Here is a 57,671-nt window from a genome sequence, read left to right on the forward strand (position 1 = left end):
AATTATCTCTTCACCCGGCTGCGCCTTGGCTATTGGTGTAACTGTCGATTGGATTTGGGGAATAGGACGCACATTTGTATTTTCCGCAGTGACGGTGATTTTGTCTAACCCCGCTTCTGTGACACCCTCCAGTTCTTTAGCATTATCCTCACGAATATAACCTGTCTTGCCACTGGAGAGAAGTACATGATACCATTCCTGTGCTCCTTTTTGTGCCGAAGCATCCCCCGAGCTGTCTACGCTGGCAAAGGCTTCGCCACCACTGTTCCACACCTCGGAAGCATCTGCTGTCACACCGCCCGCATTAGATGAAAATACAGCTTCGACCACTTTGCCGCCACTTTTAATGACTTCACCAGCTGTTGCATCTACAGCCTCATTGACATTGGCATGTTCCGAGCTCTTACCGTTGTAAGCCTGGCTTAACGTACCATCTACTACATTGCCGATCTGAAACCGATTGCCTTGGGCAAGCGCGTAGCTACGAGCCGCTACCGCTTGAGCCTTGAGTGCTTCATCTGGCCATGAGGAATAGACCTCTGCTCCTACCACGGAATACAAATACTGCTCCAAAGGAACTTCGTTCACAAGCGCCAGCTGGCCTGACGTCATGCCAATCTCCATCTCGCCGCGATATGTACGCTGTGATCTTTCCATCACTTGTATTCCATTATTACCGCCGTTGACAATTACCTTGCTATTATCAGAACCACTTAGCATGTAATGAGACATCACCTGCGAGCCGGTCGTGACTCCTGCTTCCTGTCTTATAATGAGGCCGGTTTGAGTAGCATTAACTTTAGACAGCGTGAGTCTTGGTTGCTTGCTCTCCAGCTCTGTTTTCAAAGCCGACAGCTTGCTGTCATTACTTTCTTCTCCAACCCATACAGCATACTGGCCTCTTGATTGAATCACAGTAAAAGCATCAAAGCCTGCCGCTGCAATTGTCGTTCGAACGAGATTAGCTTCCTGCTCGCTTCCGTAGCTTCCTGTGGACCAATGCTTGTTTCCCTTAACCTCGGGCTGCGCTCCGGTTGCGGAGGAAATCCGCTGTACAGCAGCCTGCGCAGACTGTTCACTAGCATATATTCCCGCGTACACTTGATACACAGAGCTACCATTTTTTGAACCAATAAAAACCGTAGGTTTATCATTAGTCTTTTGCAGGGCTTGGGCCGCTTTTATCGCCGCTGCTTCATTTCCTTCAAGTACCTTCACCCGATAGCTGTCTACACTAAAACGAGCCGTACTGTCTGGCAGTCCCATCCAAGTTTGAAAACTACCTCCACTGTTCTGTCCAACACTCAGACCTCCTGATGATTTCAAGGTTACAGTGGGAACTGTCGCTTTATATTTGCTACCTAGATCCGCAAAAATCACTACACGAATATCCTCTTGGGCGGCAGCAGCGTGAACGCCCGAAGACCAAGGTATGCACACTGTAGCTAATACCATAATCGCTGCTGCTCGTTTGGCCCGGCCCATCCATGCACCGAAAATACTTTTTCGGTTAAATGCTTCTCCACTCATTTCTGGCTCCCCCAATCTAGCTGTCTAGCACTTATATTGCGTAATTTATCGGGATCTCGACCCTTGTCTGTCCCTTTAAATACATCGACGGAATAAACCAAAATATGAACCCGCTCGAATCTTACTTACACTCTCACTTCCCTCAATCATCCGTCAGCCGATATCGTATTCACCATACTTGCGTATAACCATGCAATGATTTTTTTAAAAGTGCATGATGTTTCCTAATCACCGTGGATCCGTTGGCATTGGGATTCCAAGGTGGGCATATGCCGCCGGAGTCACTGTTCGTCCCCGAGGTGTTCTTTGTAAAAGACCAATTTGTAACAAATAGGGTTCATACACATCCTCAATTGTCTGACTCTCTTCACCAATAGTTGCAGCAATTGTGTCCAATCCTACGGGCCCGCCTCGGAATGAATGAATCATGGCCTTAAGCATTTTATGATCAATTTCATCAAGCCCGAGTGGATCTATTTGAAGCCTCTTTAGCGCCTCTGCAGCTAACTCAGAATGAATAATACCGTCTCCGGCAACCTGGGCAAAATCACGCACCCTTTTTAACAGTCGGTTGGCAATACGCGGTGTCCCCCGTGAACGCAATGCGATTTCCTCCGCCGCATCCCCGACAATTTCAATCTCCATAATATCCGCGTTCCTGGACACGATGTAAGCCAGCTCGTCTGTCGTATAAAACTCTAAACGACTAATAACACCAAACCGGTCACGCAATGGCGCAGAGAGCAGCCCAGCGCGCGTAGTGGCCCCTATAAGGGTAAAGGGTGGCAAATCCAGACGGACCGAGCGTGCACTCGGGCCTTTACCAATCATAATGTCCAGCGCAAAATCTTCCATCGCAGGATACATGACTTCTTCCACCGTACGATGAAGGCGATGAATCTCATCAATGAACAAAACATCACCCTCTTGAAGATTGGTCAGCAACGCTGCCAAATCTCCCGGTCTTTCAATTGCAGGACCTGAAGTTGTACGCAGATTAACCCCCAACTCATTGGCGATAATGTTAGCAAGAGTTGTTTTACCCAACCCCGGCGGTCCGTACAACAGCACATGGTCCAACGCTTCTTTACGCATTTTGGCCGCTTCAATATATACTTTCAGATTTTCCTTAACCTGATTTTGCCCGATATATTCATTTAGATAACGGGGGCGAAGGCTTAGCTCCGCCGTCTGGTCTTCCATCATCAAATTGGCGGAAATAATCCGGTCATCCATATTCCATCGCTCCTCTTTTCACCAGACATTTGTTAACGGACATCAGCGTCCTATCCGGCAAACAACAGTTGCAAAGCCCGCTTCATCAAAATATCAGCAGATTCATCAGGTTTCGCATCTTTCTTCATTCTGCTCCATACCTTATCCAACTCAGCATCAGTGTAACCCAGCGCCTTGAGCGCCTCACGGGCCTCGCCCCAATATGAACCTTCGCCTTCTTCTACGACAGGCTCAGCAAACAATCCGGTTGCCATCCCCAACGAGCCAATACCGTCGAGCTTATCTTTCAAATCCAGAATCATACGTTGTGCCGTCTTTTTACCGATCCCCGGTAACTTGGTGAGAAATGTGATATTCTCCTGATAAATCGCCGTTACCACATGAGCAGGCGTACCCCCTCCTAAAATACCAAGCGCAACACGCGGTCCAATACCAGATACATCAATCAGTTTACGGAACAGCTGCTGCTCATCACGGGTCGCAAAACCGAACAGTAAAATAGCATCTTCCCTTACATGATGGTGAATGTAAATAACCACTGGACCTTCTGTTTTGGCGAACGCGTAAGGATTCGGACAAAATACCCGGTACCCTACACCCTGTACATCTAAAACGACATATTCATTTTCCAAATGGGCTACAGAACCACGCAAGAAATCTATCATTTTCGCAATACCTCATTTAATTTTGAATTTAGTCCATAAGAATGCGCATGACAAATAGCCACCGCCAAAGCATCCGCTACATCGTCCGGTTTGGGCACAACTTGAAGCTTTAGAAACATTCTGACCATTTCTTGTACCTGTTTTTTCTCAGCCTTACCATACCCTACAATAGCCTGCTTTACCTGCATCGGCGTGTATTCACCTATAGGCAAATTACGTTGTTTTGCAGCTAGTACCAGCACCCCACGTGCCTGACTTACAGACATAGCGGTTGTAACGTTGCGATTAAAAAAGAGCTTTTCCAGTGCTACTGCATCAGGCTTATATTTATCTATTAATTGCAACATGCCTTCATACACATGAAGCAGCCTTTCTTCTTCCGGTGTATGGGCCTCCGTCTGGATGCAGCCATACTGTACAGGAACCACCTTGCTGCCAATCTTGTCTACAAATCCGAAGCCCACAATGGCAATGCCCGGATCAATTCCTAAAAAACGCAAAAAAATCTCTCCCCTATCGCTCAAACATGGCGTAACTAAACAATAGCCAGACGTTATCCTTAATATAATCATGGCCAAATACCATATAAAGCGAACATATGTGTCGTTCTTTTCATTATAACAAAACTTTGTATCTAATAGAGGAAAAAATTTAAACGTGAGTAAAAACATAAAAAGAGACGCTTCAAGCCTCACCTCATCGGCAATGCCTAACGTCTCCGTAGTTGTAATCAATAGTGCTGCTTTAATACCCTTTGTGTTCGCTCCACGGCAAAGTCACTAAAAGTGGAGATTACACTGTTATACTCATTTATATCCTGTACACGGATCCCCTGCTGAAGTTGTTTATACACCCCTTCTGGCAAGGCCGTCTCCATGGAACCCACATCCAATTGAAAAAAAGTGCGGATAACTTTTTCTCTTTTAGGTAGCCCTTCATACAATGTAAGCTGGCCGTCAGTGCTCAAACCCATGTATCCACGCTCTTTGCATGACTCTGACAAGTCTTCCACCCTGCGCTCCAGCCACACCTCTCCTTTGGTATTAAGTCGTCCCTTCCAATCGGGATGTTGCTTCAGTAAGGTCTCTAGCTGCTGTGAACTTAGTGTTCCCAAGGAAAGTGTTTCCGTACCACACACGTAGGTGGTTAATAGACGGGTCTTCCTGCTTATACCGGAAGCACGAATACTTTGCAATAGTTGCGTCTGTGAGGAGTGATCTTCAGTTGGACTCAGATGTGAAGCCTCCTCCACGCTCTCCTCTGCCATGACGGTGGTAGCGAGTGGCTGTAACAACATAGCCTGCAAATAATTCGAAAACAGAATACCCAACCCTGCCAGCAAACAAGCTGCACCAAAAATGCTACAAGCCCACACTGTTCTTCTCCACTGTTTCCAGCGCCGTTTCATCTGTTTTTTCCAACTTAATCGCTTCACAGTAATCCCTTCCGTCCCACTTTTTATGTTAGTGTGACCTGACGATTACTGATTTATACAAAAAGATATTAATATAACAAAAAAGCCGCTGCTTCCAGCGACTTTTCTTTTGAATCGGGATGACACGATTTGAACATGCGACCCCCTGGTCCCAAACCAGGTGCTCTACCAAGCTGAGCTACATCCCGAAATAGATGCCGGTGAGAGGACTCGAACCTCCACGGTTTCCCTCACGATTTTGAGTCGCGCGCGTCTGCCAATTCCGCCACACCGGCTTATGAAGTTAATGGCGCGCCCTGAGAGATTCGAACTCCCGGCCTTTTGATTCGTAGTCAAACGCTCTATCCAGCTGAGCTAAGGGCGCAAATATGGAGCGGACGACGGGAATCGAACCCGCGACCCTCGCCTTGGCAAGGCGATGCTCTACCGCTGAGCCACGTCCGCAATATCATTATATTCATGACATATAAGTTCATGAATGGTGAGCCATGAAGGACTCGAACCTTCGACACCCTGATTAAAAGTCAGGTGCTCTACCAACTGAGCTAATGGCTCCCAACAGGGTAATATAACTTTATAAAAATGGCGGAACTGACGGGATTCGAACCCGCGATCTCCTGCGTGACAGGCAGGCATGTTAGGCCTCTACACCACAGTTCCATAGCAGTTTATATTCAAAAGTTAATTGGTTGCGGGGGCAGGATTTGAACCTGCGACCTTCGGGTTATGAGCCCGACGAGCTACCGAACTGCTCCACCCCGCGATAATATTAGGGACTGCTATTTAAAAAAATGGTGGAGGCTGAGGGGCTCGAACCCCCGACCCTCTGCTTGTAAGGCAGATGCTCTCCCAGCTGAGCTAAGCCTCCATACTACTTATGACCCGTAGGGGATTCGAACCCCTGTTACCTCCGTGAAAGGGAGGTGTCTTAACCCCTTGACCAACGGGCCATGCAATAAAATAATTATGGCGGAGAGAGAGGGATTCGAACCCTCGAGACGCTTTTGGCGCCTACACGATTTCCAATCGTGCTCCTTCGGCCAACTCGGACACCTCTCCATATGGCTCCCCGAACAGGACTCGAACCTGTGACAACTCGATTAACAGTCGAGTGCTCTACCAACTGAGCTATCAGGGAATATTAATCATAAAGCTCTGCTTGGCGACGTCCTACTCTCCCAGGACCCTGCGGTCCAAGTACCATCGGCGCTGGAGGGCTTAACGGTCGTGTTCGGGATGGGTACGTGTGGAACCCCTCCGCTATCGCCACCAAACATGAATTTACATCGTAAATTCTACCGTACGGTTATTCGGTTCATCACTTATCGTGTGAATGAATAGCCATGCGCTTGTCGTATGTCACTTGTACATACCTTCAAGGTTACACCCTGAAAACTGGATCCGAAACTCATTTGCGTTTTATTTTAGGATAAGCCCTCGACCGATTAGTATTGGTCAGCTCCATGCATTACTGCACTTCCACCCCCAACCTATCTACCTCGTCGTCTTCAAGGGGTCTTACATACTGGGAAATCTCATCTTGAGGGGGGCTTCACGCTTAGATGCTTTCAGCGCTTATCCCTTCCGTACATAGCTACCCAGCGGTGCTCCTGGCGGAACAACTGGTACACCAGCGGTACGTCCATCCCGGTCCTCTCGTACTAAGGACAGCTCCTCTCAAATTTCCTACGCCCACGACAGATAGGGACCGAACTGTCTCACGACGTTCTGAACCCAGCTCGCGTACCGCTTTAATGGGCGAACAGCCCAACCCTTGGGACCTACTTCAGCCCCAGGATGCGATGAGCCGACATCGAGGTGCCAAACCTCCCCGTCGATGTGGACTCTTGGGGGAGATAAGCCTGTTATCCCCAGGGTAGCTTTTATCCGTTGAGCGATGGCCCTTCCATGCGGTACCACCGGATCACTAAGCCCGACTTTCGTCCCTGCTCGACTTGTAGGTCTCGCAGTCAAGCTCCCTTCTGCCTTTGCACTCTTCGAATGATTTCCAACCATTCTGAGGGAACCTTGGGGCGCCTCCGTTACTCTTTAGGAGGCGACCGCCCCAGTCAAACTGCCCACCTGACACTGTCCTCGTACCGGTTCACGGTACCAAGTTAGAACCTAGATACGATCAGGGTGGTATCCCAAGGATGCCTCCTCTCAAGCTGGCGCTCAAGATTCAACGGCTCCCACCTATCCTGTACAGATCGTACCCAAATTCAATATCAAGCTGCAGTAAAGCTCCATGGGGTCTTTCCGTCTTGTCGCGGGTAACCTGCATCTTCACAGGTATTAAAATTTCACCGGATCTCTCGTTGAGACAGCGCCCAAGTCGTTACGCCATTCGTGCGGGTCAGAATTTACCTGACAAGGAATTTCGCTACCTTAGGACCGTTATAGTTACGGCCGCCGTTTACTGGGGCTTCGGTTCATAGCTTCGCCCCGAAGGGCTTACCACTCCCCTTAACCTTCCAGCACCGGGCAGGCGTCAGCCCGTATACTTCGCCTTGCGGCTTCGCACAGACCTGTGTTTTTGCTAAACAGTCGCTTGGGCCTTTTCACTGCGGCCCCCTCGGGCTATTCACCCTACCGAGGCACCCCTTCTCCCGAAGTTACGGGGTCATTTTGCCGAGTTCCTTAACGAGAGTTCTTCCGCGCGCCTTAGAATTCTCTTCTCGCCTACCTGTGTCGGTTTGCGGTACGGGCACCTTCTCCTGGCTAGAGGCTTTTCTTGGCAGTCTGAGATCATGACCTTCGCTACTACAATTTTCGCTCCCCATCACAGCCCAGCCTTACGATGTGCGGATTTGCCTACACACCAGCCTCACTGCTTAGACGGACATCCATCAGTCCGCGTCACTACCCTACTGCGTCACCCCATCGCTCATAACGGATTACGGTGGTACAGGAATTTCGACCTGTTGTCCTTCGACTACGCCTATCGGCCTCGCCTTAGGTCCCGACTTACCCTGAGCGGACGAACCTTCCTCAGGAACCCTTAGGCTTTCGGCGGATCTGATTCTCACAGATCTTTTCGTTACTCATACCGGCATTCTCACTTGAATGCAGTCCAGCGCTCCTTACGGTACACCTTCAACCCGCATTCAACGCTCCCCTACCCCTGATGCAAGCATCAAGCCATAGCTTCGGTGGTGTGTTTAGCCCCGTTACATTTTCGGCGCAGAGTCACTCGACCAGTGAGCTATTACGCACTCTTTCAATGGTGGCTGCTTCTAAGCCAACATCCTGGTTGTCTGTGCAACTCCACATCCTTTCCCACTTAACACACACTTGGGGACCTTAGCTGATGGTCTGGGCTGTTTCCCTTTCGACAATGGATCTTAGCACTCACTGTCTGACTCCCGGAACTAAATCTATGGCATTCGGAGTTTGACTGAGCTTGGTAACCCTTGCGGGCCCCGCACCCAATCAGTGCTCTACCTCCACGATTCTTTTTTCCGAGGCTAGCCCTAAAGCTATTTCGGGGAGAACCAGCTATCTCCGGGTTCGATTGGAATTTCTCCGCTACCCCCACCTCATCCCCGCATTTTTCAACATGCGTGGGTTCGGGCCTCCAGTGCGTGTTACCGCACCTTCACCCTGGACAGGGGTAGATCACCCGGTTTCGGGTCTACGTCCACGTACTCATTCGCCCTATTCAGACTCGCTTTCGCTGCGGCTTCAGCTCTTCACCTTAACCTTGCACGGGAACGTAACTCGCCGGTTCATTCTACAAAAGGCACGCCATCACCCATAGATCGGGCTCTGACTTCTTGTAAGCACACGGTTTCAGGATCTATTTCACTCCCCTTCCGGGGTGCTTTTCACCTTTCCCTCACGGTACTGCTTCACTATCGGTCGCCAGGGAGTATTTAGCCTTGGCAGATGGTCCTGCCGGATTCATACGGGGTTTCACGTGCCCCGCACTACTCGGGATCCGTCTCGGAGAGAACAAGTTTTGAACTACAGGGCTTTTACCTTCTCTGGCGGGCCTTTCCAGACCTCTTCATCTAACCGGTTCCTTTGTAACTCCATGTGAGACGTCCCACAACCCCAAGGAGCAAGCTCCTTGGTTTGGGCTAATCCGCGTTCGCTCGCCGCTACTGACGGAATCACTATTGTTTTCTCTTCCTCAGGGTACTTAGATGTTTCAGTTCCCCTGGTCTGCCTCTATTCTGCCTATGTATTCAGCAGAAAGTGACTGTCGATGAAGACAGCCGGGTTTCCCCATTCGGACATCCCCGGATCAAAGCTTGCTTACAGCTCCCCGAGGCTTTATCGTTGTTCGCCACGTCCTTCGTCGGCTCCTGGCGCCTAGGCATCCTCCGTGTGCTCTTTGTAGCTTAACCTAGTATTTACATCGTAAATACGATTTGCTTTGAACTTCGGTTCAACACTTACGTGTGAATGAAATTCAAGGCAGCTACCTTTATTTCACTTGTTTACACAAGATCAGCTTAAAGGAATATTCTAAAACGCAATTTCGTTTCGGTATCCAGTTTTCAAGGTGCAATTCGCTTCATCGAAGCGAAACCCGATGAATATTTCGGTTCCACACGGATGTGTGAATGAAACATTCGTCGAAGCTTGAGAGTTTGAGCTCTCAAAACTGAGCAACGAGTGAGTAACAGGCCTAAACCTGAGTTTTGAAGCTTACGCTTCATATTTGAATGTTTCCATTGCAGGAAACGATTCTCCATAGAAAGGAGGTGATCCAGCCGCACCTTCCGATACGGCTACCTTGTTACGACTTCACCCCAATCATCTACCCCACCTTCGGCGGCTGGCTCCCTTGCGGGTTACCCCACCGACTTCGGGTGTTGTAAACTCTCGTGGTGTGACGGGCGGTGTGTACAAGACCCGGGAACGTATTCACCGCGGCATGCTGATCCGCGATTACTAGCAATTCCGACTTCATGTAGGCGAGTTGCAGCCTACAATCCGAACTGAGACCGGCTTTTCTAGGATTGGCTCCACCTCGCGATTTCGCTTCCCGTTGTACCGGCCATTGTAGTACGTGTGTAGCCCAGGTCATAAGGGGCATGATGATTTGACGTCATCCCCACCTTCCTCCGGTTTGTCACCGGCAGTCTGCTTAGAGTGCCCAGCTTGACCTGCTGGCAACTAAGCATAAGGGTTGCGCTCGTTGCGGGACTTAACCCAACATCTCACGACACGAGCTGACGACAACCATGCACCACCTGTCTCCTCTGTCCCGAAGGAAAGGCCTATCTCTAGACCGGTCAGAGGGATGTCAAGACCTGGTAAGGTTCTTCGCGTTGCTTCGAATTAAACCACATACTCCACTGCTTGTGCGGGTCCCCGTCAATTCCTTTGAGTTTCAGTCTTGCGACCGTACTCCCCAGGCGGAATGCTTAATGTGTTAACTTCGGCACCAAGGGTATCGAAACCCCTAACACCTAGCATTCATCGTTTACGGCGTGGACTACCAGGGTATCTAATCCTGTTTGCTCCCCACGCTTTCGCGCCTCAGCGTCAGTTACAGCCCAGAGAGTCGCCTTCGCCACTGGTGTTCCTCCACATATCTACGCATTTCACCGCTACACGTGGAATTCCACTCTCCTCTTCTGCACTCAAGCTCCCCAGTTTCCAGTGCGACCCGAAGTTGAGCCTCGGGATTAAACACCAGACTTAAAGAGCCGCCTGCGCGCGCTTTACGCCCAATAATTCCGGACAACGCTTGCCCCCTACGTATTACCGCGGCTGCTGGCACGTAGTTAGCCGGGGCTTTCTTCTCAGGTACCGTCACTCTTGTAGCAGTTACTCTACAAGACGTTCTTCCCTGGCAACAGAGCTTTACGATCCGAAAACCTTCATCACTCACGCGGCGTTGCTCCGTCAGGCTTTCGCCCATTGCGGAAGATTCCCTACTGCTGCCTCCCGTAGGAGTCTGGGCCGTGTCTCAGTCCCAGTGTGGCCGATCACCCTCTCAGGTCGGCTACGCATCGTCGCCTTGGTAGGCCTTTACCCCACCAACTAGCTAATGCGCCGCAGGCCCATCCACAAGTGACAGATTGCTCCGTCTTTCCTCCTTCTCCCATGCAGGAAAAGGATGTATCGGGTATTAGCTACCGTTTCCGGTAGTTATCCCTGTCTTGTGGGCAGGTTGCCTACGTGTTACTCACCCGTCCGCCGCTAGGTTGTTTAGAAGCAAGCTTCTAAACAACCCCGCTCGACTTGCATGTATTAGGCACGCCGCCAGCGTTCGTCCTGAGCCAGGATCAAACTCTCCATTAAAGACCAACCGAAGTTGGTTTATAGAAAGAGCGATAAGCTCATTTTGAAACTGACGAGATAAAAATATCTCTTGTTTGATTTTGCGAACAAAATCGTTTTACTCACTCGTTGTTCAGTTTTCAAAGATCAAACCTGCATTTTTGTCTTACTTTGTTTCACCACCGCATCTCAGCGGCGACTTAAATAATATATCATGTTTTCTAGATCTTTGCAACACTTTTTTTCAAGAGAATTTTTTAATCAATTCTGCTTTGTTTTCGTGTTGCTAACTATCTTGTAAAAGACAGCTATGAGAATATACCATATAAATATGCTAAATAGCAACACCTTTTTTTAAAATTCTTTTCTCATCTTTAAATCACTGCATTTAAATAAAGAGACCATTATTCCCACAAGCAGAATAACAGTCTCTATAACATTCATTTCTTTCTCTTAATGAATAATAAAGCCGGGGCACTACTAGGAGGTCCCTCTCTTTTTACATTTAGCCACGTCAGTCCTTAATCCATGGATTTTTACGCGAACGAGCATTATAGGATGAGGAACGGGGTTCTCCTCCACTTGAATTACGGGATTTTTGCTTCTTATTGCTAGCATTTTTACTAGAAACCTTGGCTTTGGACGACTCTTCTTTGGATGTACTGCCAGAACCGTCTTTTGATTTACCTTTACGCACGCTACGATCCTTTGGTTTAGAAGAAGAAACAACTTCATTTTGGGATGCAATAGTCAGATTGTTACCCATCTCCTGCGTTCCTGGAATTGCTGGTGCCGACTGGACGTTCTCTTCCCGGCATCCACAGTCTGGCATAAACATATAGGGGGTTGTATATCCCTCTAATGGATACATAGGTGCATTCCCATGCGCAAACGGATGATAAGGGGAATTCGCAGATTGTTGTCCTTGTAGCTGGCTATAGTCGGACACGTTTCCACCCGCAGGCAAACCATATTGAGGTCCTCCCCATGCCTGGCCCCATTGACTGCCCTGGACTGCACTCTCTGGATACTGCTGTGGATGCCCTTGATGGATAAATGGAGGATAGACAGGGTAGGATGCATTTTCAGACGCCTCATGACTCGGATAATATCCGGGGGCGCAGCAATCTGAATAGGCAGGATAAGGTGTTGGATGGGCATTTATCGGTGATGTCTGCACAGGCCCCCAGCACCATGGATGCTCACAGTCATGATGATAGCCCTGATCAGAAACTGCAGTAGGAGAGGCATATTCTGCTAAGGAGGTATTTATAGGCGCATTCCCCAAAGTTTGAGGAGACCCAATCCCCGGATACCACGAGTTCGGCATTGCATTTATTTGTGGACTATAATCAAATGTCGGCTGTTGTATCGACCACTCGGAATTCACCATCGGCTCCGATTTTGTGCAGCCGCAAAATTTTTCAGCTACAGGTTGCTTCACAACAGTTGTAGGAAGCTGTGGCTTAGATGCAATCGGTTGGGTAACTATAGGTTGCATTTGAGGTGGAGCAGGTGGAGTAACTATGGGCTGCATTTGAGGTGGAGCAGGTGGAGTAACTATGGGCTGCATTTGAGGTGGAGCAGGATTTACGGGTGCCATAGGAACTTCAGGCAGTTTTAATTCAGGAAGCTTAGGAGGATTCACTGTTTCTTTTGGCTGTGTCATCTCTTCTTTAGGGCTAGGCATATTCTCCTGCTTAGGCTGCGTCAACTCCGCCTTGGGCTGGGTAAGTTCTTGCTTGGTTGGGGATTCAGGTTTAGGCTGTGTCATCTCTTCTTTGACTGCGGTATTTTTTTTATTCTCAGTAAAATCAGACGCCTCTTCTTTGTAGTGTGGAATATTAACTGTTTCTCCAACCAGAAGTGCGTTCGGGTTTTTAAGCTGGGAATTGGCATCAATAATTAGCTTAAGCGGTACATTCCACGCCTTGGACAACTTCCACAATGAATCTCCTTGCTTAACCTTGTGTTGATATACTGTTGACGGCTGTGTTTCCATCGTAACAGGGTCTGTTGGAATTTTAATTTTCTCGCCGATGCTCAACTGATTAGGGTCTGCCAATTGGGGATTGGCGGCAATAACTTTCTCCAGCGTCACATTATACTTCTGTGCCAGCAAGTACAGAGTGTCACCTTTTTTGACGATGTGTATTTTCACAGGTCACAAACCTCCTAGACTTTCGTTCGGGCGGGATAAACGCCCGGCTTCTGTTATTACATCCTATGCACCTCCCGGGCGAATGACCCCATACAAACAAAAAAATCCTTTTAACTGAATACTCTCACGAGCATTCAGTTAAAAGGATTCGGTTTTATTTTAGTCCTGCCACACTTTGTAGCCATCCTGATCCACGATCTTCCGGAACTCAGCCAGGAGCTCCAAAGTCACTGGGCCAGCAACGCCGGAGCCGATCGTACGACCATCCACTTCATAAGCTGCAATAACTTCTGCCGCAGTTCCTGTAAAAAACACCTCGTCCGCAACATATACATCATGCAGTGTAAAAGGTTGTTCCTTAAGGGGGTATTCAAGCTTAGCACACAAATCGATAATAGCATTACGAGTAATTCCTTCAAGCGCTCCCAAATAGCAAGGAGGTGTATATAACACTCCGTTTTTGACAATGAAAATGTTGTCCGCAGAGCCTTCAGTAACATACCCTTGGGAATTGAGCATAATAGCCTCACCTACACCAGCATAGTTAGACTGGATCTTCACGAGGATATTGTTGAGATAGTTCAATGATTTAATCTTCGGATTCAAAGCATCTGGGATGTTGCGACGCTGAGAGACAGAAATTGTCTTCAGGCCAGTCAAGTAAGCTTCTTCCGGGTAAATGGCGAGCTGCTCCACGATAATGATGACACTCGCCTTCGCACAACGAAGAGGATCTAAACCTAGATTCCCTGCACCTCGGGATACAATCAGACGGATATATCCGTTACGCATTTCGTTAAGACGAATCGTTTCAGCCATTGCTTCCAACATTTCATCAGGAGACAACGGAATGTTTAACTGAATGGATTTCGCAGAATCATACAGACGCTCCAAGTGCTCCTTACATTTAAAAATATTCCCGTTATAAATACGAATGCCCTCAAATATACCGTCTCCGTACAAGAATCCATGATCATATACGGAAACCTTTGCGTTTTCCTTAGTCACATGCTGCCCATCCAGATAGATCCATTGTTCTGCCATTAAAACCACACCTCCGATTAATGTTCCTTTAAAATAGGTTCGATCGCTGCTTCAACATACTTGTAGCTTGGATAAGAGCCAAGAATGCGTACATGGCACCCCAAAGCCTCGATCTCTGCAAAGGCTGCCGGAAGCAGAACGGAATGCAGAGATTCCAAAACTTCAATGTAAAAATAATAATTCCCCAATTGCTTTTTGGTCGGACGCGATTCAATACGGGACAGATTTAACCTGCGCCATGCAAATGCGGATAAAACCTGGTGCAGCGCTCCCGGGAAATCCTGCGGCGGCGTGACCAAAATACTGGTTCGTTGACCTTCAGGCGTACCCGGGAGACTTATAGGTTGATGGCCGATCAAGACGAAGCGGGTAAAGTTGTTATCGTGATCCGTCACTTTACTGGCCAAAATATCCAATCCGTGTTTGGCAGCCGCAAGCTTGGTTCCGAGAGCGGTCCAGCCTTTACCGGGGTTATGTTTAACAATTTCGACGGCTTCTGCCGTACTTCCTGCACTCTCCAGCTCCGCCTGAGGTGCGGAAGTCTGTATGAATTCTTTACACTGGGGAAGCGCTACAGGATGAGACATAATTTTGACCACTTTGCTCAAATCCAGCTTGTCCAAATCCTTCGTAAACTCACTACGATGTCCAATAAGATTTTGAATTGAAGGATATACCCATTCCGCCTGCATTTGAATGTCTACTTCATGTACAAGCCAATCCATATGCAAACTTACAGAGCCATCAATCGTATTTTCAATGGGAATTACACTATAGTCTGCCTGTCCCTTGTCTACTGCCTGAAATACGTCCGCAATATGCTTGTAAAACAGTAATTCATGGGGCGTATCTCCTAACAAATACTTAATCGCTTCATGAGAAACGGTCCCCTCAGGAAGAAGTGCAATTCGTTTCATATCGTAAGTTCCCCTTTAATCATATCCATAAAAGGGAGTGTATTCCCTTCTGTATATACTTTAACTCCTTCACTCTCAGGGCGCAATTTTAAAACAGAAGCAGTGATCCCCTCTTTGTTCATGGTATCCGTTAAATACTGCTCCAGCTCCGCTTTCCGATTCTCCCGTTGATCCGTCAATGCCAGCAGCGTCGGTCCAGCCCCACTGAGAGCCACACCCAAGGCACCATAATGGTGCGCATCCTGCAGGATCTCTGTCATACCTGGCACAAGCGCCGCACGGTAAGGCTGATGAAGCTGATCACGCATCGCTTCGGCAATTAAATCGGTTCTTCCCGACGCCAATGCTGCTACCAGCATGGAAGCATGACTTATATTATATACGGCATCCTTCAATGATACATGCGCAGGTAGAACCTCTCTGGCTTTCGACGTGGACAGCTGAAAATCTGGAATAACTACCATAACCTCCAGATTAGCATCCGGTTCAAGTCGTAAATGCCTAGCATGCTCGCCGTCCCACATCGCTGTAATAATACCACCAAACAGGGAAGCTCCAACATTATCCGGATGTTTTTCAATGGCGCTTGCCATATCGAACAGCTTGGAATCCGGCAGAGGCGAGCCAATCAACGTATTGGCAGCGACCAAGGCGCCCACAATGGCAGAAGCACTGCTGCCCAAACCACGAGTAAGTGGAATATCCGAGTACATCGAAATATCGAGCTCAGGAACAGATACACCTGCTTCCCGAAAAACCATTTGTGCTACCTTGAAAATCAGATTAGTTTTATCTTGGGGAACACCATTCATTTCATTTCCGTATAAATGAAAAGCCGTCTGTTCGGCCTCCTTCATTTCAATCCATGCATATAAGGACAATGCCATGCCCAATGTATCAAAGCCGGGACCCAAGTTGGCCGTACTCGCAGGCACACGCACTCTTGCTGTTTTTAAAACGGTCATACAGACAATTCCTCCTGCTTTTATTGACTATCCCTCTACTCGATATACGCTCTTGATGCGACGGATAACGTCCAAAGTTTCAAAATGCTCCAAAACCTTTTTCATACTCGCTTTACTGGCTAAATGAGTCACGATAATAATTTCAGCATCGGGGTTAACCTCATTCGGTTGCTGCACAACAGATGCCAGACTGACATCAAATTCAGCAAATACTTGCGTAATCCGTGCCAACACCCCTGCTTTATCATCCACATGCAGAAGCACGAAGTTTTTGAAATACACATCTTCATCGTTACTAATTTTTTTGGGATTGTAAGGAACGATGGCTTTAAGCCCATTGACACCAAGTTTGAGATTTTTCACTACAGCTACTAAATCGGCTACAACCGATGTTGCCGTCGGCATTTCACCTGCACCCGCACCATAAAACATGGTTTCACCCACTGCTTCACCATGCACATACACCGCGTTGAATACCCCATTCACCGAAGCCAATGGATGCTGCTTGCGTACCATGGTCGGCTGAACGTTAATCGTAAATTCATCACCTTGGCGCTCTGCAATGCCGAGCAATTTCATTTCATATCCTAGTTTTTTAGCAAAAGCAATATCTTCACTGGTTACCTTTGAAATGCCGCTGACACTTACATCCTTGAGCTCTACATTAGAGCGGAAACCAAGCGTGCCGAGAATTGCCATTTTACGAGCTGCATCCAGTCCTTCCACGTCTGAGGTCGGATCCGATTCAGCATACCCAAGCTCCTGCGCTTCCTTGAGAACTTCCTCGTACGAGGCCCCTTCCTGACTCATTTTTGTTAAAATAAAGTTTGTTGTACCGTTCACAATCCCCATAATGCGGGTAATGCGGTCGGAGGAGAAGCCTTCAATTAATGTACGAATGATCGGGATACCACCTGCTACACTAGCTTCATAAAAAATATCACACTGCTTTTCCTGCGCCTTTGCTAATACTTCAGAACCGTGCAAAGCCATTAAGTCCTTATTTGCTGTTACGATGTGTTTACCCCGCTCCAGCGCTTCAAGAATGTACTCCTTCGTCTGATCAACGCCGCCCATGACTTCAATAATTACATCAATTTCAGGGTCCCGAATAACTTCCCATGGGTCCTCAGTAAGCTTCGCCGTCTCCACTTCAATGGAACGATATTTTTCTATGTTTTTTACAGCTATTTTTTCAATGATGATCGGTGAACCGACTTGTCTGCTCAAGTCTTCCTGATTGCCTTCTACGATTCGAACGACTCCCGTTCCAACCGTCCCCAAACCTAACAATCCTACTTTGACCGGTTTCATCCATTCCCCTCCCGCGAACTTATGTCTAATGAACTGTATTACCTTAACCTTGCCCAATCAGGCGAACACGTTTAACTCCAGAGATGTCTTCCAAGCCCTCCAGTAGAACACCCAACTCTTCACTGAGTCTGGACATTTCTACCGAGATGACTACGTTGGCTCTGCCTTGCAGTGGAATACTTTGCTGGATCGTCAGCACATTGCCTCCGAAATCAGCCACTCTGCCAAGCACCCTGGACAACATTCCGGATTGATGCTCTAAATCAATAGAGATATTGACAATTCGCTCACGCTCCAGCTGGTTAACCAAATGTATGCCATCCTTATATTTATAAAAGGCGCTTCGGCTTAGCCCAACTTGCTCCACGGCATCATGCACGGTTTTAACATCTCCTGAAGCCAGCAGCAGTTTCACCTGTATGGTCTTAACAATTGCTTCAGGCAAAATATCTTCCCGTACCAAGTAATAGCGCTCTTTCAAGAACGTCCTCTCCTCAAAGACTTATGTTTTTGTATAGAGGACATTATATCGAAACTCTTGAAAATCGGCAAGCAAACAATGCAAAAAACGGCTACTGCCTTCTATAGAGTTTCCTATAGTACAGTAACCGTTCAGGTTTTAGACCTTTATTTGAAATTTAGTAGTAGCTGCTGCCTTCAACAAATTCGAACTCGAAATCAGCAATGCGTACAGATGTACCATCTTTGGCGCCACGCTTGCGTAACTCAGCATCCACACCCATATGGCGTAACGTTCTTGCTAATTTCAAAATGGCATCATGCGAGTTCAACTGCATGCGCTTCATCATGCGCTCAATTTTAGGGCTCTGCACCACGAATGTGTCGTTTTCACGCACAATTGTAAAGCCATCGTCTTCTGCTGTATCCAGCTTAAATACCTTACGTTCATTGACTTCTGCAACTTCCTCAACAACCGGCTCGTCCGGTATTTGATCCAGCAAATCAGCAGCCCGGTAGAGCAGTTCCTTCACACCTTGACGTGTCAGTGAGGAAATAGGCATGATTTCAAGATCAGGACGTATAGAAGCAATCTGCTCTTTGAAGTGAGTCAGGTTTTCTTCCGCTTCCGGCATATCCATTTTATTGGCCGCCACAATTTGTGGACGCTCAGCCAATGTTGCATTATATTGCTTCAATTCGTCGTTAATTTTAGTCCAATCTTCAAACGGATCACGTCCTTCGGAGCCCGCCATATCCACGACATGGATAATAATACGTGTCCGCTCAATGTGCCGCAGAAATTCATGTCCCAGCCCAATACCTTCATGAGCTCCTTCAATCAAACCAGGCAAGTCCGCCATCACAAAGTTACGATGATCACCCACATCCACAACGCCCAAATTCGGAGTAATCGTTGTAAAGTGGTATGCCCCAATTTTCGGTTTTGCGGAAGATACAACCGACAACAAGGTAGACTTCCCTACACTAGGGAACCCGACCAAACCTACGTCAGCCATTACTTTTAACTCAAGCGTGATATAACGTTCTTGTCCCTCAGCGCCGTTCTCAGCCAACTCAGGCGCTGGATTATTCGGCGTAGCAAAACGGATGTTCCCGCGTCCTCCGCGTCCTCCTTTAGCTACAACGACTTGTTGACCATGACGTGTCATATCTGCTACTACTTCACCAGTATCATCATCTATGATGACCGTTCCCGGTGGTATACGTACGATCATGTGCTCCGCATTGGCTCCGTGTTGGCTTTTGTTGCGTCCTTTTACTCCACGCTGGGCTTTAAAATGACGTTGGTACCGAAAATCCATCAAGGTACGCAAACCCTCATCTACACGGAAAATTACGTCTCCACCGTTCCCTCCGTCACCACCACCTGGGCCACCTTCAGGAACGTATTTCTCACGGCGAAACGCAATTAATCCGTCTCCACCGTCACCGCCTTTAACAAAAATCTTCGCTTTATCTACAAACATGGTTACACCTTCCTTATGTCTGGCACTGCATCCGAATTTGAAGCATTTCGCCCGTAGGGAGCTTCTCTGTTCGAATGCGTTCACTTCCGAGTACGGATCTGACCCGCTTCAGGATATTCAAATCCGCAGGTATGTCACTTCCTTCAAAACGGACGATAACATCATTCTGATCCATACCGAAAAAAAGTGTCAATCTGCGCACTTCTCCCCAGGACGACCGGCCCCCGCCATATTGATACGCACGCACCGTTTCTATGACGGCCGAGGCAAGCGACTCGCCGTCTTCGGGAGACATGACAGCGTCTAACTTTAACTGCTCCTCAACCTGTACCGACAACTGTAAATTACCGGCGTTCACGCGAAAAGACTGCAAATAAAACACCAGTGAGGGAATACCCAACTTAGATATCTTACTGTCTTCCGCCACGCGCCCTTTTATTGTTTCCACATAAGCAACAGATTTATCATGCTTATTCATACGAATATATCCATAAAGCACCTGCAAGTCATTCATCCAGTCATGCCGATGATGGTTAAGCATTGAAATCGCTGTACGCTCAAAAGAACGCAAAGCAGCTTTCCGCTCATACTCAACCTGTCTTTGCGTATACCACATACCAAAGCATGCAGCAACTACAGACCATACTGCTAATAAGATAATCGTTAATACTTCAGGATAGAGCAGTGAAAAAACCAAAGGAATCAGAATGGAACCCAACGCCAGATAAGGCGCTCTTATCCGCTGGAACATGGCTTCTCTCCGTTCTGCGAAATTAAATGGATTATTAAAGAACCTTAATCCAGTATAGCACAGACTAACTTTCCAGTTCATTACCATCATGCAAAAAAGCCTCCGACAAAAGTGCCGGAGGCTTTTCAGCGTGTCTAAGCCGCTATTAAGCTTCTACAGTAGCTGCTACTGGAGCAACGTCAATCGGGTAGATGCTCACCTTTTTGCGATCACGGCCCCAACGTTCGAACTTCACAACGCCGTCCACTTTCGCGAACAGAGTGTCGTCCTTACCGATGCCCACGTTCGTGCCCGGGTGAATTTTCGTTCCGCGTTGACGAACCAGGATGCTACCGCCGGTAACTGCTTGACCGTCAGCACGTTTCACTCCAAGACGTTTCGATCTACTGTCACGTCCGTTTTTTGTGGAACCTACACCTTTTTTCGATGCGAATAATTGAAGATCCAATGTCAATTTCAACATGATGTCTACCTCCTTCTTTGATTATTTTCTATTTGAATATACTTACCGTATGATTCAGCAATACTTGTCAGCATAATCACCATGGACTCCAGCAACAGTTGAACCTGTGCGTTCGCATCATGATAATTTTCAGGAGAAAGATACGCGCTTAAAAAGCCGTTTTCCATTTCCGTTTCCATCTCAACGTCCGTAAGAGCTCCAATCGAATTGACAGTTCCTACCGTTACCGCTGAAACGCCAGCACATACGATATCCTCGCCAGATTTAGCGAAATTCGCATGCCCTTTAACGGAAAACCCCTGTATGCTGCCATCCTCCAGTCGTGTAATACGCACGATAATCACTTATCGCACCCTCTTACGCTTGGATTTTTTCAATCGTCACTTTCGTGTACGGTTGACGATGACCTTGCTTCACATGGTAGTTCTTTTTAGGTTTGTATTTGTATACGATGACCTTTTGACCTTGACCATGCTTCTCAACTTTAGCTGTTACAGAAGCTCCAGAAAGAAGCGGTGTACCTGCTGTCAAGCCATTGTCGCCGGACACTGCCAGAACACGATCAAACGTTACAGTTTCACCATCATTAGCTTCCAACTTCTCGATGAACAATACGTCGCCCTCTTGAACTTTGTATTGCTTACCACCTGTTTCGATAATTGCGTACATTTGCTTGCACCTCCTTATGTCTCAGACTCGCCTAATAGCAGGTGACAGATTCCCTTAGGATACTGCACTTCAGTACCTGATTGGAGCGGTTACAGCATGTGCAGCCAATCTTACGCATCACACATACTAAATGATTGTAGCACAAGCTTTGTACACATTCAACCTTTAGTTTTAAAATGATTTTTGGTTACGCATTGCTCTACACGAGCGTCTTTTCCTCACGCACTTTTTTGCGGGTCATTTCCAGCAAACCTAACCGCGTCCAACCGACAACATAAGATTTGGTCCGATCCTTCTTCAATCTTGCTTCCAGCACAGAGGATACTTCCCGACGATTCTCCTCTTGTTCCATGTCAATAAAATCAATGATGATGATACCACCAATATCACGCACACGTACCAAGCGGGCAATCTCTTCAGCTGCTTCAATGTTAGTCCGGGTCACCGTCTCTTCCAGATTACTGCCTCCCGTAAACTTCCCCGTATTCACATCAATGACGGTTAATGCCTCCGTATGATCAATGACAATGTATCCGCCGCCCTGCAGCCATACCTTTCGCGCAAAATCGCGTTCCAGCTGCTCGTGAATGCCATAAGCTTTGAAAATCGTTTCTTCTGCACCACGAAATATACTTACATGAGCTTTCGCAGGACCAATCTGTTGCAGCATTATTTCTGCATCCTTTGCTTGCTCTTCACTGTCAATAACCAGTTCATCCTGTTCAGGTGTAAACACATCCCTAATCAATCGCTGAACGATGCTTAAATCCCGGTGTAATTCGCACGGAGCCGAGTGTTCACCAGCTTTACGCTGAATAGCCGCCCACTGCTTACGTAGTTGATTTAAATCATTTTCAATCGCCTCTATACTCATGTCTTCCGAAACGGTACGGATTATGAGTCCTTCCTCACTTGTGCGTAGCTGCTCTCCCATTGCTTTCAAACGGGTACGTTCGCCCTCACGTTCGATCTTCTTGGATACGGCCACATAATCAGCACGGGGCATATATACGATCCAGCGACCCGGAAGTGAAAAATGAGTGGTGACCCTGGCTCCTTTGCTACCAACAGCCTCTTTTAATACCTGCACTACAATTTCCTGCCCCACCTTTAACACTTCTGAAATGGATGGCTTTACCTCCGGCTGCTTGTCCAAATGAGCATGAAGTACGTCATCTACATACAAAAAGGCATTCTTTCGCTGTCCAATGTCAACAAAGGCGGCTTGCATACCTGGTAGCACATTGACCACCCTCGCTTTGAAAAAAGAACCTAGAATTCCCCGTTTTCGCGGTAGTTCAGCCGCATATTCAACCAATCGTCCCTCTTCCAACAGCGCCATTTGGGTCATCTGCTGCTGGCATTGTACAATCATTTGCTTCATGGTTTTTCAACCTCTCTGGATACAGCCTCTTCCTTAACTCATAAAACATTATTTCGGCTTGGGTTCTCCACCATCTGGCGGGCGTGTCGCAAAATAAGAGCGAATAAGACGTTGCTCCGGCAGTACGGCTACAATCCGTCCCTGTTCATTCATAACATAAACCATATGATACCGATCTCTTCTGAAAAGACGCAAAATAGGCTCCAAATGTTTCACTGGCAGGGATACAATAGGTAAGGCAATACTCCCCTTAGCTACTTCGCGGTAAAAAAGCTCGTCCCTCCCCAGCAAAAACCGTATAAAACGGTAAGGGATATTCCGATAATCCACAATATTAGAATAAAGCAAAAAAATCCCTACCGCCAGCAGATTTAAATGCATAGGTCCATTTTGCCTTAACAACGGCGAAATACCATACATACAAAATAGCAGACTCGTTACGATACTGGCTCTAAAAGTCCACACTAATGTGCGGTGATAAGAACAAGATAAGCTAATCAGTGACTGTAATATTTTTCCACCATCAAGTGGTAAAATGGGCAGTAAATTAAACAGTGCAATAACTGCATTCCCCTGAATTATATAATTTACATAATCATACTCCAGCCCACTCACATTTCTGAACCACAAAAGGATGATGATCATGATTCCGTTTTGCAGGGGTCCCGCTAGCGCAATGACAATCTCCTTCCACGCATTGAGCTTCCCCTGATCCTCAATGACCGCCACTCCCCCAAAGGGTAACATCTGAATGGAAAGCACCCGCGCGCCCAACAACGAAGCAGCTGTCGCATGACCTAGCTCATGAATAAACACCAATGTAAATAAAGTTATGATCTCGATAAAATGTCCAGTTAATATAGAGGTCAGCATAACCAATACAAACAGTGGATGTAGTGATAAGGTCACCCCTCGGACATTAATCAAGGGCTACCACTTCCGACGGGTCAATGTACTGATCCCCTCTCTGAACTGCCAAAAACAAAGTTGCCGCCTCGCTGCTACTGTGACTTGCTGGCAGTACACCGATCTCATCTCCCTCCTGAACCCAGTCGTTCACTTTTAAGGTAGAGCGGGAAAGCCTTCCGTAAGTTGCTGTGATACCGCCAGTGTGTCGAACTGTAACCGAAATCCCGCTTTCAGGATGATTTAATATGTCTAATACTCGTCCTGCATCTATACTTTTAACAGCGATTGCCCCGTTGTCGGTAACATTCGGCGTAATTTCTACTCCTTTAAGGCTCAGTACAAAAGGCTGTGTTATGTTGCCTTCGATCGGTGGAGATCCCTTTCGACTTGCGTCTACCTTGTGCGTTTCATGCCCCTCGCCAAAAATCGGCAAAAAGGAAGGAGCTCCGTCAAAATAAGTTTCATACCATTGTCCAACGGCTGCAAAATCCATATCCTTATTCAAGGCATCTGCAATAAACATTCTCAAATTCACTGCATAGGGAATATCCCAACGAAACATTCCCCATACCATTCCAAATAGCACCGTTGCCATGACTGATCTTCGCCAAAAGGAAGTCCAAAAAGACGGACCACGATTCGTCCCAAAAGATTGCTGCCAGCGTTGCCGCTCATTTTTCCACTCAGTTTCTGGGTCTCTGGGCGAGTTGGCACTGGCTATAGGCATTGACTTCATATCTTTATCCCCGTGCCTGTTCTGATATATGCCAGAGGGATACGTCTCCGCTTTGCTTCCCGCGATTAGCTGCTGTATACGTTCTTCTCTGCGCTGCTTGATTCCGGAATTTTTATTCATCCTGTTCAGCCCCCTCAGCGAGGTATGTTTGATACATCTTATGAGGACGGGCTTCAACTTATGTTGTCCGGTTCGGGATTACGCACCTAAAAATCAAAAAAAACCGGCGCTAGCGCACCGGTTATGTTTTGTATTTATGATATTTATGTAGTGACTCTAAATTTTGAGAAACTGTATTATGAAAATTAAAAAAACAAACCAAAAACACTTAAATAAGATTACTACTTATTTAAGTGTCTAGTATTACAAATGAATACTACTACAGCTCCTACCTTAGAACCAATGGAAAATCACGTAGGAAGTGTGGAAGCAATTTACCAGCCATAACTTCCTGTTTTCCTCATCCACCCATACCAAAAAACTTCTTAAAGCGTGTCATCACGCTTTTCTTCTGGTCCAGCTGCATGAGGGGCACTGTATCACCCAAAATCCGTCTCGCAATGTTACGGTAAGCAATCGCGGCCTGTGAATCTGGATTCATAACGGTAGGCTCCCCTGTATTAGCTGCTTTAATTACCATTTCATCATCCGGCACAATCCCAATAAGGTCTATGCTAAGCACTTGTAAAATCCCATCAATATCCAGCATATCTCCGGATTTAACCATGCTATTGCGAATGCGGTTAACCACCAACTTGGGTGATATCACATGTGAGCTTTCCAGTAAACCAATTACCCGGTCTGCATCGCGTACAGCTGCATTTTCCGGAGTGGTCACAACAATGGCCTGATCCGCCCCGGCAATGGCATTTTTAAAGCCTTGTTCAATACCCGCAGGGCAGTCGATCAATATATATTCAAAATCCTTTTTAAGCTCCAAAATAATATCCTTAACCTGCTCCGGCGTAACAGCACTCTTGTCCTTGGTTTGAGCGGCTGGCAGCATATACAGCTCCTCAAAACGCTTGTCCTTAACCAGTGCCTGATTTAAACGGCAACGACCTTCCGCTACATCAACAAGGTCGTAAATAATCCGGTTTTCCAGACCCATCACAACGTCTAGATTACGCAAACCGATATCCGTATCCACCAAACATACCTTTTTGCCGAGCAGTGCAAGCGCTGTTCCTATATTGGCTGACGTCGTCGTTTTGCCGACGCCGCCTTTTCCTGAAGTGACGACGATAGCCTCTCCCATGTGCTACACCCCTTTGAACACGTTAAAATCGCGGCCCAGACGCACAATATTGCTCATTTTATCTATTTGCATAGCGCCATCCTTGAGATACGCAAATTCCATACCGGATTCACGTGTCTCCCATTCGTCTGGTGGACGGCTGATCATTTCGGAAATTCGCAGTTGTGTTGGTGCAAAATAGGAAGCCGCAATAATCGCTTCACTATTTCCCTCCATCCCTGCATGCGCCATGCCTCGCAAAGCGCCGAGGACATAAATATCACCAGTACATGTTATAATTCCACCCGGGTTTACATCTCCCAAAAAGAGTAGGTTCCCATTGTGATGAAGCACTTGACCAGAACGGATAATCCCTGTCATCGTGTGAATAGGGGGCTTTCCCTGCACTTCCACAGGCAGTCCAGGTGATTCTACAGACCTGATGAGCAGATTTCCCTTCTGCTTCAAAATCTCCAGAATACTTTCCTTCTGTTCCTCTGTCACTTCTCGGCTTCCCAGCTTAATATCCACATGAATGATCGGGCCTGTTAAAATATTTTGATGACTGTGCTCCAGCTTAAAACGCAGCTCACCCAGCAAATCCTCAAACTCGCATTGATCGTCCAGCAGGAATACCAGGCCATCTTTGATGCCTTTAATCGTGACATGATTCGATTTCACCGCCATTAGCCTGTCCCTCCTATCTCAATCATTTCGTCCCCGGGACGTCAAATCCCTGCTAACCCGGACAAAATGTGTGTAAAAAGACCTAGACAGCCTCTTCCTTTTTCACACGGGTACCCAAACGCTGCAATTGCTTGCGAACTGGGACATAAATGATGAGGGCGAACAGAAAATGGATAAATAAATCAGGAATCATATATTGAGCAAGTGCCCAATTGAAAGTCTGATGATTCAGCTGGAACAGCTGATCAATGGCAAATAGCATAGAATCCAGCAGGAAACTACCAATCAATACAGCTGCCATCATAATGGGCATCTGCGCACGTCGAGCTGTAAAAACAAGCCCCAATAAGTATGCAGACAACCCCATTGCAAAAGAATAAGGTCCAATGATAAACCCGTAGAACACTACATCATGAATAAGTCCAAAAACAATACCTAGCACCAATGCTGTATGACGGCTGTAATACACAGACACAAACAAGATCACGACATACACAAAATTCGGAACCATTCTTGAATGCCAACTATCCGGAAGAAGCCACGGAAGAATCGTCCCTTCAGCTATAAACAGTACAAACAGCAGCAGTATTAGAACCTGACCGCGCATCTTCATTATTCCGGTACCTCAGGAGTGTAGAGGATGAGCAATTCTTTCCAATCCACAAAGCTGGCTGCCGGTTTAATAATCGCTGTCCGTGTTTTGCCAAACTCCCCAACCTGAATCTTCTCTACCGTTCCGATCATTAGGTTTTTGCGGAATTTCCCGCCTGCGCCAGACGTAATAATCTGATCACCCTTTGCGATTGGATCTTTTTCCTCAATGCGAGTCATTTGAAATCTGTTCGTACCCGGATCATAGCTTTCAATCATACCAAACGATTGATTTTCCTTGCCCAAGACTGTCGCTGCAATGGCATAAGAATTCGGATTTTTAGGATCCAATGTAGTCAACAGTGTAACGGTGGATGTAAAATTCCCCGTTTGACTAATGACTCCTACAAATCCTTCAAGCGAACTGACTTCCTGACCAACCTTCGCTCCGTCCTTCTCACCAATATCGATCACAAGCGTTTTGGAATCATTGCTGACACTGTTCACTTGAGCAACACGATAATCATAATTATTTTTCGCCTTTTGCGTTTGGGTGAACTTCAGTTCATTCTGCAGTCTGGCATTTGTTTCAACATAATTATGGGTCTGAATCTGGTCACGAGTCAGCTTTGCTACAGCAATTTTTAACCGTTCATTTTCTTCGTAGATGCTGCGCATATTTCCGATATCTTCAAAGAAGCCCGCTATTGCTGAAGCGGGCCTGTAAAAGATACCTTGCACAAAGCCAATTGAATCTCTGGCGAACTTCTCGGGCCAGGTTAAGGAATTTCTCTGTCCAAGTGTAATCCCCATAAGGGCAATAAACAGAACGATTCCGATCAATAGAACAAATAGTCTTTTATTGCCAAACAGCTTAAACAGTTCCTACACCCCCGATTCAACGTTTGGAACGGACGGCAGAACTGCTGCGCGATTTGAACAAATGAATATTTTCCAGCGCTCTACCTGTACCGATTGCCACACAATCCAGAGGATTTTCCGCTACGATCACCGGCATTCCGGTTTCACCTGCCAACAGCTTGTCCAGATTACGCAGAAGTGCCCCACCACCAGTTAGTACGATTCCTCTATCCATGATGTCCGCTGCCAACTCGGGAGGGCATTTTTCCAGTGTTACTTTGACCGCATCCACGATTGCATTGACTGTATCCGATAACGCTTCACTAATTTCATCAGAAGTAATCGTGATCGTCTTCGGCAAACCTGTTACCAGATCACGTCCGCGGATTTCCGAGGTTTCCACTTGCTCTAATGGCATAGCTGAACCAACTTCCATTTTCAGTTGCTCTGAAGTCCGTTCACCAATCATCAGATTGTATTGGCGCTTCACGTATTGGATGATGGACTCGTCCATTTCATCGCCAGCCACACGCACGGAGCGGCTTGTTACAATCCCGCCCAGGGAAATGACTGCCACCTCGGTTGTACCTCCACCGATATCGACAACCATACTGCCTGTAGGCTCCCATACAGGAAGATCAGCGCCAATTGCTGCTGCAAACGGCTCCTCTATCGTATATGCCTCTCTTGCGCCTGCTTGCTTCGTCGCATCTTCAACAGCACGCTGCTCCACCGCAGTAATGCCTGAAGGTACACAAACCATCACGTTCGGATGGCGTGGAAACAAAGAGCGTTGTGCTTGCGCCTGACGGATAAAATATTTGATCATCGTTGCTGTCGTATCAAAATCAGCAATGACACCGTCCTTCATCGGACGAATCGCACGGATATTTCCCGGTGTGCGACCGATCATTTTTTTCGCAGATTCACCAACAGCCTCAATGGTTTTTGTATCTGTACGCAAAGCGACTACAGATGGTTCACGAACCACAATTCCTTTACCTCTTACGTATACAAGCGTGTTTGCCGTCCCCAAGTCTATTCCCAAATCTTTTGTAAAGCCACCCAGCATGATGTAATCTCCTTTTCTCTTCCCTGAAATCTGTTATCCATGTATAAACGGTTTATTCAGGCCGGATTATCCGGTCGTGTTTAAATGTTTGATTTAAATATTATATTATATCAGACCTTGTTCCTTCAAACTTACAAAGGTCCCGTCCCCGATCACAATATGATCAAGCACGTCGATACCCACGATGTTGCCCGCTTCCATCAGGCGGCGAGTCAACTGGACATCCTCCGGGCTTGGCTTCGGATCACCGCTCGGATGGTTATGAGCGCAAATTATTGAAGCACTGCTGCATTTGATTGCTGCCCGAAATACTTCACGAGGATGCACGATGGCAGAATTCAGGCTACCCATAGATAGTGTTTCCTGAGCAATGACATGATTTTTAGTGTTAAGGAACAAGCATACAAAATGCTCTTTCTGCAAATAACGAAGCTGCTCAAACAGCAGATCAGCCACATCCCGCGGGCAACTAATCACCGGGGTCTCCAAATGGCGAGACAATGCTAATCGACGCCCCAGTTCGATACCCGCTTTTAGCTGTATCGCTTTAGCATCCCCAATGCCCTTAATCTGGGTCAACTCGCTCAAGCTCATATCCACCAGTTGACGCAAATTTCCTGCCTGCTGCAAAATACGCTGCGCTAAATGCACCGAAGACTCATTTTGCGTTCCTGTACGCAGCAATATTGCCAGCAACTCCGCGTTGCTTAAGGCATCCGCCCCATATGTCATCATGCGCTCTCTTGGTCGTTCTTCATGGGGGAGGTCGCGAAGCATCAGTATTGGCGACTCCAGCATATGTTTATCCCCTTTATGGACGCAACACATTCACTCCAAAATCGGACAGCATGTCCGACAGCAAGGAAAGCGGCAATCCTACGACGTTAAAATAACAACCCTGAATAGATTCCACCAGCGTAGCACCCATGCCTTGAATGCCATACGCTCCTGCTTTGTCAGACGGTTCACCAGTATTCACGTATGCCACAATTTGCTCTTGACTCAGAGGCTTCATTGTAACCTCCGTTTGGCGATGTCTGACAAGCATTTCGCCGGTTCCGGTATGTATGCAGGCTACCCCGGTGTACACACGGTGTGTCCTTCCCTGCAATGCAGTCAGCATGCGAACCGCGTCCGCATGGTCGGCAGGCTTGCCCAATACCGAACCATCCAGCACGACAATGGTATCACTGCCAATCACCAGTCCGGCTTCCTTCGACTGAGCGGCGGTGTTCACGACCGCTTCGGCTTTGCGTGCCGCAAGGGTCTCCACGATTTGCTGAGGCGTCCAGCTCTCAGGCGTGCTCTCATCCGCATGACTCGGCACCACCTCAAAGGGGAGTCTCAAAAATGCGAGCAATTCCTTCCTTCTTGGTGAAGTCGATGCCAGAATAATGCGGGGCGTAATTTTCCCGTCCATAAGGGAAGCTCCTTTTCATCAGTTAGAGCCTGCGGTACAGCCAGAACGCGGCAATGATGCCGATCAGACTAAGCAGGCTCAATTCAAAATTTATCGTTATGTTGTAGCTGATAATATCCAGGTCCGCTCTCGGCGACCAAGATATCCTAGTGGGGTGGGTCAGAAAGGAAAGGAACTTGATCGATTGAAGGGCTTTGGCAATCCATGCACCCAAGAGCCAACCGAGCAACAAAAACAGTATAAGCATTCCTACATTTTTTTTCATCCTGATCTTCCCTCGCCATTTTTTGACACCTTCATTATTATACGGTGATTTGTACTGCAATACAAACAGAAATCCGGCATGGGGAACTATTTCCAGTTCCTTGCCGGAAAATATGGTTAGCTTATTGTTTTATGAATTGGATAAATTCCTTCTCACGCAAAACATATTCCATCATGGAGGACTGAATCTCCCAAATGTGTTCCTTGGCTGTGTTCTTGTTATATTCCCCAATTGCAGAGATCGCACTGTTCATCGCCTTTTCAAGTGAGGTTGCGGAGACAGCCGCTTCCTTCGAAAGCCCAGTGGGAAGTGCAGTGATATTTTGTGTCCACTGCTGATGCAGGTCGTTCAGCTCCTTCATGTCGGAGGCTGGCACCGTATTCGGACCTCCTTCTCCAAGCAAGGTTGAGGAAAGTCCGCTCAACTTACCCACCAATGAACTGCTTAACTGAAAAAAGCTAGTGAGTTTATCACCTTCGCCTCCGTAAGCTGCTTTTTCGAATCCAGGCAATTCAAGCTCACGAACATACAATTCGACTCCTTGTGTTTTCAACTGATTGCTGAGCAACTTGGCTTGCTCCCTATCCGGCGATATTCCTGCATATACCCGGTTTTGGTCCTCGGTATCCCCTCCTGCTGCAATGCCTGCCTTCAACAGTTCTTCTTTTGCTTGTAAGGCCCGTTCTGGAGTGCTGAAAACCCCATATTGCAGCAAATAGTAGGTTTGTGGCGGTACCTGAGCCTCTATGACAGTGACAGGGACAGAATTCTCTTTTGCAGATATTGCATCCACACCAACAGATTCTTTAAAGACCGGTACTGCCTCCTCTACTGAAGGATCTGATCCTGGGACCATGCCTCCTCCGTTAAACAGTAACAACATAATATATCCAAACATGCCTCCGGTCACCAGCGCGCTGGCTACAGAGCCAACCAGTTTCCATCTAGAAGGGTGGGGCGGACGCTTTCTGTACTCTTGGACAGAATGATAAGCTTCCTCATCCTCTTCCAGGCTATCTGGTAGAACTTCCGCATCTGACCAGGAAGCCGCCGAACGACCAAAGGGGTCATCCCATCCCTCTTGTACTCTTAATGTCGGAGCAAAACGCCGACTTGAAATGCGTTTGTTCAGATCCTCAGGCTCGTTGATCTCTGATTCTTGCTTAGTTACAGTATTTTTCTTCATTCCTCTGTTCCGTTCCGTTCCTTTATGCGGGTTATCAGTTTCACGCTGTTCGTTCGTAATCGACTCGTTTTTGTACGGAAGCACCTGTAGCTTATCCTCCCGGCTTGTCTCCGGCAACTGTTGGTCGAACCGGAATGTCATCTTGGTCTTGTTCATGGATGCACTCCCTCCTTGTCCCATACTTCCTCATAGTCTGTTGTATGAGTCAAGCTAAGAATATATGCCCCAGCATTACAAAAAAGGGTATCCCGAAACACAATCGTGTTCGGAATACCCTTGAATAAATGTGATTCATTGGCGTAACAGCTCTTTTTTATACGTATTACACTTGCTGTCCGCGAAGATGGCGCGCTAACGCGTCACCTGCTTTCCAGATATCTCCCGCTCCCATCGTCAGCACAAGATCACCCGGCTGTAACCGATCTTTCAACTCCTCGATCACAGCTTCTTTGGTCGGCAAATAGATTGCATTCGCATTGCTGTTTTGGACGATTAAATCCACGAGCTTGGAAGAATGCACGCCTTCAATCTGTTTTTCACCCGCTGGTGAATAAATATCGGTAATTATGACTTCACTAGCCTCGCTAAACGCGCGGCTGAACGCATCGAGCAGGAAAAAGGTACGGCTATAGCGTTGCGGCTGGAATACAGCAATAATACGTTTGCCAGTCGCTCTCGCTGCGCTAATCGTAGCCTCAATCTCTGTTGGGTGATGCGCATAGTCATCAATAATCAGTATGTCATTGCTTTCACCTAGTACTTGAAAACGACGCTTCGCGCCGTGAAATTCCACAATTGTCGCAGCGATTTGATCGAATGGAATCCCTGCTTCCAAGCATGAAATCACAGTCGCCATCGCATTATACATGTTATGTTTACCCGGCACTGATAGTTCGATCGTTCCGAGTGCTGTTCCCTTGCGGCTCATAGTGAAGCTTAATCGACGGTCACCTAATTGGATATCTGTCGCCATATAATCCGCTTCATGCTCCACTCCATAAGTAATGACCCGAGTCTGGAGCTGAGGCAGCATTTCCCGGATGTTCTGATCATCTGCGCATACAATAGCCGCCCCATCCGGTCGAATTTGACTCAAAAACTGCACATAGGCACTTTTCAGACGATTAAAGTCGCCATCGTAATTTTCCAAATGATCCGCTTCAATATTGGTTACGATGCCTTGCCAAGGATGATATTGCAGGAAAGAACCATCACTCTCATCCGCCTCAGCAACGACAAACTCGCTTTTACCTGCTTTGGCATTCGTCCCCAAATTCGTGATTTCGCCGCCAATAATATACGTTGGATCAACGTTACATCTCTCCATAACCAGAGCGATCATGGAAGAGGTTGTCGTTTTACCGTGCGCACCCGCAACAGCTATTCCCTTACGTTCGTTAAGCAAGCGAGCCAGCATCTGCGAACGGTGCAGAGTTGGAATATTCAATTCCTCCGCTGCCACCCGCTCCACATTGTCACGTGACAATGCTGTTGAATAGACGACGATATCCGCGCCTGCAATATGCTCAGGCGTGTGTCCAATATATATTTTTGCGCCTTTTGCCGCCAGTTTTTCTGTCAGCTCTTGTGATGCCACATCTGAGCCAGTCACGGTATAACCCATCTCCAGCATGACCCGAGCAATCGCGCTCATCCCGTAGCCGCCGATACCGATAAAATGAACATGTTCCGAAGTAATCAACAAATTTCACCAACCTTTTTCCGAATCGGTTTGATACATAAGGGTAGCCCGTACATCCGCAATAAGGTACAGCGTGCCGGACACCACCCCCAGATCTTCCGCTTCCGTATGTGACTGAAGCAGGCCAAGAGCCTTTTTCCAGTCACCTTCTACAATTATTTTTAAATCCGTTTTGGCATAAGACGGCCGCAGCTTCTCCACGAGATGAGCCAATTCAGCGGCATTCATTTTGCGGCGAAAATCGGGCTCGGTCAGGATAAGCGTATCCACTAGTGGCAGTATATGCTGCAAGTATGCTTCATGATGCTTGTTTGACAGCATCCCCATCATTAAAACCAATTTTTTGTACGAATACACTTGAGGAAGACTCTTGGCCAGCGTCTGTGCTCCTTCTGGATTATGAGCTCCATCAAGGACAATCCTCGGCGAGGTACTGACTTGTTCGAGACGCCCTGCCCAAGCAGTTTGCCTAAAGCCCTCCAGCAGTTCTGCATCATCCAACACAAAAGCCATATACTGACGTAGGACCTCAAGTGCCATCATAGCTCCTGCCGCATTAGAACATTGGTGCTCGCCTAACAACGTGATGTCAATTTCCATATGTCGGAAGGGCCCCGCGAATGAAAAGGTCTGCGCTGTTTCATCCCCATTTAGCCGTTCATACGTAAACTGTTCTCCTGCCAGGTACAAGGTAGCTCCTTGCTTTGCCGCCGTTTCACGTATGACCTGAATAGCCTCGGGTTGGGAAACACAGCTAACGACAGGTACACCCGGTTTGATGATACCAGCCTTTTCCCTTGCAATCTGTTCGAGCGTATCTCCTAAAATATCCGTATGGTCATAGCCGACATTCGTAATAACCGAGACGATTGGACTCACGATATTAGTTACATCCATCCTTCCCCCGAGACCTGTCTCCCATACCACAACATCTGGGAAAGATACCGTAGCATAGTATAAAATAGCCAACGCTGTCGATACCTCAAACATCGTAGGTGATCCCAATTCACTATCTGCGATTTCTTTCACCAACGGATACAAGCGATTGGCAAGCAAAACCAGCGTTTCATCGGGAATATCGGTCCCATTGAATTGAAAACGGTTCGTAAACCGGGTGATGTACGGAGACGTAAAAGTTCCGACATCGTACCCACATTTCAGTAGCACAGAGGTCAGAAAGGCACAAGTCGAGCCTTTACCGTTGGTTCCCGCAATATGCACAAACTTCAGATGTCGTTGCGGATCACCCAACTTACTCATTAGCTGTTCAATTCGTTCCAATCCGGGTCTGATACCAAACGGAATCAAGCCGTTAATCCATTCCACTGCTTCATCATAGCTTTGTAAAGGAGCCGTATCTCCGCCCCTGATCGTATCTGACATCCTCTTCACCTTCAGGTCATTTTATTGTGAGTGAAATTATCCCTTGAGTTCTTCAATACGTGCGATAACTTTAGCGCGCTTATCTGAGTAATCGGCTTGCTTGGCCTTTTCTTCCTCGATGACTTTAGCTGGTGCCTTCGCCACAAAGCCTTGGTTAGATAACTTTTTCTCCACGCGCTCCACTTCACTGTTCAAATGCTGAAGTTCTTTTTCCAGTCTGCTAATTTCCTGGGCAATATCAAGCAGCCCGGCCAGCGGCAGGTATAGCTCTGCGCCGCTAACTATAGATGTCATCGCTTTATCTGGAACGGTGAATTCTAATCCCGCGTCGAATTCAGACGTATTACAGAATCTACGTACATATTCCCCATTGCGGTTAATAATATCGAGAACGGCTTGATCGCCAGGTTTTATGAGTAATTCAATTTTTTTACTCATCGGCACGTTGACTTCAGCACGGATATTGCGCACAGCGCGAATTACGTCGATTAGCAAATTCATTTCTGCAACTGCATCCTTATCCTCAAAAGCCGGATCATAAACAGGCCAAGCGGCCAGTGTAATCGTTTCTCCCTCATGCGGGAGATGCTGCCATATTTCCTCAGAGATAAACGGCATGAACGGATGAATCATGCGCAGCGTCCGATCCAATACATATGCAAGTACGGATTGCGTTTTCTTTTTCGCCTCTGCATTGTCGCCATATAGGGAAAGCTTCGCAAACTCGATGTACCAGTCGCACAAATCATCCCAAATAAAGTTATATAGAAGGCGGCCTGTCTCGCCAAATTCATAAGCATCTATTAGACGCGTGATGTCGCGTGAAGTTTCGTTTAGACGATGCAGGATCCAACGATCAGCGGTGCTCAAGTCACCAGTAATGTCTATATCTGCCGAAGTGACGCCTTCCAGATTCATCAGCGCAAAGCGTGACGCATTCCAGATTTTATTGGCAAAGTTACGGGCCTGCTCCACCCGCTCCCAGCGGAAACGAAGGTCTTGCCCAGGCGTGCTACTGGTGGAAATCATATAACGCATGGCATCGGTACCATATTGGTCAATCACGTCGAGCGGATCAACACCGTTGCCGAGGGATTTGGACATTTTTCTACCGTCCGCATCACGAACCAACCCGTGCATAAGTACGTCCTTGAACGGAATCTCTTCCGTAAACTCCAGCGCGGTAAAAATCATACGCGATACCCAGAAATAAATAATGTCATAGCCTGTAACCAAGACATTAGTCGGATAGTAGCGTTTGAGGTCCTCTGTCTGCTCAGGCCAGCCCAGTGTCGAAAACGGCCACAAAGCCGAGCTGAACCAAGTATCCAGCACATCCTCATCCTGTTTTAGCTTTCTGCCAGCATACTCAGGCAAAGTTGTAGGGTCCTCCGCCGATACAATAACTTCTCCGGTTTCCTCATCGTACCAAGCCGGAATACGGTGTCCCCACCATAATTGACGGGAAATACACCAGTCACGCACATTTTCAATCCAATGCAGATAAGTACGTTCAAAGCGATCCGGTACAAAGTTTACCCCGTTGCCAGCCTTCTGCACTTCAATCGCTTTAGCTGCCAGAGGCTTCATTTCCACAAACCATTGTGTGGACAGATAAGGTTCTACAACTACACCTGTACGCTCACTGTGGCCTACTTGGTGTACGTGCTCTTCAATACGAATCAGTACGCCCTGCTCTTTCAGATCAGCGACGATTTGCTTACGGCAATCGCTACGATCAAGGCCCTGATATTTGCCTGCTTCGGCATTCATCGTTCCCGTTTCGTCCATCACCGTAATTTGTGGCAGCTGGTGACGTTGTCCCATTTCAAAGTCATTCGGGTCGTGAGCCGGTGTAATTTTAACCGCGCCGCTACCGAAATCTTTATCAACGTAGTCATCCGCAATGACCGGAATTTCCCGTCCGATGATTGGGAGCACAAGCGTTTTGCCGATCATTTGCTTGTAGCGTTCATCTTCCGGGTGTACAGCTACAGCTGTATCGCCCAGCATCGTTTCAGGACGTGTAGTGGCTACCGTAATAAATCCGCTACCGTCTTTCAGTGGATATTGCAGGTGATACAGATTTCCGTTCACCTCTTTGTATTCCACCTCAATATCCGATAATGCAGTACGTGCAGCAGGGTCCCAGTTAATGATGCGTTTACCGCGATAAATCAGACCCTTCTTGTACAGTGTAACGAATACCTCGCGTACCGCTTGAGACAGTCCCTCATCCAGCGTAAAACGCTCACGAGAATAATCGAGAGAAAAACCCATCTTTTCCCATTGATTATGGATATTATCCAGATAAAGTTCCTTCCACTCCCACACTTTCTCCAAAAACTTCTCGCGGCCCAAATCATAACGTGTCAGGCCTTCTTCACGCAGCTTTTGCTCTACCTTTGTTTGGGTAGCAATACCCGCATGGTCTGCCCCTGGCAGCCACAAGGCATCATAACCCTGCATCCGCTTGGCGCGAATAATAATATCCTGCAAAGTAAAGTCAAGAGCATGTCCAATATGCAACATACCTGTAACATTCGGTGGTGGAATAACGATTGTAAAAGGCTTTGCCTCTGGATGTTGCCCGGCGCGGAAATAGCCCTTCTCCATCCACGTTTTGTACCATTTTTGTTCTGCTGATTTTGGATCGTACGTTGTTGGCATTTCCAAGGTTGTCTTGTTGTCTTGTTCTGACATATCAGGATACCTCCATGATTTTCAATTGGCAAATAAAAAAAGCCCTTCATCCTCAAAGGACGAAAGGCTGTTCTCTCGCGGTACCACCTTTGTTTCACCCCTAGTGTATGTATCCACTGATCCATTACACATGGTGTGACACTTTATGCAGATAACGGTTGCGGACCGGCCTTATTCTACCGTGAACCTCTTATCTTCCGTAGGAATTAAATGAGGAACCGTTCAAACAGGCGACTCCCGGGTGACTTCGGCCAGTAGCTTCCTGCGGAACCTCACAGCGCTGCAATTCCACTCTCTGAAGGGCTTGCTGCCTACTCTTCCCGATCTCAGTCTTTCAATAACTATACCACATCATACATTTCCCATTGACTATAGTCAACACCCGCTGTGCATTTTTCAACAACCGGATCAAGGGATGTACAATACCTGTCCTTCTTCCACATGATGCTCCGCCAATCTGTTATACAGTTGAAGCTCACGTGTGCTGAGCTGATAACGGTCAGCTATGGTTTCCAGTGTATCCTCGCGCTGTACAATGCATAACCGCACCTTGCGAAAAGGTGTTTCATCTTGTGTATGAAAAAAAAGGTTCTTCCACTTGGCATTCTCCCGCTCTTCTTCGGCTTTCTGATCCTGATCCTGCGGCTCCTGCTCCAATTGCTGCTGGTATTCGGCTTCCTTCACCGAACGGCTGGATTGGAGCAATGATGAGTAGACAACCGGGTCTGGCTCGTCTGCCCCTTCATCCTTTTTACTGTTAAGCGCCACACGCATCTCTGGCTTATCCTCAGTAAAGGTGTCATGGGCCTCGTGGTTCACCTGTTCTGACGCTTCGGGCCTGAAGTCGAAGTTATCTACTTGACTCTCCTCCAACTGTGGCTCCAAATAGACCTCGGACTCCGTGGCAAGATGCGGTTCATTCAACAAAGGGTCATATACTATATTGGGAGATGCGGAAGATACTTTAGGTTCATTCCCCCCTGTCCATGCTTCCTCTTGCTGAAATCCCCACACTTCCGGAGACCCATGCTCATGCTTGACCTCGGGAGAGCTGTCTTCAACTGCTTTACCCGTCCAAGGCTCATAGAATCGGTTAGGATCTACTGCCGACTCATAAGCTTGCTGTTCCGACGATGCCTTCTGTTCCTCATGGCCCTCAGACAGCTGCTCCCAGGAAACGGACTCCTGTTGTGCTGGCACTCTGTAGGAAGTTTCAGGGTCTGTGAAATTGGAGGGCGAGTCATTGGTAGAATAGGTCTCTGCATGGCGATGCTCTCCATTGGCGGGAAGGGATTGAACCGGATGCTCAGGTGCATGCACTACGGTAAATTCCTCATCCAGCCAGACCGCCGTCTCCTCCGCGTGCGAGCTTTCCACGCCATGCAAAGAAAGAACACCTGTAATGTTTAGACTACGTAAAGAGAGCAGGTCCACATCAAAATTTTCAATCTCGACAGAGATATCTTCCAATCTCCCTACGCGGTTTAGCGGAATGGTAATTTCCACAGGGATCAAATGATGAAGCTCGCTCGTGATCTGTTCAGGTGTGCGGTACACGCCCTCCAGCAGCAAATGCCCTCGCAAAGCGGCATGGTCGCCGTGGGTTACAACCTGAATGCGTGGCAGAAGCTCAATTTCCTCCAACTCAGCAATCCCGGCAGCTTCCTCCGTCAAATGAATGCGTTCATAAATATCAAAACGCAAGCCTTGCGGCTGATCATTCTGTTGTTTGTTCAAGGATGGCATCCTCCTTTGGGCAGTCTCCGCACATCCTCTGACTTCTGGTCAGGCGCACGGAAACTCCATATTGCAAACCGTTTCTAGGTTCAAGTATATGCGCCAAAATAGAAGGCATGCCATCTTTTATAGCTGTTTGTGCAGCTTTTGAAAATCATCCGGCCAAGCATCCTCCACCGTAATTGTTTCGCCACTCAGCGGATGACAGAAGGTAAGACGCTCTCCGTGCAGCGCCTGCCTGCCAAAATCAGTAGCCCGACCCCCGTATAATACATCCCCAAGCAACGGGTAGCCAGCATGACTAAGATGTACGCGAATCTGGTGCGTCCGGCCTGTCTCCAGCGTCAGATATACGAGACTCACTGCACTTGGACCGCTTCCCCATACTTCCCCAAGTTCAATATGGGTAACCGCCTTCTGCCCAGTCGGAGATATACGACGGCGCTGCTTATGATGCCTGTCCTTGCCAATCGGCCAATCCAACGTTCGCAGCGATGGAGGTACTTTCCCTCGTACCAAAGCTACATACCTGCGGCCGATATCCTTAGCTCTCATTTGCTCGTCCAGCTTGAGCAACGCAAATTCATTTTTGGCATATAGCACTGGGCCCGTCGTATCCACATCCAGACGATGTACATGCCGTACCGCCGCATGTATGCCATTCATCTCATAGTAGGATGCGACAGCATGATCCAACGTCAGCGGACCATCCTGCACAGCGCCGTCCGGATGTACTGCCATACCTGCTGGTTTATGCACTACCAGGCAAAAATCATCTTCATGCAGTACCTCCAAATCATACCAACGAGGGGTGATACCAAGGTTCATTACAGGAAAAAGGGCCAGCCGCAGCCGGTCCCCTGTAAGTTCAATCTCTTTTTCATGACGCAGTCTGCGCCACAGCTTTTCTGGTAATTCCAAACGATTCAGCAACCACTGATCTACAGCATCAGCACTGTTTTTTTCCCCGTCTGTGACTTCACGTCCTGGCGTGACTTCCAGCCACGGTCCTCTTCTTTTCCAGCCACCTTGCCAGCTCATAGACGTTTGAGCGCGCGATAGTTCGCCTCAATGGTAGCATCAATATCCTCTACCGTATGCACGCCCGACACAAACATACCCTCAAATTGAGATGGTGCCACACTAACTCCCTCATTCACCATTTCAGTAAAGTAACGGCGGAAGTGGTCCTGATTACTCGTTTTAGCTGTGTCAAAATTGACAACCTTTTCTTCTGTAAAAAATGGACAAACCATAGAACCCACGCGATTGATCGTGACAGGGATACCCAGCTCGCTCGCATTACGTTCGAATCCGGCTTGAAGTCTTGCTGCCCGCTCTTCCAGACGATCGTATACTTCTGGCGTCAGCAATTTAAGTGTCGAATAACCTGCTGCCATAGCCAGCGGATTTCCGCTGAGCGTACCCGCTTGATAAATTGGCCCCGATGGAGCAATCTGCTCCAGAATATCGCGACGTCCGCCGTAAGCACCTACAGGGAGCCCACCACCAATCACTTTACCCAGACAGGTAAGATCCGGCGTCACACCAAAGCGACCTTGAGCCGAATGAAGTCCAACCCGGAATCCAGTCATCACTTCATCAAAAATCAGCAGACTTCCGTACTGCTGGGTTACCTCACGCAAACCTTCCAAAAATCCAGGCTGTGGCGGTACAACTCCCATATTGCCTGCTACTGGCTCGACAATAATTGCGGCGATCTCTTCGCCAAATTTCTCAAAAGCTAGCTTCACCGAAGCCAAATCATTATAAGGGACGGTGATTGTATGGTTGGCCACAACTTCAGGTACACCCGGACTATCAGGCAAGCCTAATGTCGCAACACCAGAGCCTGCTTTAATCAGCAAGCTGTCCGCATGACCGTGATATGATCCCTCAAATTTAAGAATTTTACTACGGCTCGTAAATCCGCGTGCGAGTCGAATCGCACTCATAGTCGCCTCAGTTCCGGAGTTAACCATACGTACAATATCCATGGAAGGAACACGTTCACAAACGAGCTTGGCCATTTCAGTTTCTGCCAACGTTGGTGCGCCGAAGCTGGTTCCTTTTACAACAGCAGCCTGTAAAGCTTTAACCACTTCGGGATGTGCATGCCCCATAATAAGCGGTCCCCATGAACATACATAGTCTAAATAGGATTGACCATCAATATCATATACGCGCGATCCTTCGCCATGGTCGATATATACAGGTGTAATCCCAACAGATTTAAAAGCCCGTACCGGGCTGTTTACGCCACCCGGAATGTATTGTTTTGCCTCATCGAAGGCTACTTTGGAGTTCGTATCCTTGCGCACTGTTCGCTGTTCATCGATCAATCTGACCACTCCTATCTTCTGAAAATAGACTTATTGCTTCAACCATCTTGCCGCATCCTTAGCCGAATAGGTAATAATCATATCTGCACCCGCACGCTTCATGCTTGTCAAAATCTCTAGCACCATTGCTTTTTCATCAATCCAGCCTTGAAGAGCTGCTGCCTTGACCATGGCATATTCACCACTAACGTTGTAAGCCACCATAGGCAGATCAAATTGATCCTTAATCGTGCGCATCACGTCCAGGTAAGAAAGAGAAGGCTTCACCATCAGCATATCCGCACCCTCCAGCACATCAGATTCCGCTTCTCGCAATGCTTCACGTGCATTAGCAGGATCCATCTGATAGGATTTACGGTCACCAAACTGCGGCGCAGAATCTGCGGCTTCCCGGAAAGGACCATAAAAAGCAGACGCATATTTGACGGAATACGACATAATCGGAATATGTGAAAAGCCTTCTAGATCCAGCCCCTGCCGAATCGCCTGTACAAAACCGTCCATCATATTAGATGGCGCGATAATATCCGCACCAGCTCTGGCCTGAGAAACGGCTGTACGTACCAGCACCTCCAGAGATTCATCATTCAATACTTCACCGCATACCTCACCATCATGCTCATGCATGTGTACCATACCGCAGTGTCCATGGTCCGTAAACTCACACAAACAAGTATCAGCCACAACCAGCAGTTCGGGATAACGAGACTTGATCAAACGAGTCGCTTCCTGAACAATACCATCGTCCACAAAAGCCGAAGTCCCTACACTGTCTTTTGTTTCCGGTATGCCAAACAGGAGCACGGCAGGAATGCCAAGCTCACTAATCTCTTTCAGTTCTTCCTCCAGCCGATCCAGAGAAAAACGGTATACACCTGGCATAGAGCTAATTTCCTGTTTCACCCCAGTGCCAAATGTTACGTAAATCGGTTGGATAAAATCAGCGGGATTCAATACCGTCTCACGCACCATACTGCGGATTGCAGCTGACTGGCGCAAACGACGATGTCTAGTAAAAGGAACACTCATGAATACAAACCTCCATTTTTTATACATTCATTAGCAAAAACAAAAAATTATAATGTCATAAGAGTACTTGATCGTTTCCAGTCACATAACGATTGAATCAGACTTTCAATGGTTGCCTTCTCTGACATAAAACTCACAGTCAAACCGGCTTGGGTAGCTGTCTCACCGGTCAAAGGACCGATCACAGCAATCGTAACTCCCTCCAGCAGCGACAACGGATCATGGATCCCCATTTGCCTGAGCGCCTCCAGAAAAAAGGTGACGGTTGAGGAACTCGTAAACGTAATCGCGTGAATGGCACGTTCCTCAAGCAGCTTGAGGAGCTCGTCATCCTGTGTGTTGGCTGCCAGCACAGTTTGATACAAATCAGCCTCGGTCACATGAAGCCCCATCTCCCTCAGCTTTTCTGGCAGCCACGGCCGAGCTAAATCACCTCTAGGTAGAAATACATTCTGCCCTGCCTGCAAATCCTGCTCAAATCCTTCGAGCAAGCCTTCTGCCTGAAAAGGGCCTTCGATCTGTTCTGCCACAATTCCGTGCGTCCGAAGCGCGGCTGCTGTAGCCGGTCCGACTGCGGCAATACGCGCTTTGAACAGCATGCGTACGTCCTTGCCCTGTTCCTTTAAGTGCGTGAAAAAGTATTCCACTCCATTAACGCTGGTAAAAAACACCCAATCATATTCATGCAGTCGCGCAAATGCCTCTTTAATTTCCTGTTTGGTTGACTCGTCCGAAGGGGCGACAGTCCGAATAACTGGAAATTCATAAGGCTCGCCACCAAGCTCCTCAATCCGGTGAACCAGACTGCTGGCCTGCGCACGCGCGCGAGTAACCAAAATCCGCTTACCAAACAAAGGCATGTCCTCAGCCCATTTTAACTGTTCACGTTGATTGACCACTTCTCCGACAACGATGACGGCGGGAGGTTGAAAATTCGCGGCCTTCACCTTAGCTTCAATATCCGCCAGCGTACCCACCAGCGTATCCTGCTCGGCGCGGGTCCCCCAACGGATCAAGGCAACAGGAGTATCTGACGGCTTGCCGTGTTTTATGAGCTGTTCACTGATATAGCCGATCTTTGCTACACCCATCATAAAGATCAGTGTGCCCGTTGCGTTCGTCACTTTATCCCAATGAATACTTTTGTCGAGTTTATCTGGACTTTCATGACCTGTAATGATAGACAGCGATGAGGCCATATCCCGGTGTGTGACCGGAATGCCCGCATAGGCGGGCACACTGATTGCTGATGTGATGCCGGGTATAATTTCATAGGAAATACCGTGTTTACGCAATAGCCCGGCTTCCTCGCCGACCCGTCCAAATATAGTAGGGTCTCCCCCTTTAAGCCGAACAACTGTTTTGCCCTCCAAGGCCAAATCCACCAGCAGCTGATTAATTTCCTCTTGCTTCATAGTGTGACGATCTGGCAACTTGCCGACATATATTTTTTGGGCACCTGGCTTCATCAGTCCCAAGAGGCGTGGGCTTGCCAGTCTGTCGTACACAATGACATCGCCCAATTGAATGCATTCCCAACCCTTGACCGTAATTAATCTTGCGTCTCCGGGTCCTGCACCTACCAAATATACTTTTCCTGCCATGCTATCATCCCCTCACCTGCGCCAGAATCTGTTCCGCTCCTTTGGCTATCAAACTGGCCGCCACCGCTTCTCCCAGCTTTTGCGGATCATTTCCCTGGAGCGTTTCCTTCAAAATAACCTCGCCATCTGGCGATCCTACCATGCCCGTGAGGCTGATTTCTTCACCAGCCCAGACCGCATGAGCCCCGATCGGCACTTGACATCCCCCATTTAACACGCCCAGAAAGGTTCGTTCTGCCGCAACGGTAGCCGAGGTATCCCGGTCGTTGTAAAGGCGCAGCAAAGCCAATAGCTCTTCATCGCTCGCACGACATTCAATACCCAGCGCTCCCTGCCCAACCGCCGGCAAACAGTCTTCTTCCGGTATATAGGACGTAATTCGCTCTTTCCAGCCCATCCGATGCAAGCCTGCTGCCGCCAAAATGATAGCGTCAAAACCTTCCGTCTCCAGCTTTTTCAGACGGGAATCAATATTACCACGCACTGGCTCCAATTGTAGATCAGGTCGCATGGACTTGATTTGACTGGCTCTGCGCAGGCTGCTCGTGCCCACCTTTGCCCCTTGAGGTAAATCCTCCAGGCTCTTGGCGCCCAATGTGATCAGGCAATCACGTGGATCCTCACGGCGCGGCACAGCGCCGTTGACAAGCCCTTCCGGCAATTCGGAAGGCATATCCTTCATACTATGTACTGCCATATCAATCTCACCAGCCAGCATGGCCTGTTCAATTTCTTTGACAAAAAGCCCTTTGCCACCCACTTTGGACAAGGTTACATCCAATATTCGATCACCCTTGGTGAGGATTTTCTTCACAACAAATTGCAAATCCATTCCATGCTCCGCGCACAGCGCGTTCAAATCTTCAATGACATGCCCGGTCTGAGTTAACGCCAGCGCACTCTGTCTGCTGCCTACCACAATTGTTCGCATGTTATTCCTCCTGATTTTGCGCAATCCATACGTCTATTTCTTTTTCGGTCCAAGCCATAAATTCATGACGGCGTATTTGATCCAAAATATCGCTATTCGCCAAGCGCCTCAGTAGTTTGGTCCTTTGCTGTGGGGAACTTATCTTACGTTTGATGATCTGTCGCATATCGTACATGAAATCCAGATATGGCTCGTATTCGCTACCAAACAACGTATCCAAAGCTGATGTAATATCAGCGGTCACAGCAGGGCCAGCCCCTTCCGTGGAAATACTAATCGTCAGTCTTCCTCGTCGAATGATACCCGGCGTTATAAAGTCTCCATCTTCCGATCGATCCGCTACATTTACCAGTATACCCCTTTGTCTGGCCTCATGCGCAACCTCATAATTCACTTCTCTCTGGTTCGTCGCCACATATACAAGAAAGGCTCCCTGGAGGTCACCCTCGCGATATACGCGATTTACCCAGTGGAGCTGCTTGTGATCCGCCAGAACCTGTAAATCCGGCGTTATATTCGGGCTAATGACGGTAATGAATGCCCCACTTTCCATCATCCCCTTTACCTTTCGTTCCGCAATCCTACCGCCACCTACAACACAACAGATCTTATTCTTACAATTCAACGAAATCGGGACAAAATGCTGCAAAAGGCTTTTCACTCTCCCGTCCACTGATGAAATACAGACCAGGAATTCAGCAAAAAATTAAGAATCAATAGCGTGTAGCCCACCAATGCCCACTTTGCCATCACAAGCCCTGAACGCTGATTCAATCTTTTGCTCACTAAAAATACAATATACACGCACAAGGCAATCGCTGTCATCAGCACCTTGGTATCGAGCAAGAGACGCCAGCGTTCCTCGGCAATAATAGAAATAACGGCAACTACAATAGAGACTCCCAGCAAAGGAGTACCAATCAACAGCGCCATATGCGTATACCGATCCATCATTTCCAGACTCGGCAGGCGTCTGATCGTGTCATTCCATTTCTTTACTTTCAATTTACGATGCAAAAACAGATATAACCCCGAAAATACAGCCGCTACCGTCATTGCTACAAAACCAAGATTAGCCAGCGCAATATGAATCAGGAGCAGCCCATGTACTGTATGCCAATTTCCAAGTGGGTTGTCGAGAGGCTCCATCCATATATTGTTGAGTACCAGAACTGCAAAACTAATAATATTAAGTAGCAATACCGCAAATTCGGATCGCTGATAACGTGTCAGAATCAAAGAAATCAGTACCAAAATAACTGAGAACAGAAATAGAAAATCATAGGTTACGAAAATAGGAAGATGCCCTTCATTCCAAGTTCTTATCCCCATATAAGCAAGCTGGAGCACCAGAACGACAACAAGAAGCCCTGTACCTGTCCGTTTAGCATTCGCATTGCGACGAATCCCATCCGAGAATACAAACAGAAGGCTCAGGGCAAAAACATAAATCATTGAATCATATATAAGCATGCCTGAAGCCACGTCTGTTCACCCACCTTTACAGGCTGGCCGGCGCAAACGACGCTGGCAAAGCCTGAGCCTGAACGGTTTTTTCATGAACACCGGCTTCCGGTTTCATTAACGCAGATGCATCGCTTTTATCTACTTTCTGAGCGGCGTCATCCAAACGATCCTCCAGAGCAAAAATGTGGCTAAACATGTCTAGCGCCTCATTTCCCTGCTTTTGGACAGCCAGTTCCTTTACCCGATTGATCGGATCATGCATCATCTGATTCAGCATACTCTTCGTCAAGCGGCTAATCACTTTGCGTTGCCGTTCATCCAGCTCGGGAAGCTTATTGAACAAGCTTTCCAACGTATCCTGATGTACAGACTCCGCTTTTTCCTGTAATGCACGAATCACCGGACGCACTCCCATCGTTTTCAACCATTGATAAAACTCGCTAAGCTCATCTTCGATCATATGCTCGATTTTTGTAGCTTCGGTACGGCGCATTTCCAAATTGCTCTCCACGATCCCTTCCAGATCATCAATATCGTACAGGAAAACATTCTGTAATTCACCAATAGCCGGATCGAGATTACGCGGAACCGCAATATCAATCATAAACAAAGGACGGGACTGTCGACGTTTCATACTTGCTTCAACCCGAGTCCGATCCAGAATATAACCCTGGGCACCTGTCGAGCTAATAACAATATCCACATCCGCCAACCGATTCATGCCTTCCTCCATCGTAACCGGCGTTCCATGGAACTTGGAGGCAAGGTCTTCCGCACGGGACAAGGTTCGGTTTGCTACAATAACCTCGGCTGCTCCGCCGCTGTACAAATGCTTAACAGTAAGCTCGCTCATTTTACCAGCACCGAGAATCAGTACCTTTTTATCGGTAAACATCCCGAAAATCCGTTTGCCTAGCTCAACTGCTGCATAACTGACAGATACGGCACTTTCTCCAATAGACGTCTCCGAATGGGCACGCTTGCCCAATGTGACGGCCTGCTTAAACAACATATTAAACCACGTTGCCGTAATTTTCTGGGATTGAGCCTGAAGAAAAGCGTTCTTTACCTGTCCCAAAATTTGTGTTTCTCCGATTACCATAGAATCAAGACCACAAGTCACACGGAACAAATGCCGAATCGCCTGCTCGTCCTCATATATATATAAATGTTGTGTAAATTGATCACGCGGAATGCCAAACCATTGCTCCATAAAACTGCGTATAAAATAACCGCACATGTGAAGGCGGTCCACCACAACATATATTTCAGTCCGATTGCAGGTTGCGACAACTACGCCTTCCAACACACTTTTGGTAAGTTTGAGTTGTTCCAGCGCTTTTGGCAAATCTTGTTCTGCAAATGTAAAACGCTCTCTGACTTCCACAGGCGCCGTACGATAATTCAACCCAACAACGACGATGTGCATTGCAAATTCACCTGCCTAAACTGTAATAAGAATAACCACTGTTATCATAAACTATGTTAATTATATCACAGAAGTCCGAATCTCCTCCGGCTGTTTTATGAATTGTTTATGAAAATTGGATGGCTTTCATGAACATCTAGCACGTTCTGTATGATTTGATTTAGTGTAGACCACTTTTAAAACAAATAACCATGGAAATGTTCCATGGTTATAATATAGGACGCACAAATGGCTCCATAAAGAACGATTTACACTAACTCGGCAAGCTTGCACTCCGGTGATTCCACCTGAAGTTCTCCCAAGCCGCGAATCAGCTTCTTCGCATATGTTTTTTTCGGTTTTAGAACGGATACCAGGTAATCAATAGCCAGCTGCGGATCAACAGTCTCACCGCAAGTATAACAATCAATAGCGGCAAATCCTCTCTCAGGATACGTATGAATAGAGAGATGACTCTCCGACAACAGTACAAGCACGGTAGCTCCCTGTGGTTCGAATTGCTTGGATTGAACGGACATCACCGTTGCTCCGCAAGCTTCAGCTGCTTCAACTAATTGAGCCTCCAAAAACTGCGCATCATTCAGTAATTCAAACTCAACACCCCAAGTATCTACGGCAACGTGTCTTCCGAAAGTTGAGTACTCCAATTCCATCTTTCGGTTCCCCCTTCCTAGGAATAAAATGTTTGAAAAAATTTCATCCGCTAGGACCTACGTCATTCACTTCCCGAGGGAATAACCTCTCGCAACATTCAATGTCCTGAGTGAATCCTGGTTCCTATATTCATTTTCAACGAGATTAAAAATAACATCTATATGCAGCAAATGCAATCATTTTTTTGGAATAAAAAAGCCCCTTTCGGTAAGGAAAGGGACTACACTGCATAACGATTCATTCCATATATTCATGCCTTATTAAGCTTCCAGTGCAAATAATTTTGAGCAACTCATTCGAAGCTTGTGGTCAATCTGTTCTAACTCCGAGAAAGTGCGCGCCAAATTCCGCTGGTCAAGCAACGAATTAATGAGATGATATACGTCTGATATTTCATTTTCGACGTTCTGATGCTGAAAAAGCTGTTGCAGTTCCTGCACCGTATTTTTATATTCAAATACCAGCCTGGAGCCTACGGCATTCTTCTCCATAATTTTACGAACCGTACCTTCATTATAAAAATACACCATAGTGAATCCTTGATACATTCGGTAAACGATGCCTTCGCCCTTAAAACGAACAAAAAGTTTGCGTATAAACAGGGTTAGTTGCGGATGAATTAAGCGGCAAGTCAATTCACACACAAACACTCCCTCTTTGACTTCAAAAAACAAATGAACTTCCTCACCCGCACTATGCTCCAGAACGATTTCATGTCTTCCGTTATCCAGAACTTTAATGTGATAATGCACCTGGGGATCATCCATTGCCCGCAAAAATTCGTCCATTTGAGTTTCTGACAAGGTCAAAGTGGTTTTAACATACTCTGTGGCTAACCGCTGAGCCATACCAATCTCCTCAATTCTTTCCTGAACCTTTATAGTTTAAGCTTTTGTTTTATTATACATCAGACCTACAGCGCTTATCTTGCACATCAAATCATTTTAATAAGTTTATTTTTTTGAAGCCCGAATCATTAAAAAAGGACGCCCTCAAGGACGTCCCTAGCCTTACAATTCCGTCTGCTCTTCGTCGTCATTCTCTATATAGCTGGAGATGACAGACCACAGCTCTTCCTTGCCCATACCTTCTTCGGATGAAAAGGGGATAAACAATCCCCCGGGAAGTATTCCGAGTTCCTGCTTGATTACCTTATAATGCTTTTCTCGCCGCGTTTTAGGGATTTTATCTGCCTTCGTGCCTACAACACATACAGGAAGCCCATTATGACGCAGCCAATCATACATCATGATATCATCCTTGGACGGCGGATGGCGTAAATCTACCATTTGAAGCACCAGTTTGAGTGGCTCACGCTCCAGCAAATAAGACTCAATCATCTGCCCCCAAGCCTTGCGGGACGTTTTGGATACTTTAGCGTAACCGTAACCGGGAAAATCGACAAAATAAAGATCATCATTAATCCGGTAATAATTGAGTTGCTGGGTTTTACCTGGCGTAGAACTGGTACGCGCCAAATTCTTACGGTTAATCAACCGATTAATCAATGAAGACTTTCCTACATTGGAGCGCCCCGCCAGAGCAATCTCTGGCAAAGCGTCCACAGGAAACTGATCGGGGCCAACCGCACTTATTATAAATTCTGCTTTTGTTACTTTCATTGTGTCCTTAATTCCTCTCTAATGTACCCTTGCCTGCTCAACCAAAGCATGCTTTAGCACCTGATCCATATGGGCAACGGGGACAAATTCAACATCCTGCCGGATACTGTCGGGAATATCCTTCAAATCCCGTTCATTATCTTTGGGAAGCAGAATTTTTTTGTAGCCTGCCCGATGGGCAGCCAGCGACTTCTCTTTTAAACCACCAATCGGCAATACACGGCCGCGCAGTGTAATTTCGCCCGTCATAGCCACATCCTTGGATACATGACGGTTGGTCAAAGCTGAAATTAATGCGGTAGCAATAGTAATTCCCGCAGATGGGCCATCCTTCGGAATCGCACCCTCAGGAATATGAATGTGGATATCATTTTTCTCATAAAAGTCCAGTTCAATGCCCAGATCAACTGCTTTCGAACGAGTGTAGCTGAATGCCGCCTGTGCAGATTCCTTCATAACGTCTCCCAGTTTACCCGTAAGAATCAGTTTACCGCTACCAGGTACGACCGTCACTTCAATCATCAGTGTTTCACCACCGACCTCTGTCCATGCCAAGCCTGTAACCGTACCGATCTGATCCTCCAGTTCTGCAACACCGTAACGGAATTTAGCGATACCTAGATAATCCTTCAGATTATCCGGTGTGATTTGAATCGGGCCTTCGCCACCAGATACAACGGACTTCGCTGCCTTGCGGCACAGAGAAGCCATTTGCTGCTCAAGATTCCGTACACCGGATTCACGGGTATATTCGCGAATGACACGCAATAACGTATCCTCCCCGATAACCAGTTGTTCCTCGTCCAAGCCATGCTCTCTCTTCTGCTTGGGCAATAGGTACCGATGGGCGATTTCCAGCTTCTCCAGTTCGGTGTAGCCAGGAATATAGAGTGTCTCCATGCGGTCCATTAGCGGACGCGGGATGTTGTGTGCAGCATTGGCTGTCGTTACAAACATCACATTGGACAGATCAAACGGCAGCTCGACAAAATGGTCACTGAACGTATTGTTTTGTTCAGGATCAAGCACTTCGAGCAATGCTGCCGATGGATCACCTCGAAAATCGGAAGCCATTTTATCAATCTCATCCAGCAAAAATACCGGGTTAGACGTTCCTGCAGTCTTCATCCCTTGAATGATCCGCCCCGGCATCGCGCCAACATAAGTCCGGCGGTGACCACGGATTTCCGCTTCATCCCGCACACCTCCGAGAGAGATGCGGACAAATTCCCGACCTATGGATTTGGCAATCGAACGGGCCAACGAAGTCTTGCCGACCCCTGGCGGACCTACGAGACACAAAATCGGTCCTTTAATGGTCTTCACCAGCTTACGTACAGCCAAATACTCCAACACACGCTCCTTGGGTTTATCCAGTCCGTAGTGGTCGTTATTGAGTACCTCTTCAGCTTTGACGATATCTAGATCATCATCGGTAAACTTGTTCCAAGGCAAGCTTAACAACCAATCAACATAATTACGGATGACGCCACCCTCGGCAGAGCTTGCCGGCATTTTTTCCAAACGGTCGATTTCCTTTTCGACCTTCTCCTTCACCGGAACAGGCAGCTCCAGTTCACTTAGCTGGTTGCGCAGTTCTTCAACTTCTCCTGCGCGGCCTTCCTTCTCGCCAAGTTCCTTTTGAATCGCCTTCATTTGTTCACGCAGATAATACTCCTTCTGCGTCTTCTCCATTTGCTTCTTCACACGCTGGTTGATTTTACGTTCCAGCTCCAGTACTTCACGCTCATTGTTCAAAATATCCAGAAGCTTCTCCAGACGCTGAGTAACGTCGATCGTCTCCAGTATATCCTGCTTTTCCTTAATTTTGAGCGTCAGGTGACTTGTGATCACGTCTGCAAGCCGTCCTGGCTCCTCAATATCGGATACCGCAGCGAGAGTCTCCGGTGTTACCTTTTTGGACAAGTTGATATAATGCTCGAACTGAGTTAATACAGTGCGCATAAGCGCATCCGTCTCAGGCTGTACGTTTTCTGCCTCGTGCAGCTCCTTCGCCATTACCTCATAATATTCTTCATTGTCCGTATATTGAATAATCTCGGCGCGTTCCAGCCCTTCCACCAATACTCGAATGGTTCCATTAGGAAGCTTGAGCATCTGGCGTACCTTGGCTACCGTGCCGACTCGAAAGATGTCCTCTTGTGTAGGTTCTTCAATATTTACTTCTGATTGAGAACACAGGAGAATCAAATTGTCTTCAACCATCGCTTTTTCCAAAGCCTTGACCGATTTTTCCCGGCCCACATCGAGATGCAGAACCATGCTCGGGTAGACCAGAAGCCCTCTTAAAGGCAGCAAAGGAAAACGACGACCTTTTGTCTTGGTGGGTCCCATCGCTTTCGCACCTCCAGTGATTCTCAGGTTCCGGATTTTACAATCCTCACGTTGCTATCTTTCATATTTTATCAAATGTTTTATGAAAAAACCAATGAAAGGGTGGTTTATCAGCAAGATCCTGTATCTGATATCGTCCCGTTATGCGTTCCATCAGCCTGTAACAAGGAAGATTGGGATGGGCGAAAAGTCTCAATTGGCGCATGCACAGGCAAATCCGACGTCATCTCTTCCCCAAACACATGTCGGAACACTTCGGTAACCGACTGTACGGGGATGACTTTTAAACCCTCAATGCTATCAAAAAGAGCTTGCCAGTTATCCTGCGGAATGATCACTTTTTTGGCTCCCGCCTGAAAAGCAGCTTCAACCTTGGCTAATACACCACCAATCGGTTTGACACGACCATGGATGCTAACTTCGCCAGTCATAGCAATTTCATGATCCACCGGAATTCCCCGCATCGCGGAAGCAATAGCTGTTGCCATCGCAATTCCTGCGGACGGGCCATCTACCGGCGTACCCCCGGGGAAATTGATATGCAGATCGTAATTCGACGGAGCCAATCCGAGCGTACGCAAAACGGTCAGAACATTTTCCACAGAACCTTTAGCCATGCTCTTACGGCGCAGTGTGCGGGACCCACCTCCGATTTCTTCCTCGTCCACGACCCCCGTAATATTATAGCTTCCCTTCCCCTCAGGAACCGGAACCGCGGTAACTTCAATTTCCAGCAGCATTCCCATGTTTGGGCCATATACAGCTAATCCGTTAACAAATCCGATTTGCGGCAAGCCCGGTATTTTTCGGTCAGGACGCGGTTGAATTTGACTGCTGCCCGCTACCCATTCCACGTCGGAAGCATTGAGACGTTCCCTCTTCTCGGTAAGTGCCAAACCAGCAGCAAGCTGGATCATATTGACCGCCTCCCGACCGTTCGTCGCGTAACGCTGTACAACTTCTACCGCCTCAGGACAAGGACCAAAGCCTAGCTTGTGGACAGCATCCTCAGCAATACGAGCAATCTCCTGTGGCTGCAAGGCACGGAAATAAATTTCCATGCACCGGGAGCGAATCGCAGGTGGCAGTTCATGCGGCGAACGGGTCGTCGCACCTACCAAACGAAAATCCGCTGGCAAACCGTTTTGGAATATATCGTGGATATAAGCAGGAGTATGCGAATCTTCCGAGTTGTAATACGCACTTTCCAAAAATACCTTGCGATCCTCCAGCACTTTCAACAGTTTATTCATCTGCGTTGGATGCAGCTCACCAATCTCATCAATGAACAGCATACCCCCATGTGCCTTCGTTACAGCTCCAGGCTTAGGCTGCGGGATACCCGCCACCCCCATCGCTCCTGCCCCTTGATAGATTGGATCATGTACTGAACCTATCAGCGGGTCCGCAATACCGCGCTCGTCAAAGCGGGCCGTCGTAGCATCGATCTCCGTGAATTTGGCATCTCCCTTGAACGGGGAGGACAGATTCTTCTTCGCCTCTTCCAACACCACGCGTGCAGCAGCCGTCTTCCCTACACCCGGTGGGCCATAAATAATGACATGCTGCGGATTCGCACTACATAACGCCGCCTTGAGCGCGCGCAATCCGTCCTTCTGACCCACGATATCCTGTAATGTGGCAGGACGTGTGCGTTCAGCCAATGGTTTGGTAAGTGAAATTGAACGCAATTTGCGTAGCTTATCTAATTCCTTCCGGGATTCTCGATCCACCGCACTACGGTTCGTTTTCTGGCTCCGCAGGAGGTTCCAGAAATACAGACCAATGACAATCCCGAAAAACATTTGCACCAATAACAAAATCATAGTCAAGTCCATCGTATTTCCTCCGTTTCTCATCTCAGCAATTTGAAAAATGCCGCTCTATGAAAAACAGTATTTCCTTTTCCGCGATAGCTAAACGGCGGTCTTTCAAAAGATCAGAGAGAAATACAAAAACACCGCGAAGAACAGTTCTGTAGCAGAGCTGCTCTCCACGGCGTATAAATGATGACAATAGATTATGACTATGCCTCTTTATAATAACTGCTTTTGCCTAAACCTTCTCGGCGGTATGACGTTCTTCACGTCCAGGGATTTTCCCTGTTTCCTCATATGCCTTGACGATGATATCAATTTCTTTTTTCAATTCCTCGACCATATCAGCCTCAGGTACTTTGCGAATCATTTTTCCATAACGGAACAAAAGGCCTTCACCGCGCGCTCCGGCAATTCCGATATCAGCTTCCTTCGCTTCACCCGGGCCATTTACTGCACAACCCAGTACTGATACTTTAATCGGTACCTTGAGTTTTGCAATGTAATCTTCTACCTCATTGGCAATAGAGAACAGATCAATATCCAGACGTCCGCAAGTCGGACAAGAAATCAGTGTAGCTGCGTTTGTGATCAATCCAAACGTCTTGAGCAACTCACGTGCTACCTTCACTTCTTCCACCGGATCGGCGCTGAGCGAAATACGCATTGTGGAGCCGATGCCTGATGCCAGCAAAGCGCCCATACCTGCCGCGCTTTTAACCGTACCAGTAAAAAGCGTACCAGCTTCGGTAATACCCAGATGGAGCGGATACTTAATAATTTCTGCTGCCTTCGTGTAAGCGGCAATCGCCATAGGAACATCAGACGCCTTCAGTGACACAATAATGTCATGGAAATCAAGCTCTTCCAGTATCCCGATATGATACAGTGCGCTTTCTACCATTGCTTCTGGCGTAGGGTATCCATACTTATCAAGTAAATGCTGTTCCAACGACCCGGCGTTCACACCAATCCGAATTGGAATCCCTTTTTCCTTACACGCCTTAACGACAGCTTCCACTTTTTCACGTCGTCCAATGTTGCCGGGATTGATACGAACCTTATCAATTCCATTTTCAATTGCCAGTAGAGCCAGCTTGTGATTAAAGTGAATATCTGCAACCAACGGAATATGAATCCGTTTTTTTATTTCCTTAATGGCTGCGGCAGCTTCCTCATTGTTGACGGTAACCCGCACCAGTTGACATCCGGCTTCTTCCAAGCGAAGAATCTCGGCTACAGTTGCTTCCACATCTGCTGTTTTGGTTGTACACATGCTTTGGATGATGACTTCATTGCTGCCGCCAATCGTCAGATTCCCGACTTTAACGGGACGTGTGTCTTGTCTTAAGAACATGTACTTTTCTCTCCCATTAACGCCAAACCTCCACCCCTTAAAACCTCATACAGGTTTAGTGAAGTGGAGATCCGGCTTCTCATGTTTTAGAGATCGCGAAGTATCAATCCTTAGGCGCTCTCTTCTTGTTTTTTATCCTTATCTGTACCACCGAGTTCCGGTGCGATTTTATCTTTTACAACCTGCTCATTGATGACGCAAGTAGTGATATCATCACGGGAAGGAACCTCATACATCACATCCAGCATAATGCCTTCAATGATCGCACGAAGACCACGGGCACCCGTGTTACGCTTGATGGCTTCACGGGCAATGGCTTCCAGAGCATCTTGCTTAAACTCCAAAGTAACATTATCCAGTTCAAGCATCTTCTGATACTGCTTGACTAACGCATTTTTCGGCTCAGACAAAATACGAACCAATGTGTTCTCATCAAGCGGCTCCAGCGTAGAAATTACCGGCAAGCGTCCTACAAATTCCGGAATCAGACCGAATTTCAAAAGATCCTCAGGCAATACCATTGAAGTATATTCGCCTGGTTTCAGATCTTTTTGTTCGCTAGTTGCGTTAAAGCCGATGACCTTTTTACCGATACGGCGTTTGATCATTTGCTCCAGACCATCAAAGGCACCACCGCAAATGAACAGGATATTCGTGGTGTCAATTTGAATAAACTCTTGATGTGGATGCTTGCGACCGCCTTGCGGAGGTACAGAAGCAACCGTGCCTTCCAAAATTTTAAGCAACGCCTGCTGTACACCTTCACCCGATACGTCACGCGTAATGGACGGGTTTTCGGATTTGCGGGCTACTTTATCAATTTCGTCAATGTAGATAATGCCGCGTTCGGCTTTTTCCACATCATAATCGGCAGCTTGAATCAGTTTCAGCAAAATATTTTCAACGTCTTCACCCACATAACCTGCTTCCGTAAGGGAAGTGGCATCTGCGATAGCAAAAGGAACGTTCAAAATTTTAGCCATGGTTTGCGCAAGCAACGTTTTACCCGAACCTGTAGGTCCAAGCATCAAAATGTTACTTTTTTGCAGTTCCACATCATCAATTTTGTTTTGAGTATTAATACGTTTGTAGTGATTATATACCGCTACAGACAACGATTTTTTCGCTTGATCCTGACCAATGACATATTGGTCCAGAATGTCACGGATTTGCATTGGTTTCGGAATGTCTTTCAGATCTACTTCTTCTTCATGACCCAATTCCTCTTCTACAATCTCCGTGCACAATTCAATGCATTCGTCACATATATATACGCCCGGTCCAGCAACAAGCTTGCGAACCTGATCCTGAGATTTACCGCAGAAAGAACATTTCAATTGTCCTTTTTCATCATTAAATTTAAACATAGAGCCACCCCTTTACAGATTAATCGGTTTAGACAGCACCTGGTCAATGATACCGTATGCTTTTGCCTCTTCCGCTTCCATGAAGAAATCCCGGTCAGTATCACGTTCGATTTTTTCGAGGGGCTGACCCGTACGCTCTACATAGATTTGATTCAGCTTGGCACGTGTTTTGATAATCCAGTCCGCATGAATCAGCATATCGGAGGCTTGCCCCTGAATGCCACCGAGCGGCTGATGGATCATGACTTCACTGTTGGTAAGCGCGTATCTCTTACCTGGCGCACCCGCTGTGAGCAGCAACGAACCCATACTTGCAGCCATGCCTACACAGATCGTCGATACGTCCGGCTTAATGAATTGCATTGTATCATATATACCCATGCCCGCAGTTACAGAACCGCCTGGCGAGTTAATGTACAAATTAATATCCTTCTCTGGATCTTCCGCAGAAAGGAACAATAGCTGTGCAATGACGAGATTGGCGA

Annotated in this window: 48 protein-coding genes, 11 tRNA genes, 3 rRNA genes and 1 other annotated feature (2 of these 63 running past the window's edge); all 62 genes read right to left on the reverse strand. The window is 47.4% G+C overall.

All coding sequences use genetic code 11. The features are described from left to right. On the reverse strand, positions 1-1,530 hold the 5' portion of the coding sequence (locus KAI36_RS20190) for a SpoIID/LytB domain-containing protein (RefSeq protein WP_220025844.1). 564 nt of this gene lie to the left of the window's left edge; 1,530 of the gene's 2,094 nt are visible here — the first part of the coding sequence; it begins with the start codon at positions 1,528-1,530; its stop codon lies beyond the left edge, outside the window. 228 nt (positions 1,531-1,758) lie between these two features. Further along, positions 1,759-2,766 carry a Holliday junction branch migration DNA helicase RuvB gene (gene ruvB, locus KAI36_RS20195; protein ID WP_013372650.1) on the reverse strand — a complete coding sequence of 336 codons (1,008 nt, stop codon included), beginning with the start codon at positions 2,764-2,766 and terminating at the stop codon, positions 1,759-1,761. A 50-nt stretch (positions 2,767-2,816) separates the two neighbouring features. Further along, positions 2,817-3,431: a Holliday junction branch migration protein RuvA gene (gene ruvA / locus KAI36_RS20200; RefSeq protein ID WP_013311579.1), complete on the reverse strand. Its 615-nt coding sequence runs from the start codon at positions 3,429-3,431 to the stop codon at positions 2,817-2,819. Beyond that, entirely contained in the window at positions 3,428-3,931 is a 504-nt protein-coding gene (gene ruvC / locus KAI36_RS20205; protein WP_013311580.1) for a crossover junction endodeoxyribonuclease RuvC, read from the reverse strand. The genes ruvA and ruvC overlap by 4 nt, the downstream gene beginning before the upstream one ends. A gap of 230 nt (positions 3,932-4,161) precedes the next feature. Then, positions 4,162-4,866 carry a BofC C-terminal domain-containing protein gene (locus KAI36_RS20210; RefSeq protein ID WP_220025845.1) on the reverse strand — a complete coding sequence of 235 codons (705 nt, stop codon included), beginning with the start codon at positions 4,864-4,866 and terminating at the stop codon, positions 4,162-4,164. A gap of 114 nt (positions 4,867-4,980) precedes the next feature. Beyond that, positions 4,981-5,054 (reverse strand) — tRNA-Pro (locus KAI36_RS20215). 7 nt (positions 5,055-5,061) lie between these two features. Continuing rightward, positions 5,062-5,141 (reverse strand) — tRNA-Leu (locus KAI36_RS20220). Between the two features lie 12 nt (positions 5,142-5,153). Continuing rightward, positions 5,154-5,230: transfer RNA gene (locus KAI36_RS20225), tRNA-Arg, on the reverse strand. Positions 5,231-5,235: 5 nt separating this feature from the next. Beyond that, positions 5,236-5,310: transfer RNA gene (locus KAI36_RS20230), tRNA-Gly, on the reverse strand. Between the two features lie 35 nt (positions 5,311-5,345). Beyond that, positions 5,346-5,421: transfer RNA gene (locus KAI36_RS20235), tRNA-Lys, on the reverse strand. A gap of 28 nt (positions 5,422-5,449) precedes the next feature. Next, positions 5,450-5,526: transfer RNA gene (locus KAI36_RS20240), tRNA-Asp, on the reverse strand. A 26-nt stretch (positions 5,527-5,552) separates the two neighbouring features. Continuing rightward, a tRNA-Met gene (locus tag KAI36_RS20245) sits at positions 5,553-5,629 on the reverse strand. Positions 5,630-5,658: 29 nt separating this feature from the next. Continuing rightward, positions 5,659-5,734: transfer RNA gene (locus tag KAI36_RS20250), tRNA-Val, on the reverse strand. 10 nt (positions 5,735-5,744) lie between these two features. Continuing rightward, a tRNA-Glu gene (locus tag KAI36_RS20255) sits at positions 5,745-5,816 on the reverse strand. 17 nt (positions 5,817-5,833) lie between these two features. Next, positions 5,834-5,925, reverse strand: a tRNA-Ser gene (locus KAI36_RS20260). A gap of 3 nt (positions 5,926-5,928) precedes the next feature. Next, positions 5,929-6,004, reverse strand: a tRNA-Asn gene (locus KAI36_RS20265). A gap of 19 nt (positions 6,005-6,023) precedes the next feature. Next, positions 6,024-6,140: ribosomal RNA gene (rrf, locus tag KAI36_RS20270) — 5S ribosomal RNA — on the reverse strand. Positions 6,141-6,291: 151 nt separating this feature from the next. Further along, a 23S ribosomal RNA gene (locus KAI36_RS20275) occupies positions 6,292-9,218 on the reverse strand. Between the two features lie 353 nt (positions 9,219-9,571). After that, positions 9,572-11,127, reverse strand: a 16S ribosomal RNA gene (locus tag KAI36_RS20280). Together the 16S, 23S and 5S rRNA genes with 11 tRNA genes alongside form the textbook arrangement of a ribosomal RNA operon. Positions 11,128-11,620: 493 nt before the next feature. Continuing rightward, positions 11,621-13,267 (reverse strand): LysM peptidoglycan-binding domain-containing protein, encoded by a 1,647-nt coding sequence (locus KAI36_RS20285; protein WP_220025846.1) that lies wholly within the window; start codon positions 13,265-13,267, stop codon positions 11,621-11,623. Positions 13,268-13,426: 159 nt separating this feature from the next. Beyond that, positions 13,427-14,311 carry a branched-chain-amino-acid transaminase gene (ilvE, locus tag KAI36_RS20290; RefSeq protein ID WP_220025847.1) on the reverse strand — a complete coding sequence of 295 codons (885 nt, stop codon included), beginning with the start codon at positions 14,309-14,311 and terminating at the stop codon, positions 13,427-13,429. A 17-nt stretch (positions 14,312-14,328) separates the two neighbouring features. Next, positions 14,329-15,228 (reverse strand): prephenate dehydratase, encoded by a 900-nt coding sequence (gene pheA, locus KAI36_RS20295; protein ID WP_220025848.1) that lies wholly within the window; start codon positions 15,226-15,228, stop codon positions 14,329-14,331. After that, positions 15,225-16,193: a homoserine kinase gene (gene thrB, locus KAI36_RS20300; protein WP_220025849.1), complete on the reverse strand. Its 969-nt coding sequence runs from the start codon at positions 16,191-16,193 to the stop codon at positions 15,225-15,227. Before thrB ends, pheA begins: the two co-directional genes overlap by 4 nt. A 27-nt stretch (positions 16,194-16,220) precedes the next feature. Next, on the reverse strand, positions 16,221-17,507 hold the full coding sequence (locus KAI36_RS20305) for a homoserine dehydrogenase (protein WP_023989944.1): 1,287 nt from the start codon (positions 17,505-17,507) through the stop codon (positions 16,221-16,223). A gap of 43 nt (positions 17,508-17,550) precedes the next feature. Then, positions 17,551-17,988, reverse strand: coding sequence for an ACT domain-containing protein (locus KAI36_RS20310; RefSeq protein ID WP_013311587.1), 438 nt, complete (start codon positions 17,986-17,988; stop codon positions 17,551-17,553). 157 nt (positions 17,989-18,145) lie between these two features. Next, positions 18,146-19,456: a GTPase ObgE gene (obgE, locus tag KAI36_RS20315; RefSeq protein ID WP_023989945.1), complete on the reverse strand. Its 1,311-nt coding sequence runs from the start codon at positions 19,454-19,456 to the stop codon at positions 18,146-18,148. 13 nt (positions 19,457-19,469) lie between these two features. After that, positions 19,470-20,207, reverse strand: coding sequence for a Spo0B domain-containing protein (locus KAI36_RS20320; RefSeq protein ID WP_013311589.1), 738 nt, complete (start codon positions 20,205-20,207; stop codon positions 19,470-19,472). Between the two features lie 145 nt (positions 20,208-20,352). After that, complete coding sequence (gene rpmA / locus KAI36_RS20325; protein ID WP_013311590.1) at positions 20,353-20,670, reverse strand: 50S ribosomal protein L27; 318 nt, start codon at positions 20,668-20,670, stop codon at positions 20,353-20,355. Positions 20,671-20,675: 5 nt separating this feature from the next. Further along, positions 20,676-21,014: a ribosomal-processing cysteine protease Prp gene (locus KAI36_RS20330; protein ID WP_220025850.1), complete on the reverse strand. Its 339-nt coding sequence runs from the start codon at positions 21,012-21,014 to the stop codon at positions 20,676-20,678. Positions 21,015-21,027: 13 nt separating this feature from the next. Next, a complete protein-coding gene (gene rplU, locus KAI36_RS20335; protein WP_013311592.1) occupies positions 21,028-21,339 on the reverse strand; it encodes a 50S ribosomal protein L21 in 312 nt (103 codons plus the stop codon). Between the two features lie 13 nt (positions 21,340-21,352). Beyond that, positions 21,353-21,440 (reverse strand) — a sequence feature (ribosomal protein L21 leader region). Between the two features lie 98 nt (positions 21,441-21,538). Continuing rightward, positions 21,539-22,723, reverse strand: coding sequence for an Rne/Rng family ribonuclease (locus KAI36_RS20340; RefSeq protein WP_029518425.1), 1,185 nt, complete (start codon positions 22,721-22,723; stop codon positions 21,539-21,541). 48 nt (positions 22,724-22,771) lie between these two features. Next, entirely contained in the window at positions 22,772-23,650 is an 879-nt protein-coding gene (locus tag KAI36_RS20345; protein ID WP_023989949.1) for a M50 family metallopeptidase, read from the reverse strand. Continuing rightward, positions 23,643-24,488 carry a peptidoglycan DD-metalloendopeptidase family protein gene (locus KAI36_RS20350; protein ID WP_220025851.1) on the reverse strand — a complete coding sequence of 282 codons (846 nt, stop codon included), beginning with the start codon at positions 24,486-24,488 and terminating at the stop codon, positions 23,643-23,645. Before KAI36_RS20350 ends, KAI36_RS20345 begins: the two co-directional genes overlap by 8 nt. Positions 24,489-24,828: 340 nt before the next feature. Further along, positions 24,829-25,626: a septum site-determining protein MinD gene (gene minD, locus KAI36_RS20355; RefSeq protein WP_013311596.1), complete on the reverse strand. Its 798-nt coding sequence runs from the start codon at positions 25,624-25,626 to the stop codon at positions 24,829-24,831. Between the two features lie 3 nt (positions 25,627-25,629). Beyond that, on the reverse strand, positions 25,630-26,292 hold the full coding sequence (minC, locus tag KAI36_RS20360) for a septum site-determining protein MinC (protein WP_220025852.1): 663 nt from the start codon (positions 26,290-26,292) through the stop codon (positions 25,630-25,632). Positions 26,293-26,374: 82 nt separating this feature from the next. Next, positions 26,375-26,905: a rod shape-determining protein MreD gene (gene mreD / locus KAI36_RS20365; RefSeq protein WP_023989951.1), complete on the reverse strand. Its 531-nt coding sequence runs from the start codon at positions 26,903-26,905 to the stop codon at positions 26,375-26,377. Then, positions 26,905-27,726, reverse strand: a complete 822-nt coding sequence (gene mreC, locus KAI36_RS20370; RefSeq protein ID WP_023989952.1) for a rod shape-determining protein MreC — start codon at positions 27,724-27,726, stop codon at positions 26,905-26,907. Before mreC ends, mreD begins: the two co-directional genes overlap by 1 nt. Positions 27,727-27,781: 55 nt before the next feature. Next, a complete protein-coding gene (locus KAI36_RS20375) occupies positions 27,782-28,816 on the reverse strand; it encodes a rod shape-determining protein (RefSeq protein ID WP_013311600.1) in 1,035 nt (344 codons plus the stop codon). A 105-nt stretch (positions 28,817-28,921) separates the two neighbouring features. After that, entirely contained in the window at positions 28,922-29,614 is a 693-nt protein-coding gene (radC, locus tag KAI36_RS20380; protein WP_025722728.1) for a RadC family protein, read from the reverse strand. Positions 29,615-29,627: 13 nt separating this feature from the next. Next, positions 29,628-30,236 (reverse strand): Maf family protein, encoded by a 609-nt coding sequence (locus KAI36_RS20385; protein ID WP_025722727.1) that lies wholly within the window; start codon positions 30,234-30,236, stop codon positions 29,628-29,630. A 22-nt stretch (positions 30,237-30,258) separates the two neighbouring features. Beyond that, positions 30,259-30,501 (reverse strand): DUF4321 domain-containing protein, encoded by a 243-nt coding sequence (locus KAI36_RS20390; protein ID WP_023989955.1) that lies wholly within the window; start codon positions 30,499-30,501, stop codon positions 30,259-30,261. A 121-nt stretch (positions 30,502-30,622) separates the two neighbouring features. Then, on the reverse strand, positions 30,623-31,843 hold the full coding sequence (locus tag KAI36_RS20395; protein ID WP_220025853.1) for an SPOR domain-containing protein: 1,221 nt from the start codon (positions 31,841-31,843) through the stop codon (positions 30,623-30,625). 166 nt (positions 31,844-32,009) lie between these two features. Beyond that, a complete protein-coding gene (gene murC, locus KAI36_RS20400; protein ID WP_013311605.1) occupies positions 32,010-33,389 on the reverse strand; it encodes a UDP-N-acetylmuramate--L-alanine ligase in 1,380 nt (459 codons plus the stop codon). A gap of 6 nt (positions 33,390-33,395) precedes the next feature. Continuing rightward, positions 33,396-34,772 carry a bifunctional folylpolyglutamate synthase/dihydrofolate synthase gene (locus KAI36_RS20405; protein WP_023989957.1) on the reverse strand — a complete coding sequence of 459 codons (1,377 nt, stop codon included), beginning with the start codon at positions 34,770-34,772 and terminating at the stop codon, positions 33,396-33,398. A 36-nt stretch (positions 34,773-34,808) separates the two neighbouring features. Next, positions 34,809-37,475, reverse strand: a complete 2,667-nt coding sequence (locus KAI36_RS20410) for a valine--tRNA ligase (protein ID WP_220025854.1) — start codon at positions 37,473-37,475, stop codon at positions 34,809-34,811. Between the two features lie 408 nt (positions 37,476-37,883). After that, the gene (locus KAI36_RS20415; RefSeq protein ID WP_220025855.1) at positions 37,884-39,212 is read right to left on the reverse strand and encodes a LysM peptidoglycan-binding domain-containing protein; all 1,329 of its coding nucleotides are present in this window, start codon (positions 39,210-39,212) and stop codon (positions 37,884-37,886) included. A gap of 126 nt (positions 39,213-39,338) precedes the next feature. After that, complete coding sequence (locus KAI36_RS20420; RefSeq protein WP_071642581.1) at positions 39,339-40,253, reverse strand: RluA family pseudouridine synthase; 915 nt, start codon at positions 40,251-40,253, stop codon at positions 39,339-39,341. Then, positions 40,250-41,554, reverse strand: coding sequence for a glutamate-1-semialdehyde 2,1-aminomutase (gene hemL / locus KAI36_RS20425; RefSeq protein ID WP_220025856.1), 1,305 nt, complete (start codon positions 41,552-41,554; stop codon positions 40,250-40,252). The genes KAI36_RS20420 and hemL overlap by 4 nt, the downstream gene beginning before the upstream one ends. Positions 41,555-41,584: 30 nt before the next feature. Continuing rightward, positions 41,585-42,583: a porphobilinogen synthase gene (hemB, locus tag KAI36_RS20430; protein WP_028541574.1), complete on the reverse strand. Its 999-nt coding sequence runs from the start codon at positions 42,581-42,583 to the stop codon at positions 41,585-41,587. A 47-nt stretch (positions 42,584-42,630) separates the two neighbouring features. After that, positions 42,631-44,187, reverse strand: coding sequence for a uroporphyrinogen-III C-methyltransferase (cobA, locus tag KAI36_RS20435; protein ID WP_220025857.1), 1,557 nt, complete (start codon positions 44,185-44,187; stop codon positions 42,631-42,633). 4 nt (positions 44,188-44,191) lie between these two features. Next, positions 44,192-45,118: a hydroxymethylbilane synthase gene (gene hemC / locus KAI36_RS20440; protein ID WP_220025858.1), complete on the reverse strand. Its 927-nt coding sequence runs from the start codon at positions 45,116-45,118 to the stop codon at positions 44,192-44,194. Between the two features lies 1 nt (position 45,119). Then, positions 45,120-45,767 (reverse strand): precorrin-2 dehydrogenase/sirohydrochlorin ferrochelatase family protein, encoded by a 648-nt coding sequence (locus KAI36_RS20445; protein ID WP_220025859.1) that lies wholly within the window; start codon positions 45,765-45,767, stop codon positions 45,120-45,122. Positions 45,768-45,775: 8 nt separating this feature from the next. Then, entirely contained in the window at positions 45,776-46,603 is an 828-nt protein-coding gene (gene ccsA, locus KAI36_RS20450; protein WP_013311615.1) for a cytochrome c biogenesis protein CcsA, read from the reverse strand. Positions 46,604-46,619: 16 nt separating this feature from the next. Beyond that, positions 46,620-48,014, reverse strand: a complete 1,395-nt coding sequence (gene hemA, locus KAI36_RS20455) for a glutamyl-tRNA reductase (RefSeq protein WP_220025860.1) — start codon at positions 48,012-48,014, stop codon at positions 46,620-46,622. 248 nt (positions 48,015-48,262) lie between these two features. Further along, positions 48,263-48,661 carry an adenosylmethionine decarboxylase gene (gene speD, locus KAI36_RS20460; protein ID WP_025365654.1) on the reverse strand — a complete coding sequence of 133 codons (399 nt, stop codon included), beginning with the start codon at positions 48,659-48,661 and terminating at the stop codon, positions 48,263-48,265. A gap of 267 nt (positions 48,662-48,928) precedes the next feature. Beyond that, positions 48,929-49,516, reverse strand: a complete 588-nt coding sequence (locus KAI36_RS20465; RefSeq protein ID WP_220025861.1) for a non-ribosomal peptide synthetase module — start codon at positions 49,514-49,516, stop codon at positions 48,929-48,931. Positions 49,517-49,678: 162 nt separating this feature from the next. Beyond that, on the reverse strand, positions 49,679-50,290 hold the full coding sequence (yihA, locus tag KAI36_RS20470) for a ribosome biogenesis GTP-binding protein YihA/YsxC (RefSeq protein ID WP_013311619.1): 612 nt from the start codon (positions 50,288-50,290) through the stop codon (positions 49,679-49,681). A gap of 18 nt (positions 50,291-50,308) precedes the next feature. Next, the gene (lon, locus tag KAI36_RS20475) at positions 50,309-52,645 is read right to left on the reverse strand and encodes an endopeptidase La (protein ID WP_220025862.1); all 2,337 of its coding nucleotides are present in this window, start codon (positions 52,643-52,645) and stop codon (positions 50,309-50,311) included. Positions 52,646-52,755: 110 nt separating this feature from the next. Then, positions 52,756-54,483: an ATP-dependent protease LonB gene (gene lonB / locus KAI36_RS20480; protein ID WP_023989970.1), complete on the reverse strand. Its 1,728-nt coding sequence runs from the start codon at positions 54,481-54,483 to the stop codon at positions 52,756-52,758. A gap of 217 nt (positions 54,484-54,700) precedes the next feature. Further along, positions 54,701-55,819, reverse strand: coding sequence for a flavodoxin-dependent (E)-4-hydroxy-3-methylbut-2-enyl-diphosphate synthase (gene ispG, locus KAI36_RS20485; RefSeq protein WP_023989971.1), 1,119 nt, complete (start codon positions 55,817-55,819; stop codon positions 54,701-54,703). 110 nt (positions 55,820-55,929) lie between these two features. Further along, the gene (gene clpX, locus KAI36_RS20490; protein ID WP_023989972.1) at positions 55,930-57,186 is read right to left on the reverse strand and encodes an ATP-dependent protease ATP-binding subunit ClpX; all 1,257 of its coding nucleotides are present in this window, start codon (positions 57,184-57,186) and stop codon (positions 55,930-55,932) included. A gap of 12 nt (positions 57,187-57,198) precedes the next feature. Beyond that, positions 57,199-57,671, reverse strand: partial view of an ATP-dependent Clp endopeptidase proteolytic subunit ClpP gene (clpP, locus tag KAI36_RS20495; RefSeq protein WP_016324659.1) — the 3' portion only. 118 nt of this gene lie beyond the right edge of the window; only the last 473 of its 591 coding nucleotides appear in the window; its start codon lies off the right edge, out of view; the stop codon is at positions 57,199-57,201.

Origin of the sequence: Paenibacillus sp. S02 (assembly GCF_019454065.1) — a bacterium.
GTDB classification, from domain to species: Bacteria; Bacillota; Bacilli; order Paenibacillales; family Paenibacillaceae; genus Paenibacillus; species Paenibacillus polymyxa_B.

Coding starts and splice junctions, on each gene's coding strand:
- ruvB (WP_013372650.1), bottom strand. CDS start 2,766: ATGGATGACCGGATTATTTCCGCCAATTTGATGATGGAAGACCAGACG.
- ruvA (WP_013311579.1), bottom strand. CDS start 3,431: ATGATAGATTTCTTGCGTGGTTCTGTAGCCCATTTGGAAAATGAATAT.
- ilvE (WP_220025847.1), bottom strand. CDS start 14,311: ATGGCAGAACAATGGATCTATCTGGATGGGCAGCATGTGACTAAGGAA.
- pheA (WP_220025848.1), bottom strand. CDS start 15,228: ATGAAACGAATTGCACTTCTTCCTGAGGGGACCGTTTCTCATGAAGCG.
- thrB (WP_220025849.1), bottom strand. CDS start 16,193: ATGACCGTTTTAAAAACAGCAAGAGTGCGTGTGCCTGCGAGTACGGCC.
- KAI36_RS20305 (WP_023989944.1), bottom strand. CDS start 17,507: ATGAAACCGGTCAAAGTAGGATTGTTAGGTTTGGGGACGGTTGGAACG.
- obgE (WP_023989945.1), bottom strand. CDS start 19,456: ATGTTTGTAGATAAAGCGAAGATTTTTGTTAAAGGCGGTGACGGTGGA.
- KAI36_RS20320 (WP_013311589.1), bottom strand. CDS start 20,207: ATGTTCCAGCGGATAAGAGCGCCTTATCTGGCGTTGGGTTCCATTCTG.
- rpmA (WP_013311590.1), bottom strand. CDS start 20,670: ATGTTGAAATTGACATTGGATCTTCAATTATTCGCATCGAAAAAAGGT.
- rplU (WP_013311592.1), bottom strand. CDS start 21,339: ATGTACGCAATTATCGAAACAGGTGGTAAGCAATACAAAGTTCAAGAG.
- KAI36_RS20340 (WP_029518425.1), bottom strand. CDS start 22,723: ATGAAGCAAATGATTGTACAATGCCAGCAGCAGATGACCCAAATGGCG.
- KAI36_RS20350 (WP_220025851.1), bottom strand. CDS start 24,488: ATGAATAAAAATTCCGGAATCAAGCAGCGCAGAGAAGAACGTATACAG.
- minD (WP_013311596.1), bottom strand. CDS start 25,626: ATGGGAGAGGCTATCGTCGTCACTTCAGGAAAAGGCGGCGTCGGCAAA.
- minC (WP_220025852.1), bottom strand. CDS start 26,292: ATGGCGGTGAAATCGAATCATGTCACGATTAAAGGCATCAAAGATGGC.
- mreD (WP_023989951.1), bottom strand. CDS start 26,905: ATGAAGATGCGCGGTCAGGTTCTAATACTGCTGCTGTTTGTACTGTTT.
- KAI36_RS20375 (WP_013311600.1), bottom strand. CDS start 28,816: ATGCTGGGTGGCTTTACAAAAGATTTGGGAATAGACTTGGGGACGGCA.
- radC (WP_025722728.1), bottom strand. CDS start 29,614: ATGCTGGAGTCGCCAATACTGATGCTTCGCGACCTCCCCCATGAAGAA.
- KAI36_RS20385 (WP_025722727.1), bottom strand. CDS start 30,236: ATGGACGGGAAAATTACGCCCCGCATTATTCTGGCATCGACTTCACCA.
- KAI36_RS20390 (WP_023989955.1), bottom strand. CDS start 30,501: ATGAAAAAAAATGTAGGAATGCTTATACTGTTTTTGTTGCTCGGTTGG.
- KAI36_RS20395 (WP_220025853.1), bottom strand. CDS start 31,843: ATGAACAAGACCAAGATGACATTCCGGTTCGACCAACAGTTGCCGGAG.
- KAI36_RS20405 (WP_023989957.1), bottom strand. CDS start 34,772: ATGTCAGATACGATCAGGGGCGGAGATACGGCTCCTTTACAAAGCTAT.
- KAI36_RS20410 (WP_220025854.1), bottom strand. CDS start 37,475: ATGTCAGAACAAGACAACAAGACAACCTTGGAAATGCCAACAACGTAC.
- KAI36_RS20420 (WP_071642581.1), bottom strand. CDS start 40,253: ATGAGCTGGCAAGGTGGCTGGAAAAGAAGAGGACCGTGGCTGGAAGTC.
- hemB (WP_028541574.1), bottom strand. CDS start 42,583: ATGAGTGTTCCTTTTACTAGACATCGTCGTTTGCGCCAGTCAGCTGCA.
- cobA (WP_220025857.1), bottom strand. CDS start 44,187: ATGGCAGGAAAAGTATATTTGGTAGGTGCAGGACCCGGAGACGCAAGA.
- hemC (WP_220025858.1), bottom strand. CDS start 45,118: ATGCGAACAATTGTGGTAGGCAGCAGACAGAGTGCGCTGGCGTTAACT.
- hemA (WP_220025860.1), bottom strand. CDS start 48,014: ATGCACATCGTCGTTGTTGGGTTGAATTATCGTACGGCGCCTGTGGAA.
- KAI36_RS20465 (WP_220025861.1), bottom strand. CDS start 49,516: ATGGCTCAGCGGTTAGCCACAGAGTATGTTAAAACCACTTTGACCTTG.
- yihA (WP_013311619.1), bottom strand. CDS start 50,290: ATGAAAGTAACAAAAGCAGAATTTATAATAAGTGCGGTTGGCCCCGAT.
- lon (WP_220025862.1), bottom strand. CDS start 52,645: ATGGGACCCACCAAGACAAAAGGTCGTCGTTTTCCTTTGCTGCCTTTA.
- lonB (WP_023989970.1), bottom strand. CDS start 54,483: ATGGACTTGACTATGATTTTGTTATTGGTGCAAATGTTTTTCGGGATT.
- ispG (WP_023989971.1), bottom strand. CDS start 55,819: ATGTTCTTAAGACAAGACACACGTCCCGTTAAAGTCGGGAATCTGACG.
- clpX (WP_023989972.1), bottom strand. CDS start 57,186: ATGTTTAAATTTAATGATGAAAAAGGACAATTGAAATGTTCTTTCTGC.